This is a genomic window from Streptomyces sp. NPDC051963 (assembly GCF_044593495.1).
Lineage (GTDB): Bacteria > Actinomycetota > Actinomycetes > Streptomycetales > Streptomycetaceae > Streptomyces.
The window spans coordinates 872,252-929,922 of sequence record NZ_JBIUCC010000003.1 but is presented as its reverse complement, the minus strand read 5'-3'; the positions used below and the strand labels follow the sequence as shown (position 1 = coordinate 929,922).

At 70.6% G+C, this 57,671-nt stretch carries 45 protein-coding genes (2 of these 45 running past the window's edge); 16 read left to right on the top strand and 29 right to left on the bottom strand.

The genetic code is table 11. The features are described 5' to 3' along the window. The 5 genes in view from pgi to tkt are tightly spaced (at most 50 nt apart) and all read right to left on the bottom strand, a layout consistent with a single transcriptional unit that may run on beyond the window. Nucleotides 1-1,512 carry the 5' portion of a glucose-6-phosphate isomerase gene (pgi, locus tag ACIHFB_RS16390; RefSeq protein ID WP_365286621.1) on the bottom strand. The gene continues 135 nt to the left of window position 1, outside the view, so the window shows 1,512 of its 1,647 coding nt (coding positions 1-1,512); its start codon is at nucleotides 1,510-1,512; its stop codon lies beyond the left edge, outside the window. After that, nucleotides 1,505-2,440, bottom strand: a complete 936-nt coding sequence (gene opcA, locus ACIHFB_RS16385; protein WP_365286623.1) for a glucose-6-phosphate dehydrogenase assembly protein OpcA — start codon at nucleotides 2,438-2,440, stop codon at nucleotides 1,505-1,507. Before opcA ends, pgi begins: the two co-directional genes overlap by 8 nt. Beyond that, nucleotides 2,437-3,963, bottom strand: coding sequence for a glucose-6-phosphate dehydrogenase (gene zwf, locus ACIHFB_RS16380; protein ID WP_365286625.1), 1,527 nt, complete (start codon nucleotides 3,961-3,963; stop codon nucleotides 2,437-2,439). The genes opcA and zwf overlap by 4 nt, the downstream gene beginning before the upstream one ends. Then, entirely contained in the window at nucleotides 3,960-5,102 is a 1,143-nt protein-coding gene (tal, locus tag ACIHFB_RS16375; protein WP_365286627.1) for a transaldolase, read from the bottom strand. The genes zwf and tal overlap by 4 nt, the downstream gene beginning before the upstream one ends. A 50-nt stretch (nucleotides 5,103-5,152) precedes the next feature. Continuing rightward, a complete protein-coding gene (tkt, locus tag ACIHFB_RS16370) occupies nucleotides 5,153-7,228 on the bottom strand; it encodes a transketolase (RefSeq protein WP_365286629.1) in 2,076 nt (691 codons plus the stop codon). 145 nt (nucleotides 7,229-7,373) lie between these two features. Here tkt and ACIHFB_RS16365 point away from each other — a divergent pair, with 145 nt between their 5' ends. Then, nucleotides 7,374-8,279: an AraC family transcriptional regulator gene (locus tag ACIHFB_RS16365; RefSeq protein ID WP_365286631.1), complete on the top strand. Its 906-nt coding sequence runs from the start codon at nucleotides 7,374-7,376 to the stop codon at nucleotides 8,277-8,279. Nucleotides 8,280-8,363: 84 nt separating this feature from the next. On the opposite strand, the gene ACIHFB_RS16360 is transcribed toward ACIHFB_RS16365, so the two are convergent. Then, nucleotides 8,364-9,773: a glycoside hydrolase family 16 protein gene (locus ACIHFB_RS16360; protein WP_365286633.1), complete on the bottom strand. Its 1,410-nt coding sequence runs from the start codon at nucleotides 9,771-9,773 to the stop codon at nucleotides 8,364-8,366. 177 nt (nucleotides 9,774-9,950) lie between these two features. Then, nucleotides 9,951-11,177, bottom strand: a complete 1,227-nt coding sequence (locus ACIHFB_RS16355) for an Ig-like domain-containing protein (RefSeq protein ID WP_400127101.1) — start codon at nucleotides 11,175-11,177, stop codon at nucleotides 9,951-9,953. Between the two features lie 240 nt (nucleotides 11,178-11,417). Between ACIHFB_RS16355 and ACIHFB_RS16350 the strand changes: the two genes are divergently transcribed. Next, nucleotides 11,418-14,084: an FAD/NAD(P)-binding protein gene (locus tag ACIHFB_RS16350; protein ID WP_400127100.1), complete on the top strand. Its 2,667-nt coding sequence runs from the start codon at nucleotides 11,418-11,420 to the stop codon at nucleotides 14,082-14,084. A 66-nt stretch (nucleotides 14,085-14,150) separates the two neighbouring features. Here ACIHFB_RS16350 and ACIHFB_RS16345 read toward each other — a convergent pair whose 3' ends face one another. The 3 genes from ACIHFB_RS16345 to ACIHFB_RS16335 form a co-directional block, all read right to left on the bottom strand. After that, a complete protein-coding gene (locus ACIHFB_RS16345; protein WP_400127099.1) occupies nucleotides 14,151-16,259 on the bottom strand; it encodes an MMPL family transporter in 2,109 nt (702 codons plus the stop codon). Nucleotides 16,260-16,388: 129 nt separating this feature from the next. Then, on the bottom strand, nucleotides 16,389-17,057 hold the full coding sequence (locus ACIHFB_RS16340; protein WP_400127098.1) for a response regulator: 669 nt from the start codon (nucleotides 17,055-17,057) through the stop codon (nucleotides 16,389-16,391). Next, a complete protein-coding gene (locus ACIHFB_RS16335; protein WP_400127097.1) occupies nucleotides 17,054-18,244 on the bottom strand; it encodes a sensor histidine kinase in 1,191 nt (396 codons plus the stop codon). The genes ACIHFB_RS16340 and ACIHFB_RS16335 overlap by 4 nt, the downstream gene beginning before the upstream one ends. Nucleotides 18,245-18,486: 242 nt before the next feature. Between ACIHFB_RS16335 and ACIHFB_RS16330 the strand changes: the two genes are divergently transcribed. After that, nucleotides 18,487-20,262 (top strand): sulfatase-like hydrolase/transferase, encoded by a 1,776-nt coding sequence (locus ACIHFB_RS16330; protein ID WP_400127096.1) that lies wholly within the window; start codon nucleotides 18,487-18,489, stop codon nucleotides 20,260-20,262. Nucleotides 20,263-20,369: 107 nt separating this feature from the next. Here ACIHFB_RS16330 and ACIHFB_RS16325 read toward each other — a convergent pair whose 3' ends face one another. The 4 genes from ACIHFB_RS16325 to ACIHFB_RS16310 all read right to left on the bottom strand — a co-directional run bounded on the left by ACIHFB_RS16325 (nucleotide 20,370) and on the right by ACIHFB_RS16310 (nucleotide 24,333). Beyond that, nucleotides 20,370-21,113 (bottom strand): IclR family transcriptional regulator, encoded by a 744-nt coding sequence (locus tag ACIHFB_RS16325; RefSeq protein WP_365286647.1) that lies wholly within the window; start codon nucleotides 21,111-21,113, stop codon nucleotides 20,370-20,372. Continuing rightward, nucleotides 21,110-22,474 (bottom strand): alpha/beta hydrolase family protein, encoded by a 1,365-nt coding sequence (locus ACIHFB_RS16320; protein ID WP_400127095.1) that lies wholly within the window; start codon nucleotides 22,472-22,474, stop codon nucleotides 21,110-21,112. The genes ACIHFB_RS16325 and ACIHFB_RS16320 overlap by 4 nt, the downstream gene beginning before the upstream one ends. Next, the gene (locus tag ACIHFB_RS16315; protein WP_400127094.1) at nucleotides 22,471-23,826 is read right to left on the bottom strand and encodes an MFS transporter; all 1,356 of its coding nucleotides are present in this window, start codon (nucleotides 23,824-23,826) and stop codon (nucleotides 22,471-22,473) included. The genes ACIHFB_RS16320 and ACIHFB_RS16315 overlap by 4 nt, the downstream gene beginning before the upstream one ends. 81 nt (nucleotides 23,827-23,907) lie before the next feature. After that, entirely contained in the window at nucleotides 23,908-24,333 is a 426-nt protein-coding gene (locus ACIHFB_RS16310) for a MarR family transcriptional regulator (RefSeq protein WP_365286707.1), read from the bottom strand. A 232-nt stretch (nucleotides 24,334-24,565) separates the two neighbouring features. Between ACIHFB_RS16310 and ACIHFB_RS16305 the strand changes: the two genes are divergently transcribed. The 4 genes from ACIHFB_RS16305 to ACIHFB_RS16290 are packed head-to-tail and all read left to right on the top strand — an operon-like array spanning nucleotide 24,566 to nucleotide 28,346. Continuing rightward, nucleotides 24,566-25,483, top strand: coding sequence for an SDR family oxidoreductase (locus ACIHFB_RS16305; protein WP_365286653.1), 918 nt, complete (start codon nucleotides 24,566-24,568; stop codon nucleotides 25,481-25,483). Continuing rightward, on the top strand, nucleotides 25,483-26,358 hold the full coding sequence (locus ACIHFB_RS16300; RefSeq protein WP_365286655.1) for an amidohydrolase family protein: 876 nt from the start codon (nucleotides 25,483-25,485) through the stop codon (nucleotides 26,356-26,358). The genes ACIHFB_RS16305 and ACIHFB_RS16300 overlap by 1 nt, the downstream gene beginning before the upstream one ends. A gap of 10 nt (nucleotides 26,359-26,368) precedes the next feature. Next, on the top strand, nucleotides 26,369-27,877 hold the full coding sequence (locus ACIHFB_RS16295) for a long-chain fatty acid--CoA ligase (RefSeq protein ID WP_400127093.1): 1,509 nt from the start codon (nucleotides 26,369-26,371) through the stop codon (nucleotides 27,875-27,877). 13 nt (nucleotides 27,878-27,890) lie between these two features. Beyond that, nucleotides 27,891-28,346 carry a MaoC family dehydratase gene (locus ACIHFB_RS16290; RefSeq protein ID WP_365286659.1) on the top strand — a complete coding sequence of 152 codons (456 nt, stop codon included), beginning with the start codon at nucleotides 27,891-27,893 and terminating at the stop codon, nucleotides 28,344-28,346. Here ACIHFB_RS16290 and ACIHFB_RS16285 read toward each other — a convergent pair. From ACIHFB_RS16285 to ACIHFB_RS16245, 9 genes are all read right to left on the bottom strand, one after another. Further along, the gene (locus ACIHFB_RS16285) at nucleotides 28,337-29,167 is read right to left on the bottom strand and encodes a PaaX family transcriptional regulator C-terminal domain-containing protein (RefSeq protein ID WP_365286661.1); all 831 of its coding nucleotides are present in this window, start codon (nucleotides 29,165-29,167) and stop codon (nucleotides 28,337-28,339) included. The genes ACIHFB_RS16290 and ACIHFB_RS16285 overlap by 10 nt on opposite strands. Before the next feature lie 25 nt (nucleotides 29,168-29,192). Beyond that, the gene (locus ACIHFB_RS16280; protein WP_400127092.1) at nucleotides 29,193-30,041 is read right to left on the bottom strand and encodes a hypothetical protein; all 849 of its coding nucleotides are present in this window, start codon (nucleotides 30,039-30,041) and stop codon (nucleotides 29,193-29,195) included. Beyond that, complete coding sequence (locus tag ACIHFB_RS16275; protein WP_400127091.1) at nucleotides 30,041-31,708, bottom strand: PHP domain-containing protein; 1,668 nt, start codon at nucleotides 31,706-31,708, stop codon at nucleotides 30,041-30,043. Before ACIHFB_RS16275 ends, ACIHFB_RS16280 begins: the two co-directional genes overlap by 1 nt. A 29-nt stretch (nucleotides 31,709-31,737) precedes the next feature. Further along, nucleotides 31,738-33,576 (bottom strand): LamG-like jellyroll fold domain-containing protein, encoded by a 1,839-nt coding sequence (locus tag ACIHFB_RS16270; protein ID WP_400127090.1) that lies wholly within the window; start codon nucleotides 33,574-33,576, stop codon nucleotides 31,738-31,740. A gap of 85 nt (nucleotides 33,577-33,661) precedes the next feature. Next, a complete protein-coding gene (locus ACIHFB_RS16265; protein ID WP_400127089.1) occupies nucleotides 33,662-36,580 on the bottom strand; it encodes a glycoside hydrolase family 2 TIM barrel-domain containing protein in 2,919 nt (972 codons plus the stop codon). Then, nucleotides 36,577-37,416, bottom strand: coding sequence for a carbohydrate ABC transporter permease (locus ACIHFB_RS16260; protein ID WP_365286671.1), 840 nt, complete (start codon nucleotides 37,414-37,416; stop codon nucleotides 36,577-36,579). Before ACIHFB_RS16260 ends, ACIHFB_RS16265 begins: the two co-directional genes overlap by 4 nt. 16 nt (nucleotides 37,417-37,432) lie before the next feature. Next, on the bottom strand, nucleotides 37,433-38,386 hold the full coding sequence (locus ACIHFB_RS16255) for a sugar ABC transporter permease (protein WP_365286673.1): 954 nt from the start codon (nucleotides 38,384-38,386) through the stop codon (nucleotides 37,433-37,435). Beyond that, a complete protein-coding gene (locus tag ACIHFB_RS16250; protein WP_365286675.1) occupies nucleotides 38,386-39,672 on the bottom strand; it encodes an extracellular solute-binding protein in 1,287 nt (428 codons plus the stop codon). Before ACIHFB_RS16250 ends, ACIHFB_RS16255 begins: the two co-directional genes overlap by 1 nt. A 49-nt stretch (nucleotides 39,673-39,721) precedes the next feature. Next, nucleotides 39,722-40,741: a carbohydrate kinase family protein gene (locus ACIHFB_RS16245; protein WP_365286677.1), complete on the bottom strand. Its 1,020-nt coding sequence runs from the start codon at nucleotides 40,739-40,741 to the stop codon at nucleotides 39,722-39,724. A gap of 150 nt (nucleotides 40,742-40,891) precedes the next feature. On the opposite strand from ACIHFB_RS16245, the gene ACIHFB_RS16240 reads away from it, so the two are divergent. The 5 genes from ACIHFB_RS16240 (at nucleotide 40,892) to ACIHFB_RS16220 (ending at nucleotide 48,625) form a co-directional block, all read left to right on the top strand. After that, nucleotides 40,892-41,656: a DeoR/GlpR family DNA-binding transcription regulator gene (locus ACIHFB_RS16240; protein WP_400127088.1), complete on the top strand. Its 765-nt coding sequence runs from the start codon at nucleotides 40,892-40,894 to the stop codon at nucleotides 41,654-41,656. Further along, on the top strand, nucleotides 41,653-43,017 hold the full coding sequence (locus tag ACIHFB_RS16235) for a 6-phospho-beta-glucosidase (protein WP_400127087.1): 1,365 nt from the start codon (nucleotides 41,653-41,655) through the stop codon (nucleotides 43,015-43,017). The genes ACIHFB_RS16240 and ACIHFB_RS16235 overlap by 4 nt, the downstream gene beginning before the upstream one ends. Nucleotides 43,018-43,051: 34 nt before the next feature. Further along, a complete protein-coding gene (locus ACIHFB_RS16230; protein ID WP_400127086.1) occupies nucleotides 43,052-46,099 on the top strand; it encodes an alpha-mannosidase in 3,048 nt (1,015 codons plus the stop codon). Nucleotides 46,100-46,309: 210 nt separating this feature from the next. Beyond that, on the top strand, nucleotides 46,310-47,560 hold the full coding sequence (locus tag ACIHFB_RS16225) for an alpha-L-fucosidase (protein ID WP_400127085.1): 1,251 nt from the start codon (nucleotides 46,310-46,312) through the stop codon (nucleotides 47,558-47,560). A 231-nt stretch (nucleotides 47,561-47,791) separates the two neighbouring features. Beyond that, nucleotides 47,792-48,625: a sulfotransferase gene (locus tag ACIHFB_RS16220; RefSeq protein WP_365286709.1), complete on the top strand. Its 834-nt coding sequence runs from the start codon at nucleotides 47,792-47,794 to the stop codon at nucleotides 48,623-48,625. A 21-nt stretch (nucleotides 48,626-48,646) separates the two neighbouring features. On the opposite strand, the gene ACIHFB_RS16215 is transcribed toward ACIHFB_RS16220, so the two are convergent. Together ACIHFB_RS16215 and ACIHFB_RS16210 are read right to left on the bottom strand one after the other, a co-directional pair. Continuing rightward, on the bottom strand, nucleotides 48,647-50,332 hold the full coding sequence (locus ACIHFB_RS16215; RefSeq protein WP_400127084.1) for a carbohydrate binding domain-containing protein: 1,686 nt from the start codon (nucleotides 50,330-50,332) through the stop codon (nucleotides 48,647-48,649). Between the two features lie 113 nt (nucleotides 50,333-50,445). Further along, nucleotides 50,446-51,567 carry an ATP-grasp domain-containing protein gene (locus tag ACIHFB_RS16210; RefSeq protein WP_365286689.1) on the bottom strand — a complete coding sequence of 374 codons (1,122 nt, stop codon included), beginning with the start codon at nucleotides 51,565-51,567 and terminating at the stop codon, nucleotides 50,446-50,448. Nucleotides 51,568-51,852: 285 nt separating this feature from the next. Here ACIHFB_RS16210 and ACIHFB_RS16205 point away from each other — a divergent pair, with 285 nt between their 5' ends. After that, nucleotides 51,853-52,761, top strand: a complete 909-nt coding sequence (locus ACIHFB_RS16205) for a metallophosphoesterase (RefSeq protein WP_365286691.1) — start codon at nucleotides 51,853-51,855, stop codon at nucleotides 52,759-52,761. Then, nucleotides 52,709-53,386, top strand: a complete 678-nt coding sequence (locus ACIHFB_RS16200) for a 4'-phosphopantetheinyl transferase (RefSeq protein ID WP_400127083.1) — start codon at nucleotides 52,709-52,711, stop codon at nucleotides 53,384-53,386. Before ACIHFB_RS16205 ends, ACIHFB_RS16200 begins: the two co-directional genes overlap by 53 nt. Before the next feature lie 10 nt (nucleotides 53,387-53,396). On the opposite strand, the gene ACIHFB_RS16195 is transcribed toward ACIHFB_RS16200, so the two are convergent. Beyond that, nucleotides 53,397-53,633, bottom strand: coding sequence for a hypothetical protein (locus tag ACIHFB_RS16195; protein ID WP_365286695.1), 237 nt, complete (start codon nucleotides 53,631-53,633; stop codon nucleotides 53,397-53,399). 359 nt (nucleotides 53,634-53,992) lie between these two features. Here ACIHFB_RS16195 and ACIHFB_RS16190 point away from each other — a divergent pair, with 359 nt between their 5' ends. Then, entirely contained in the window at nucleotides 53,993-54,970 is a 978-nt protein-coding gene (locus ACIHFB_RS16190) for an alpha/beta fold hydrolase (RefSeq protein WP_365286712.1), read from the top strand. 13 nt (nucleotides 54,971-54,983) lie between these two features. Here the strand turns inward: ACIHFB_RS16190 and ACIHFB_RS16185 are convergent, their stop codons facing one another. Together ACIHFB_RS16185 and ACIHFB_RS16180 are read right to left on the bottom strand one after the other, a co-directional pair. Further along, a complete protein-coding gene (locus tag ACIHFB_RS16185) occupies nucleotides 54,984-55,514 on the bottom strand; it encodes a toxin-antitoxin system, toxin component (RefSeq protein ID WP_365286903.1) in 531 nt (176 codons plus the stop codon). A gap of 38 nt (nucleotides 55,515-55,552) precedes the next feature. Continuing rightward, nucleotides 55,553-56,206 carry a helix-turn-helix transcriptional regulator gene (locus ACIHFB_RS16180; protein ID WP_365286714.1) on the bottom strand — a complete coding sequence of 218 codons (654 nt, stop codon included), beginning with the start codon at nucleotides 56,204-56,206 and terminating at the stop codon, nucleotides 55,553-55,555. 239 nt (nucleotides 56,207-56,445) lie between these two features. Here ACIHFB_RS16180 and ACIHFB_RS16175 point away from each other — a divergent pair, with 239 nt between their 5' ends. Continuing rightward, nucleotides 56,446-57,117: a hypothetical protein gene (locus ACIHFB_RS16175; RefSeq protein WP_365286716.1), complete on the top strand. Its 672-nt coding sequence runs from the start codon at nucleotides 56,446-56,448 to the stop codon at nucleotides 57,115-57,117. A 147-nt stretch (nucleotides 57,118-57,264) separates the two neighbouring features. Here the strand turns inward: ACIHFB_RS16175 and ACIHFB_RS16170 are convergent, their stop codons facing one another. Further along, nucleotides 57,265-57,671, bottom strand: the end of a protein-coding gene (locus ACIHFB_RS16170; protein ID WP_365286718.1) for an aminopeptidase P family protein. 1,006 nt of this gene lie beyond the right edge of the window; the window shows 407 of its 1,413 coding nt (coding positions 1,007-1,413); the start codon falls outside the window, past its right edge — the gene reads right to left on this strand; its stop codon occupies nucleotides 57,265-57,267.

The window sequence follows — 57,671 nt, the reverse complement described above, 5'->3', positions numbered from 1 at the left end:
GAAGGAGTCGATGTGCCAGATCGCGCCCTGTACGAACACCTTGTGCTCGTACAGCGCGACCAGCTGGCCGAGGACCGAGGGGGTCAGCTCGGGGGCGAGGATCGTGGTGGTGGGGTGGTTGCCCAGGAAGGTGCGGTGCGGCACCTGCTCCTCCGGCACACCCTCCGCGCGCACCTCGTCCGCGGTCTTGCCGAAGGCGAGCGCCTGCCCCTGCGCGAACAGGTTGGCCATCAACAGGTCGTGCTGCGCCGCCAGTTCGTCGCCCAGCTCGGCGACCGGCCGGGCGAAGCCGATCAGATCGGCCGGGATGAGCCGGGTGCCCTGGTGGATCAGCTGGTAGTAGGCGTGCTGCCCGTTGGTGCCGGGCGTGCCCCACACCACCGGACCGGTGGTCCAGCCCACCGTGTCCCCGTCCCGGTCGACCGACTTGCCGTTGGACTCCATGTCGAGCTGCTGCAAGTAGGCCGTGAACTTGGAGAGGTAGTGGCTGTACGGCAGCACCGCGTGCGACTCGGCCTCGAAGAAGTTGCCGTACCAGACACCCAACAGGCCCATGATCAGCGGGGCGTTGGCCTCGGCGGGCGCGCTCCTGAAGTGCTCGTCGACGAGGTGGAAGCCGTCGAGCATCTCCCGGAACCGGTCCGGGCCGATGGCGATCATCAGGGAGAGCCCGATCGCCGAGTCGAACGAGTAGCGTCCGCCGACCCAGTCCCAGAACTCGAACATGTTCTCCGGGTCGATGCCGAACCCGGTGACCTTCTCGGCGTTCGTCGACAGCGCGACGAAGTGCTTGGCCACCGCCTTGTCGTCACCGCCCAGCCCGGCGAGCAGCCAGGACCGCGCCGAGGTGGCGTTGGTGATCGTCTCGATCGTGGTGAACGTCTTCGACGCGACGATGAACAGCGTCTGAGCCGGGTCCAGGTCCCGCACGGCCTCGTGCAGATCGGCGCCGTCGACGTTCGACACGAACCGGAACGTCAACTCCCGTGCGGTGTACGGCCGCAGCGCGTCGTACGCCATCGCCGGGCCCAGGTCGGAGCCGCCGATGCCGATGTTGACGACGTTGCGGATCCGCTGGCCGGTGTGGCCGGTCCACTCGCCCGAGCGGACGCGGTCGGCGAAGCCGGCCATCTTGTCGAGCACGGCGTGCACGCCGGGGACGACGTTCTCCCCGTCGACCTCGATCACCGCGTCCCGCGGGGCCCTGAGGGCGGTGTGCAGTACGGCGCGGTCCTCGGTGATGTTGATCCGGTCACCGCGGAACATGGCGTCGCGCAGAGCGGACACCCCGGTGGCGGTGGCGAGTTCCTGAAGCCGGGCGAGCGTCTCGTCGGTGATCAGGTGCTTGGAGTAGTCGATGCGCAGATCTCCGACGCGTACGACGTACCGCTCGGCGCGCCCGGGGTCGGCCGCGAACAGCTCGCGCAGCCGGGGGCGTTGCAGCGCTTCCGCGCGGTGGTCCTCCAGGGCGGCCCACTCGGGCCGCCTGGTCGGCTTGGGGTAGTCAGACATGGGAGGGGGCCTCCTTGGTGGCCTCGCCCCGCAGGGCGACGGCGTACATCTCGTCCGCGTCGAGGCGCCGCAGCTCCTCGGCGATGAGTTCGGAGGTGGTGCGGACCTTCAGCGCGAGGGTGCGCGAGGGCTGGCCCGGCAGGGAGAGCGTGGCCAGCGGGCCCTCGGGGCGGTCGATGACGATCTCGCCGTTCGCGGTGCCGAGGCGGACCGCCGTGACGACCGGACCGGCGGTGACGACCCGGTCGACGGTGACACCGAGGCGGGCCTCCAGCCAGCGGGCCAGCAGCTCGGCCGCCGGGTTCTCCGCCTCGGCCTCCACGGCCGCCGAGGTGATCGGTACCCGTGCCTGGTCCAGGGCCGCCGCGAGCATCGAGCGCCACGGGGTCAGCCGGGTCCAGGCGAGGTCGGTGTCGCCGGGCGCGTAGGAGCGGATCCGGGTCTCCAGGACCTGGATCGGGTTCTCCACGGCGTACAGGTCGGTGATCCGGCGCTGGGCCAGCGCGCCGAGCGGGTCCTTCGCCGGGTTCGGGGGCGCCTCCGCCGGCCACCACACGACGACCGGCGCGTCCGGGAGCAGCAGCGGCAGCACCACGGAGTCGGCGTGGTCGGACACCTCGCCGTAGGTCCGCAGGATGACGGTCTCGCCGGTGCCCGCGTCGGCGCCCACCCGGACCTCGGCGTCGAGGTGGGAGTTGGTGCGGTCGCGCGGGGTGCGGGCGAGCCGCTTGATGACGACCAGGGTGCGCGAGGGGTGCTCGTGCGAGGCCTCCTCGGCCGCCTTGATCGCGTCGTAGGCGTTCTCCTCGTCCGTGACGATGACCATCGTCAGGACCATGCCCACCGCGGGGGTGCCGATGGCGCGGCGGCCCTGCACCAGCGCCTTGTTGATCTTGCTTGCCGTGGTGTCGGTCAGGTCGATCTTCATGGCCTGCGCCAGCTCCGTCCGTCTCGTGCGAGCATCTCGTCGGCTTCCTCGGGTCCCCAGCTGCCCGAGGGGTACTGCGCGGGCCTGCCGTGGCTCGCCCAGTACTCCTCGATGGGGTCGAGGATCTTCCAGGACTCTTCCACTTCCTGGTGACGGGGGAACAGGTTGGCGTCACCCAGCAGGACATCCAGGATGAGACGCTCGTACGCTTCCGGGCTGGACTCCGTGAAGGACTCGCCGTACGCGAAGTCCATCGAGACGTCCCGGATCTCCATCGAGGTGCCCGGCACCTTCGAACCGAACCGGACCGTCATGCCCTCGTCCGGCTGGACGCGGATGACGATCGCGTTCTGGCCGAGTTCCTCGGTGGCGGTCGAGTCGAAGGGGGAGTGGGGTGCCCGCTTGAAGACGACCGCGATCTCGGTGACACGGCGGCCCAGCCGCTTGCCGGTGCGCAGGTAGAAGGGGATTCCGGCCCAGCGCCGGTTGTCGACCTCCAGCTTGACGGCCGCGTAGGTGTCGGTCGTCGACTGCCGGTCGATGCCGTCCTCTTGGAGGTACCCGGGCACCTTCGCGCCGCCCTGCCAGCCTTCCGCGTACTGGGCGCGGACGGTGTGCTCGCCCAGGTTCTCCGGGAGCCGCACGGACTTGAGGACCTTCAGCTTCTCCGTCAGCAGCGACTCCGCGTCGAAGGCGATGGGTTCCTCCATCGCGGTGAGCGCCATGAGCTGGAGCAGGTGGTTCTGGATGACGTCACGGGCGGCGCCGATGCCGTCGTAGTAGCCGGCCCGGCCGCCGATGCCGATGTCCTCGGCCATGGTGATCTGGATGTGGTCGACGTACGACCGGTTCCAGATGGGCTCGTACATCTGGTTGGCGAAGCGGAGCGCCAGGATGTTCTGGACGGTCTCCTTGCCGAGGTAGTGGTCGATGCGGAAGACCTGGTCCGGCTCGAACACGTCGTGCACGAGCGCGTTCAGCTCACGGGCGCTGGTGAGGTCGTGGCCGAACGGCTTCTCGATCACCGCGCGCCGCCAGGAGCCCTCCGGCGCGTCCGCCAGGCCGTGCTTCTTCAGTTGCTGGACGACCTTCGGGAAGAACTTCGGCGGTACGGAGAGGTAGAAGGCGTAGTTGCCGCTGGTGCCGCGGGAGGCGTCCAGCTCGTCGACGGCGGTGCGCAGCTGCTTGAACGCCTGGTCGTCGTCGAAGTCGCCGGGGATGAACCGCATGCCCTCGGCGAGCTGCTGCCACACCTCCTCGCGGAACGGCGTACGAGCGTGCTCGCGCACCGAGTCGTGCACCACCTGCGCGAAGTCCTGGTCCTCCCAGTCGCGCCGGGCGAATCCGACGAGCGAGAAGCCCGGCGGGAGCATGCCCCGGTTGGCGAGGTCGTAGACCGCCGGCATCAGCTTCTTGCGGGAGAGGTCGCCGGTGACGCCGAAGATGACGAGCCCGGACGGGCCCGCGATACGGGGGAGCCGGCGGTCGCGGGCGTCCTGGAGCGGGTTGGTCCACTCGGTCATTCCGTGTCGCCCCCCTTGGTGTCCAGGGACTTCGCCACGGCGTCCAGCAGGTCCTGCCAGGACACCTCGAACTTGGCGACGCCCTCGTCCTCCAACTGCCCCACGACCTCGTCGTAGGAGATCCCGAGCGACTCCACGGCGGCCAGATCGGCGCGGGCCTGTGCGTAGCCGCCGGTCACCGTGTCGCCGGTGATCTCGCCGTGGTCGCCGGTGGCGTCGAGGGTGGCCTCCGGCATGGTGTTGACGGTGCCGGGGGCGACCAGCTCGTCGACGTACAGCGTGTCCTTGTACGCCGGGTCCTTCACGCCGGTCGAGGCCCACAGCGGGCGCTGCTTGGTGGCGCGGGCGCCGGACAGGGCGGTCCACCGGGCGCCGCCGCCGAAGACGTCCTCGTACGCCTCGTAGGCGAGCCGGGCGTTGGCGAGGGCCGCCTTGCCCTTGAGCGCGAGGGCCTCGTCCGTGCCCAGCAGCGTCAGCCGCTTGTCGATCTCGCTGTCGACGCGGGAGACGAAGAAGGAGGCCACGGAGTGGATGGTGGAGAGGTCGAGGCCGCTTTCGGCGGCCTTCTCCAGGCCGGCCAGGTAGGCGTCCATGACCTCGCGGTAGCGCTCCAGCGAGAAGATCAGCGTGACGTTGACGCTGATGCCGAGGCCGATGACCTCGGTGATCGCCGGGAGCCCGGCCTTCGTCGCCGGGATCTTGATCATCACGTTGGGCCGGTCGACCAGCCAGGCCAGCTGCTTGGCCTCGGCGATCGTCGCCTTCGTGTGGTGCGCCAGCCGCGGGTCGACCTCGATGGAGACCCGGCCGTCCCGGCCGCCGGTCGCGTCGTACACCGGCCGCAGGATGTCGGCGGCGGCGCGGACGTCCGCGGTGGTCATCATGCGTACGGCCTCGTCGACCGTGACGCCGCGCACGGCGAGGTCGGCGAGCTGCTCCTCGTAGCCCGCGCCGGAGCCGATGGCGGCCTGGAAGATCGACGGGTTGGTGGTGACGCCGACGACGTGCTTGGTCGCGATGAGTTCGGCGAGGTTGCCGGAGGTGATCCGTCCTCGCGACAGGTCGTCCAGCCAGATGGAGACGCCCTCGTCGGACAGTCGCTGGAGGGCTTCCGCGGTGGCGGTCGCTTCGATGGTCACAGTGTCATCTTCTTTCTGGCGGTCTTTATGACGATCTTCTGGCGAACGGATCAGGCGCGCACGGCAGCGAGGGAGGCCCGGGCTGCGGCGGCGACGTTCTCGGCGGTGAAGCCGTACTCGGCGAACAGGGTCCTGGCGTCGGCGGAGGCGCCGAAGTGTTCGAGGGAGACGATGCGTCCCGCGTCACCCACGAACCGGTACCACGTCAGACCGATTCCGGCCTCGATCGCGACGCGTGCCCGCACGGACGGCGGAAGGACGCTTTCGCGGTACTCGCGCGGCTGCTCCTCGAACCACTCCACGGACGGCATCGACACCACCCGGGTGGCCACTCCCTCGGCCTCCAGCTGCTCACGCGCGGCCACGGCGAGCTGGACCTCGGAACCGGTGGCGACGAGGACCAGATCCGGGGTCGGGGTGGAGGACTCGCGCAGGACGTAACCGCCCTTGGCCGCGTCCTCGTTGCGCGCGTACGTCGGCACCCCCTGACGGGTCAGCGCGAGGCCGTGCGGGGCCGGGTCGGTGGCGTGCCGCCGGAGGATCTCGGCCCAGGCGACGGCGGTTTCGTTGGCGTCGGCGGGCCGGACGATGTTCAGGCCGGGGATGGCGCGCAGCGAGGCCAGGTGCTCGACGGGCTGGTGGGTGGGGCCGTCCTCGCCGAGGCCGATGGAGTCGTGCGTCCAGATGTACGTCACCGGCAGCTGCATCAGCGCGGCGAGCCGGACGGCGTTGCGCATGTAGTCGGAGAACACCAGGAAGGTGCCGCCGTAGATCCGGGTGTTGCCGTGCAGGGCGATGCCGTTCATCTCCGCGGCCATGGAGTGCTCACGGATGCCGAAGTGGACCGTGCGGCCGTAGGGGTCGGCCTCCGGCAGCGGGTTGCCCTTCGGCAGGAAGGACGAGGTCTTGTCGATGGTGGTGTTGTTCGAGCCGGCCAGGTCGGCGGAGCCGCCCCACAGCTCGGGGAGCACGGGGCCGAGCGCCTGGAGGATCTTGCCGGAGGCGGCGCGGGTGGCCAGCGACTTGCCCTCCTCGAAGACGGGGAGCGCGGACTCCCAGTTCTCGGGCAGCTGACCGGCGACCACCCGGTCGAAGAGCTGCGCGCGCTCGGGGGAGGTGGTGCGCCATTCGGCGATCCGCTTGTCCCAGGCGGCGTGCGCCTCGGCACCCCGGTCGAGGGCGGTGCGGGTGTGGGCGAGGACGTCGTCGGAGACCTCGAAGGACTTCTCCGGGTCGAAACCGAGGGCGCGCTTGGTGGCCGCGACCTCGTCCTCGCCGAGCGCCGAGCCGTGGGAGGCCTCGGTGTTCTGCGCGTTCGGGGCCGGCCAGGCGATGATCGTGCGCATCGCGATGATCGAGGGGCGCTCGGTCTCGGCCTGCGCCGCCTTGAGCGCCGCGTACAGCGCGTGGACATCGATGTCGCCGCTGTCGGCGGGCTCGATGCGCTGCACATGCCAGCCATAGGCCTCGTACCGCCCGAGGACGTCCTCGGAGAAGGCCGTCGCGGTGTCGCCCTCGATGGAGATGTGGTTGTCGTCGTAGAGGAAGACCAGGTTGCCGAGCTGCTGGTGGCCCGCGAGGGAGGAGGCCTCGGCCGAGATGCCCTCCTCCAGGTCGCCGTCGGAGACGATCGCCCAGACGGTGTGGTCGAAGGGGGACTCGCCCTCGGGTGCCTCGGGGTCGAACAGGCCGCGCTCGTAGCGGGCGGCCATCGCCATGCCGACGGCGTTGGCGACACCCTGTCCGAGCGGCCCGGTGGTGGTCTCGACCCCCGCGGTGTGCCCGTACTCGGGGTGACCCGGCGTCTTCGAACCATGGGTCCGGAACGCCTTCAGGTCGTCGAGCTCCAGCTCGTACCCGGAGAGGAAGAGCTGGGTGTAGAGGGTGAGCGAGGTGTGGCCGGGGGAGAGGACGAAGCGGTCACGGCCGGTCCACTCGGGATCGGCGGGATCGTGACGCATCACCTTCTGAAAGATCGTGTACGCGGCCGGGGCCAGGCTCATCGCGGTGCCCGGGTGGCCGTTGCCGACCCGCTGTACGGCATCGGCCGCCAGAAGGCGGGCGGTGTCGACGGCACGCCGGTCGAGTTCGGTCCACTCAAGACGGTCTGATGTCTGCGTGCTCATCTTCAAGAAGTCCTCACGGGAAGGGGGCTGACCTCCGGACGCCTTCAAAACTAAAAGTCTGACTTTTTCGAAGGAAGGTCATCGTGTGCCAGCCTGTGGTGAAAGTGGGACACGGACGGCGCGACAGGGGCGGCACGAGTAGGACATGGCGGACACAACCATCCAAGCCGGAGACGGTGACGGGAGCGGGGACGGAATCCGAACGTTCCCTTTCCCGATCGAGCTGAGCGTGTGCGGCGTCGGTATGCAGGTCGGCGCGATGGGCACCGGCCGCACCTGGCATGCCGACGCCCCGCTGGAGCGCGTGCACCGCATCGACTTCCACGTGGTGATGCTGTTCGACGAAGGCCCGGTGCACCACATGATCGACTTCGCCGAGTACGAGGCGACGGCCGGCGACATCCTCTGGATCCGCCCCGGCCAGGTCCACCGCTTCTCCCGGACGAGCGAGTACCGCGGCACCGTCCTGACCATGCAGCCCGGCTTCCTGCCCCGCGCCACCGTGGAGGCCACCGGCCTCTACCGCTACGACCTGCCGCCACTGCTCCACCCCGACGAACCGCAGCTCGCCGGTCTGCGCAATGCCCTGAACCAGCTCCAGAGCGAGTACGAGGACACCAGCACCCTCCCGCTGAGCCTGCACACCTCGGTGCTGCGCCACTCCCTGAGCGCCTTCCTGCTGCGCCTGGCCCATCTCGCGGCGAGCTCCGCGGAGGCGGCCCGGCAGCAGGCCGACACCACCTTCACCCTCTTCCGGGACGCGGTCGAAAAGGGCTTCGCCACCAACCACAGCGTCTCCGCCTACGCCGACGCGCTCGGCTACTCCCGCCGCACCCTCGTCCGCGCGGTCCGCACCGCCACCGGCGAGACCCCCAAGGGCTTCATCGACAAACGCGTGATCCTGGAGGCCAAGCGCCTGCTGGCCCACACGGACCTGCCCATAGGCCGGGTCGGGGCCGCCGTCGGCTTCCCCGACGCGGCCAACTTCTCCAAGTTCTTCCACCAGCACACGGACATGACGCCGGCGGCGTTCCGGGCGGAGCTGCGGTGACGCTCCGCCGGTGGGGCCGCTCCGGGCGCGGGAGATGCCCCGCGAGGAAGATCCAGGCCTCGCGGGGCATCGTCGGCACAGCTGTCAGTGCCCGAAGTTGAACCAGTTCACATTCACGAAGTCCGCCGACTGGCCGCTGGTGAAGGTGAGATACACGTCGTGTGTTCCGGTGACGGAGCTGATGTTCGCCGGGACGGTCCGCCATGTCTGCCAGCCGCCGGTGTTGCCGATGGCGAAGCTGCCGATGGGTGCGTTGCTGCGGCTGTCCAGGCGTACTTCGACCAGACCGCTCGCACCGGATCCGGCGCCGCTGGCGACTCGGGCGTTGAACTGCCTGGCCGCCGTGGAGCCGAAGTTGACGCCCCGGTAGAGCGCCCAGTCGCCGCCCGCCACCGCGCCGAGGTTCTGCCCGCCGCCCGTGTCCGAGGTGGTCTCGGGTGTCGTGCCGGACTGGCTGTCGTACGACTCGGCCTGGATGGCGCTGTAGGCGTCACGGTTGCCGGTCGGAGGGGGCGTGGTACCGCTCCCACTGGTCAGTGCCTGGACGTAGTCGACGACCATCGGGTGCCCCGGCACGGTGGCGGCGTCCGGGCCGCCGCCGAACGCGTCCACGAAGCCGCCGCCCATCGCCACGTTCAGGATGATGAAGAAGCCGTGGTTGGTGGCGTTGCTCCAGGTCGTCGCGTCGACCTGGTCGGCCCGCACGGTGTGGTAGTTGATGTCGTCGACGTAGAAGCGGACCTGCTCCGGACTGGTGGAGCGGTCCCATTCCATCGCGTACGTGTGGAAGCCGGCCTGGCAGGTGGCGCCCGGACAGGCCCTGGAACCGCCGAGGCCCGTCGTCTCGTTGCAGGGCCCGCCGGGGCTCGTACCGCAGTGCATCGTCGCCCACACGGTGTTGAGGCCCTGGACGTTCTCCAGGATGTCCAGCTCGCCGACGCTCGGCCAGTTCCAGTAGTTGCCGCGGAACGGCGTACCGAGCATCCAGAACGCCGGCCAGTAGCCGCGGGCGGCCGTGCCGGTGACGTTCGGCATCTGGATGCGGGACTGCACCCGCAGCTTGCCGCCCGCCGGCGGCTGGAAGTCGGTGCGGTTGGTCTCGATCCGGCCCGACGTCCAGTTGCCGGAGGCGTCGCGGCGCGGGGTGATGCGCAGGTTGCCGCTGCCGTCCAGGGCCACGTTGTTGGTGCTGGACGTCATGGTCTCGATCTCGCCGGTGCCCCAGTTGCCGGGGCCGCCGGGGTAGCCGGTGCCGGTCGCGTACTGCCAGTTCGCGGTGTTGACGCCGGTGCCCGCGGCGCCGTTGAAGTCGTCCACGAAGACCTGCGTCCAGCCCGACGGAGGGGTGGGCGCGTCGGCGATCGCGGACGGGGTGGCGGCCGTGGCGGCGACCGCCGCCAGTCCCAGGGTGCTCACGACCGCGATGAGTGCGCGCCGCAACGGGCGCCGTCTGCGCGGTGTGTGTCTGTGCGGTGTGCCGGAGGGTTCGCTCATGGGGAGGTGCCTCTCGGGTACGGAGTCGATGTGCGCGGGATGCCCCTGAGAGCCGAGTCTGAGAGCGCTCTCAGAGTGCGGCCAATGTGCTCCCGGTCACTCCGGTCGTCAAGAGGTAAAACCATGAACGTCCTTGTGTCCCCCTGGAGTTCACGCCATGAATGGATGCGTACCGGTCTAAAGCGCGCTGCCCGCCCGCCACTGATCCCAGGACAGGTTCCAGCCGCCCAGGCCGTTGGCCGGATCGACGGTGTCCTCGCCCGAGTTCTTCACGACGACCACGTCTCCGAGCATCGAGCTCTCGTAGAACTTGTAGCCGTCCACGGATGTGTCGTCCGCGCCCTTCGCGTCGTGCAGGCCGATGCAGCCGTGGCTGGTGTTCTCGCTGCCGAACACCGAGGCGGACGCCCAGTAGTTGCCGTGGATGAAGGTGCCGGACGTGGTGAGCCGCTGGGCGTGCGGGACGTCCGCGATGTCGTACTCGTCGCCGAGCCCGACCGTCGAGGACTCCATCCGCGTCTCCTTGGACCGCTCGCTGATCACCATGATCCCGGACCAGGTCGTGTGGTCCGCGTCGCCGCCGCTGACCGGGTACGCGGCGAGGGTCGCGCCGTCCCGTGCCACCGTCATCCGCTTGGTCGCGAGGTCGACGGTGGCGATCTGTTCCCGGCCGATGCGGAAGGTGACGTCCTTTGACTGGACGCCGTAGACACCGTCCGCGCCCTCGACGTCCTTCAGCCGCAGTCCGAGCGTGATCGTCGTGCCGGCGGCCCAGTACGTCTGCGGCCGGAAGTCGAGCCGGGTGTCGCTGAACCAGTGGCCGACCACCTCGACCGCCGGCTCGGCGGTCACCGTGATCGCCTTCTCCACGGCCGCCCGGTCCGACACGGCCTGCGTGAAGTTGATCGACACGGGCATGCCGACGCCGGACGTCGAGTCCGCCTCCGGCGTGAAGTACCCGACGAACGTCTCGCCCGGCGCCTTGGTGGTGAACGTCGCCGACTGCGCGGCGGCGCCCTCGGGCTCGGCCACGACGGTGTACTTGGTGCCCGAGTACGGATTCTTCGCCGACGTCCACCGCGTGCGGGCGTCGTTGTACGACCCGGCGAGCGTCGAGCCGTCGTTGCCCGTGACCTTCACGGACGCGAGCGTGCCATCGGCCACGATGACCTCGACGGGACTGGTGAAATCGGCCTTCTTGGTGCCGTCGGCGGGGGTGACCGAGACGACCGGCTTCTTCGCGGCGCCATGCGTGGTCTTCTCGGTCTCCGAGGCGTCGGCCGTCGCGACACTGCACCCGGTCAGCGCGACCGCCGGGACCGCCCCGAGGACCGCGAGCACACCACGCCGGGACCACCTCCGAGTCCGCTGTCCGGCCCGGTTCGATATGTGTGAGTCGCCCACGGCACGCCTTCCTCGGATATCCGACTTTGCGCGTGCATCGTGCGCCTCGTACATGGGGCGATCCTTTGAATCGCCCGGTCCCCGCCTGAGATTCCTGTGAGGAGACCCTGAGAGACGTCCTGAAACAACGGTTGTCCCTGCGCCCGGCATTGCGAACAGAGTATGAAGGTGCCGAGGAAGGAACCGAGCGCGGAGCTTCGCTTCCCCCGGCTCCGCGGCCGATCACTGCCGGAGGCATACGTGAGCGAAGTCCGTCAGCGGCACACCGTGGCCATCGTCGGAGCGGGCGCGGCCGGAGCACTGACCGCCGTCCAGCTCTGCGAGACGGCGACGCGCCGCCGGACCCCCCTCGATCTCGTCCTGGTCGATCCGGCCCCGGAGGCGGGCCGCGGCACCGCCTACGCCACCCGCGACCCCCGGCACCGCCTCAACGTCCCCGCGGGCGGCATGAGTTGCTACCCCGACGACCCGGGCCACTTCGTCCGCTGGCTGTGCCGGCACGGCGAACCCGCCGTCAAGCCCGCCGACTTCGCCACCCGGTACCGCTACGGCGCCTACCTCGCCGACACCCTCGCCCAGGCCGTCGTCCGCGCCCATGGCACCGTCACCGTACGGCGGCTGCGGACGCGGGCGGAGCGCTGTACCGACACCCCCGAAGGACGGCTGGAACTCGGCCTGTCCGACGGGGGAGCCATCATCGCGGACAGCGCGGTCATCGCCACCGGCCCCGCCGCACCGTCCGCCGCCTGGGCCCCGCCCGCCCTGCGCGCCTCGGCCCGCTTCCTCGCCTCGCCCTGGGCGACCGGCGCCCTGGACGGACCGTGTGAGGGCACCGCCGACGTCCTCCTCGTCGGCACCGGACTGACCGCCGTGGACCTCGCCCTGGCCCTGGACCGCCCCGGCCGCACCGTGCACGCGCTCTCCCGCAGCGGCCTGCTCCCGCAACCGCACGCCCTCACCCCGGCGGGCCCGATGCCCGCGCCGGAAGGGCTGCACGACACATCGCTCGGCAGGCTGCGCCGGGCGGTCTACCGGCACATCAGCCGTTCCGTGCGGGACCACGGCGACTGGCGTCCCGCGCTCGACAGCCTGCGTCCGCACACCGCACGCCTGTGGCACAGCCTCACCCCCGAGGAACGGGCGGATTTCCTCGCGCGCGAGGGTGCGCTGTGGAACACGCACCGCCATCGCATGGCACCCGCCACCGCCGAGTCCGTCTCCCGTGCCCGCACGACGAGACGCCTCCAGGTGCACACGGGCACGATCACCGCAGCCGCGGAGCACGACGGCGCGCTGCTGGTCACCCTGTCCAACGGCCGGGAGCTACGGGTGGGTTGGGTGGTCGACTGCACCGGGCCGGGACGCAGCCTCGAAGACCCCTTGTGGCGCTCGCTGTTCGAGGGCGGCGCGGCGGTCCCCGGCCCCCTCGGCATGGGCGTCGCCACCCGCGACGGACGACTCCTCGACGACCGAGGGGGCGCGGAACGCCCGCTGTTCACGCTGGGCGCCCCGCGCCGCGGCGAACTCTGGGAGACCACCGCGATCCCCGAGATCCGGGTCCAGGCCGCGGAGCTGGCCCAGCACCTGCTCGCCCCCATGACCCGCAGACGCCGCGCGGGCCGCCGTCCCGTCGACGGACACGGACTCCCCCTCTCCACCCATGCCGAGGCCGCCGCCGCCCACCGCAGCGGAATGGAGCGGATCCTCAAGGTCCGTTCCGGCGCCGAGGACGCCTTCGCCCGCGCGGTCGCCCTCGACCCCGGCTTCGCACTGGGGCATGCGGCACTGGCCCTGCTCGGCCACGAGTGCGGGGCCGCCGTCGACGTGCCCCGGGCCCTCGCCGACGCACAGCGGTGTGCGCGCGAGCGGGCCGACGAGCGCGAGCGGTCCTTCGTGGACGTCGTCACACGCCGGGTGCACGGCGAGGACGGCGACCGCGCGCTCGTACGACACCTCGAAACCCACCCGGCCGACGCGCTCGCGCTCGCCGTGGCCGTGCCCACCATCGCCTTCTCCGGCGTGACCGACCTGGACGGCGACCAGGCGCTGGGGCTGGTCGAGCGGACGTCTCCCGCATACGACGGCCACTGGTTCCACACCTCCCTGCGCGCCTTCCTCCGGCAGGAACAGGGCCGTCTGCACGAGGCCGGTGAACTCGCGCACCGCGCGCTGGCCGCCGAGCCCGCCTCGGGGCACGCCGTGCACGCCCTGGCCCACGTCCACTACGAGTCCGGCGCCCACGAGGCGGGCCGGGACTGGCTGGACGGCTGGGTGTCCGGGCAGGGGCGCGGTGCCGTCCACCGGGCGCACTTCTCCTGGCACATCGCCCTGCACGAACTGGCCCTGGACGACTCGGTCGCCGTGCGCAGAAGGTGGTTCAGGCAGCTCGCGCCGGGCCGGGTGACCGGCGTCCGGGCCCTTGTCGACTCCGGCTCGCTGCTGTGGCGGGCCCGGCTCAGCGGCACCTGGCAGGGTGAACTGCCCACCGCGGACGTCCTGGAGTCGGTGGCGACCGACGTACTGGAGCGCCCCGCGACCGCCTTCACCGCCCTGCACGCGGCCGTCGCCCTCACCGCGGCCGGCGACCTCGCGGCCCTGCGCCGGCTGCGCGACCACGCCTCGGGCGCCGACGAGGTGCAGCGCGACGTCATCGCCCCGCTGTGCGAGGCGTTCGCCGCGGTCGTCGAGGAGCGCTTCCAGGACGCGGCCCGGGGCCTGGACGCCTTGCTTCCGGTGCTGCGCCGGGTCGGCGGCAGCGCGGCCCAGCGCGAGGTCGTCGAGGAGACGCTGCTGTACGCGTTGGTGGCGGCGGGCCGTTGTGACGCGGCTCGACGCCTGCTGGATGCCCGGCTCGACCGGGGGCAGGCGCCGCGGGATCGGCGGATGCTGGCGGGGTTGCCGGCCTGACGTGCCCGGCCTCCGGCTGGTCGGCGGGACCACGAGGACTCCGTGGTTCCGCCGACCGCGAGGACGTCACACCCGATCGCCTGCGTACGTCGGCCGGGGCGGCGCCGCCTCCTCGCTCAGTCCGAACCGGTCGTGCGCCTGCCGCAGCGGCTTCGGGGCCCACCAGGCGTACCGGCCCAGCAGCGCCATCGTCGCCGGGACGAGCAGCATCCGTACGACCGTGGCGTCGATGAGGACCGCGAGGGTGAGGCCGAGGCCGATCTGGAGGATGGGGGAGAAGCCGCCGGTCATGAAGGCGCCGAAGACCACGGCGAGGAGCAGGGCGGCGCAGGTGACCACACGGCCGGAGCGGCGCAGACCGGTCACCACGGCTTCCCTGTCGTCCCCGGTCTGCTTCCGCGCCTCGCGCATCCGGGCCAGGATGAACAGCTCGTAGTCCATGGCGAGTCCGAACGCGATCGCGACGATCAGCGGTGGTGCGGTGAGGCTGAGTGCGCCCAGTTCCTGGGAGCCCAACAGGCCCGCCAGATGGCCGTCCTGGAAGACCCAGACCACCACACCGAGTGCGGCGCCCAGGCTGAGCAGCGTGGTGAGGATGGTGCGCAGCGGGATCAGCACCGAGCCGGTGAACGCGAACAGCAGGGCGAAGATGCCGGCCAGGACGGTCACGGCCGCCCAGGGCGCCCGCTCGGCGAGCATGTCGCGGAAGTCGACCAGCCGGGCCGCCGCGCCGGTGACCTCCACCGGCTCGTCGCCGCCCAGGTCCCGTACCTGCTTCACGAGGTCGGTGGCCGCGTCGCCGTCGGCGCTGCCGGGCGGCTGGAGCTCCACGACCGTGGTGCCGCCCGGCAGTTCGCGGGTCTCGGCGGCCGGGGACAGCGCCCGGATCTCGTCAGCGGTCGCGGGGTCGGTGCCCGGCTTGAGGACGACCGTGATCGGCGAGACGCCGGTGCCCGGCGGGAAGTGCGCGTCCACGGTGTCGTACAACTGCCGTGCCTCGGTGCTCGACGGCAGCTGGTCGGCGCCGCCGATGTTGATGCGCATGGCGGTGACGGGCAGGGCCAGGACGAGCAGCACCGGGACGACCACGGCGACCACGGCGACACGACGGCGGGCCGCGAAGCGGGCCAGACGGGCGAACAGTCGGCCCTCCTCGCTCTCGGGCCGCTCCTTCGCCGGGGCGATCTTCCCGCCGAACCTGGTGAGCAGCGCGGGCAGCAGCGTGAGCGCGGCCAGCATGTCGATGACCACCACGGCGGCCACGGCCAGGCCCATGCTGCGCAGGAAGACGCTCGGGAAGACCAGCAGCCCGGTCAGGCTGACCGCCACCGTGAGCCCCGAGAACAGCACGGTCCGCCCGGCGTGCGCGACCGTGCGCTGGACGGCCTCCACCACGTCCTCGGTGCTCCGCCGTTCCTCGCGGAAGCGGACCACCATCAACAGCGCGTAGTCCACGGCGAGTCCGAGCCCCAGCATCGTGGTCACCTGGATCGCGTACACGGAGATGTCGGTGACCTGACTGAAGGCGAACAGCGCCAGGAAGGCGCCCGCGATCCCGCTGACCGCGACCATCAGCGGCAGCCCGGCCGCACGCAGCCCGCCGAAGATGACCAGCAGCAGCGCCAGCACCACCGGCAAGGAGATCAACTCCGCGTTCCGTACGTCCTCCTGGGCGCGCTCACCGAGCTGGGTGCCCAGCAACGGGCCGCCGCTGACATGGACTTCGGGCGCGTCGATCCGATGGATGCGGGCGGCCGCCGCGTCCACCGCGGTCTCCTCGGCGTCGTCGTCCAGGCCGCCCTTGAGGGTGACGGACACGAGCAGGGCCCGCCCGTCCTCGGCGATCAGACCGCGGGTGGCGTACGGGTCCGGCACCGCCGCGACCCCGGCGATGTCCCGGACGTCCGCCACGGCCCGCTCGACCTGGCTGCGCAGGGCGGGGTCGGAGACGGCGACGCCCTCGACGACGCCGGTGATCGAGTCACCGGTCGGGTCGGCGCCGTCGAGGTACTGCGCGGCCCGTTCCGACTCCGTGCCCGGTACTTCGGGCACATTGTCGGAGAGCCGGCTGAAGACGCCCGTTCCGAGCCCGAAGCCGAGCAGCAGAAAGAGCACCCACAAGAGGATGACGGTGAGCGGGCGGCGGGTCGCCGCCCGGGCGAGCGTGGCGAGCACGGTCCCTCCCGGCGAGTCGTCGGTTGACTTCGCCTTCAGGCTCGTGTGCGCGGGGGTGTCACCGGATCGCCGGAGGGAGCGGTTTCCGGGACTGGGCCGTACGGGGGACACGCGCGCGTGTCTCCCCCTTCAGGGGGATCCGGGCGTCACCAAGCCGGTCTCGTAGGCGCAGATCACGGCCTGTACCCGGTCCCTGAGACCGAGCTTGCTCAGCACATTGCTGACATGGGTCTTGACGGTGTGCTCGCTGACGAAGAAGGTCGTGGCGATCTCGGCGTTGGACAGCCCGCGGGCGAGCATCCGCAGGGTCTCCACCTCGCGCGCGGTCAGCGTCTCGAGCCGATCGGGCGTGACCTCGGCGGTGGCCTCCTCGCGGCGCCGGCGCACGATGTCCGCGACCAGCCGGCGGGTCACGGCCGGGGCGAGCAGTGAGTCGCCGCTCGCGACCACCCGTACGGCGTGCACCAGGTCGTCCCGGCGCACGTCCTTGAGCAGGAAGCCGCTGGCGCCCGCGTACAGCGCCTCGTACACGTACTCGTCGAGGTCGAAGGTGGTCAGCATGACGACCTTGCAGCTGGACTGCGCGCACACCTGACGGGCCGCCTCCAAACCGTCCGTGCCGGGCATGCGGATGTCGAGCAGCAGCACGTCCGGAGTGTGGCGCTGCACGGCGGCGACCGCCTCGGCGCCGTCCCCGGCCTCGGCGACCACCTCGATGTCCGGCTGCGCCTCGAGGATCATGATGAAGCCGCTGCGGACCAGCTCCTGGTCGTCGGCGACGACCACACGGATGCTCACCCCAGCGCCGCCTGCCGGTCCGCGACCGGAAGGCGTACGACGACCTGGAAGCCGCCGTCCGGACCGCGGCCGGTGCGTACGCTGCCCCCGCAGGCGGCGGCGCGTTCCCGGATGCCGATCAGACCGTGTCCGCCGCCGGGTCCCGACGGGCCCCGTCCGTCGTCCGTCACCACCACTCTCAATTCGTCCTCCAGCCAGTCGAGCGCGACGGTCGCGGAGGAAGCGTACGCATGCTTCACGGTGTTGGTGAGCGCTTCCTGCACGACGCGATAGGCGGCGACCTCGGTGTCCTGGGGGAGCGGGCGGGGCGGGCCCGAGATCCGCAGCTCGACATGGAGCCCGGTGGACTCGGTGACCTGCCGGACCAGGTCGGGCAGGGCGGTCACACCCGGCTGCGGCAGGCGCCCACCGGCGCCGTCGCGCTGCTCGTCCTTGAGGACCCCGAGGATCCGGCGCAGCTGGGCCATCGCGTCCCGGCCGGCCCCCGCGATCGCCTCGAACGCCGCCTCCGCGCGCGCCGGATCGCTGCGCACCACCACCGGTCCCGCCTCGGCCTGCACCACCATCAAACTCACGGCGTGGGCGAGGATGTCGTGCATGTCCCGGGCGATCCGGGCGCGCTCCTGCGCCGTCGCCCGGGCGGTGTCCGCGGCGCGCTCCCGCTCCAGTCGGCGGGCCCGGTCCACCAGGGCCGCGGTGTAGGCGCGCTGGACCCGGGAGAGTATCCCGAACCCGTACGCGCAGACGACGCTCAGCAGCTGAAAGGCGTACTCGAAGGGGAGCGGCTGGTCCTTGTGCTGCATGACCAGGGAGACCCCGAGGATCCAGCCCGCCAACATGAAACGCCGCTGCCAGACGCGGCCCTGCGCGGCCATCGTGTAGAGGACGATCAGACCGCCGTAGACCACGTCCGGCGGCGGCGCGTGATAGACGGCCATGACGGGCGTGGCCGCCGACACCAGACACGCGGTCGTGAACGGCGCCCGGCGCCGCCACACCAGCGGCACGGCCGTGGCCACCGCGAGCAGCCAGCCCTGCCAGCTCAGCCGGTCCTCCCCCTCGTCGGGGAAGATCCACTGGAGCGAGGCGGCGAACAGCACCAGCGCGGCCAGCGCGCCGTCGACGACATACGGATTCGCCGTGCGCAGCCGGGCTACGGCAGGCGTGATCCAGGACGGTGGGGACATGGGCGGCTCCTCGGGGCAAGGGCCGTTCCAGTATTGCGACGGCGAAGCGGACGGGGCCTCACCGGTGAGAGGGATATCGTCGCTTCCGTTTGTGATCATTCTGATGCGGTGGAGGGGGAACCTCCGCCCGGAAGTCCACCTCTCAATGATCGAAACAGAGCGTTCACAGCGTGTGCATGGTTTTGGACCGATGGCAGCGATCACCATCGGTTGAGCACCTGCCGTCAGCACAGGAGACATGTATGCCGAGCCGTCGCCGATTTCTCACCGGGGCCGCCGCCGCGCCCGTCGCGCTCGCGGCGGTCACGGCGTGCGAGGCCGGTGACGAGGCGCAGCCCGCGCACAACAACAACAAGCCTGCCGCGGCCGTCCCCGCCATGCAGTCGCCGTCGGACCGGCTCAACTTCGTGGTGATCCTCGCCGACGACCTCGGCTACGGCGAACTCGGCTCCTACGGCCAGAAACTGATCCACACTCCGCGCCTGGACGCCCTCGCCGCCCAGGGCCTGCGCTTCACCGAGGCCTACGCGGCCGCCCCGGTGTGCGCACCCTCACGCTGCTCGCTGCTCACCGGGCTGCACAGCGGACACTCGACCGTGCGGGAGAACCCGTGGGGGCCCGGCGGTCAAGGTGCCCTGACCGACCGGGACTTCACCTTCGCCGAGGCGCTGCGGGCGCTCGGCTACCGCACCGGCATCATCGGCAAATGGGGCTTCGGACCCGAGCTCCCCGACCAGCCGAGCCACCCCAACTCCCGTGGTTTCGAGGAGTTCTACGGCTATATCGGCCACGGCGAGGCCCACGACTACTTCCCCGAGTACCTGTGGCACAACGGCACCCGGGAGGAGATCCCCGAGAACAAGGGCGGCGCCCGCAAGGTCTACTCTCCCGACCTGATCCAGGAGCGCGCGCTCAGCTTCATCGACGCCCACCGGCACGAGCCGTTCCTGCTCTACCTCGCCCCGACCGTGCCGCACGCGCCCAGCCAGGACCCGGACGCCGACGAGTACGCCGACCGGCCCTGGACCGGCCCCAACAAGCGGCACGCCGCCCAGGTCACCTCCTTCGACACCCTGGTCGGCGACGTCACCGACCGGCTCACCGAACTCGGCATCGCCGGCCGCACCATCGTCCTCATCACCAGCGACAACGGCCCGCACGAAGAGGGTGGCACCGACCCCGAACTCTTCAACGGCAACGGCCCGTTGCGCGGCATCAAGCGGAATCTGTACGAGGGCGGCATCCGCGTCCCGCTCATCGCCTGGTCCCCGCAGCACGTGCAGTCCGGGACCACGGACCGCCCGACACCGCTCACCGACCTGCTGCCCACCCTCGCCGACCTCGCGGGCGCGCCCACCCCGACCGACCTCGACGGTCTCTCGCTCGCCCCGCTCCTGCGCGGCTCCACCGACGCCGCCCGCCACGACAGCCTGTACTTCTACCGCAACCACGCCAACATCACCCCGCGTTCCGACGCCTTCGACCTCGGCCGGGGCCGCCGCCTCGCCGAGGCGCTGCGCCGCGGCGACCTGAAGGCGGTGCGGTTCGCGCCGGGGCAGAACAGGCGGGCCCCCGACGACCAGTGGGACGTCGAGCTGTACGACCTGGCCCGGGACCCCGGCGAACTGCACGACCTCGCCGCCGCGCGGCCCGCCCAGGCCGACGCCCTGGTGAAGCTGATGCGCGAGTCCTGGGCGCCGACGTATCCGCGCAAGCCCTTCGGTGTCAGGCTCGAAGTCACCGGCCAGGGACCGGAGTTCACGGTCACCGCCACCTTCGCCAACGGCTCCCCCCGGACCTGGACCGCGGCCCGGCTCGCCCTGCAGACACCGAGCGGCTGGCGGATACGCGCACTGGACGCGGTCTCCACGGTCCGCCTGGATTCGGGCGAACACCTCACGGCCCGCTGGCGGGTCACCCGCACCCAGGTCTCGGCGGCCACGACACTCGTGTGCCGGGGCACGGCACACCAGGCCGACCAGGAGCTGACGTACACGGCGAGTACGACACTCAATTGAAGCCGGCCAGGCGATGTCGGCTCCGGTTCGGCAGCGCCCCGAAGGGGCGCGGGGAACTGCGCGACCAGCCCCACCGGCCCGCAGGCAAACCGCACAACCAGCGGAGCTCACGGCTGCCAGCCCAGCGCCCGCGATATCCCGCGTGCCGCGAGCCGTACCGCCGGGATCAACACCGGTACCTGTGCCTCGGCCTGGGGCACCACGACGGACACGGCGGCGGCCACCGCTCCGCCCGGGCCGCGCACCGGAGCGGCCACCGACAGCGCGTCCTCGGTGACCTGACGGCTGCTCACCGCCACACCGGTGCGCCGCACTTCGGCGAGCGCCCGGCGCAGCCGTTCCGGATCGGTGACGGTGTACGGCGTGAAGGAGGCGAGCGGCCCCGAGCAGTACTCCTCCTGTGTCCCGGGGTCCCCGTGCGCCAGCAGCACGAGTCCGACCCCGGTGGCGTGCAGCGGCCAGCGGGCGCCGACGCGGATGTGCACGCCGACCGCGGAACGCCCGGAGAGCCACTCGGTGTACACGACCTCGGACCCGTCCCGCACCGCCAACTGCACGTTCTCGTGGGTGGCTTCGTACAGGTCCTCCAGATACGGCAGGGCTATCTGCCGCAGCGCCAGACCGCGCGGGGCGAGCGCGGCGAGCTCCCACAGCCGCAGCCCGACGTGGTAGACCCCCGACTCGTCGCGCTCCAGGGCGCCCCACTCGGTGAGGGCGCCCACGAGCCGGTGCGCGGTGGTCAGGGTGAGACCGGCCCGGCGGCTGATGTCCGTCAGGGACAGTGCCGGGTGCTCGTGGTCGAACGCCGAGAGCACGGACAGCAGCCGGTCGGGCGCGGAGCGGGGAATCATGGCCGCTTGTCGGCGGGGTGCGCGAGGTCGTAGGGGCGGGGGTAGGCGGTGGGCCGGTAGGTCACATAGCGGGCCTCGTTCGTCGGATCCGCCTGCTGGGCGCGGGTGTTGAGGGTGCTCGGCGAGGTGTCCCAGCGGCCGGTGTCCAAGCGGTGCTCCAGGGTGTCCAGGGCGCCGATGATCTCGCCCGGGGTGAAGGTGCAGTGGCCGGGACCATCGACGTAGGCCTGGCTCAGCAGGGTGGCCGAGCCCGCGGCGTCGGCGGCCCGGCGGTAGGCGCTCTCGGCCTGCACCGGGATCAGTGCGTCGCCGGTCGTGTGGATGTCGAGCTGCGGGTCGGTGAGCCGGCCCCGGAGGACACTGGTGTTCCGCATCCACCGAACGGCCGAGGGGTCGGCGGAGATCCGGGGCGCGCCGTGAAGTGCCGTGAGGTCGGTGCGCAGGGAGAGGCCCGCCCGCTTGTACAACTCCGTCACCTCCTTGAACAGCGGGGAGCGGTGCAGCATCGCGGTGTAGTCGACGCCCGTGTTCCACGAAGGGTTGCCTCCGGCGCGGCTCTCCGCCTCCTGTCGCCAGGAGAAGGCGGGCAGTTGGAGGAGTCCCTGGAGGGCGGTGTACTGGTTGATCTGCTGGGCGTCCCAGTCGGTGGGCGCCGGTTCGGTCTGCGTGGTGCTGTTGTACCCGGGGATATTGTGCAGCGCGGCGGCGAGGGCGATCCGGGCGCGGCCCTCGGCGGTCTGCTGGGCCGCGGTGACCTCCGTCGTCAGCGACTTCGCGGCGCCCTGCGCCTGCGCCTGGTCGGCGAATCCGGTGAGCGGGATGTCCGTGTCCGGCGCCAGCAGGGTCTTCAGCGCGAACACCGGGTCCAGCGTGCTGTTCCAGTTGGCGATGCCGCCCTGCACCAGACCGCACATGGAGAGGGAGCCGTCGAAGAGGTCCGCGTGCCGCTCGGCAAGGGTCGTCGTGACGAAACCGCCGTACGAGGTGCCCCAGGCGATGGTCCGTTTCGCCGCGCCGAACTTGTCGGTGAACACGTCGAGGGTGGCGAGCTGGTCGGGCACGGCGTCCGTGACGGCCCAGCCGTTCGTGGCGTACGAGGAGCCGATGAGGGCGTAACCCTGGTCGAGGAGCTTGTCCAGGGTCGCAGAATCGGGCGTGTTCTGGGCGGAGTTGGGCGCGCCGACGGGCATGTAGCCGTGGCTGTAGAGCAGCACGGTGCCGTTCCGGTCGGCGGGGGCGTCCATCACGTAGGCGGCGCCCGAGGGGAGCCGGCCCTCCAGATGCGTGTCCGTGGCGGCCTGTGCGGGCAGCGGGGCGACCGCACACAGGCACAGGGCCAGTAAGGCGACAGGGATTCTCAACGGGGGGTCCCTTCCGGGGTGGGGGTCACGGAGTGGGGCTCGGCGTGTTCCAGGGCGTTCGTGCGGGTCTCGCGCAGGCGCCAGACGGTGAGTGCCGTGACGGCCGCGCCGCCGCACAGCAGCAGGGAGACGGGCGTGCTGCCGCCGCCGTAGGAGGCGAGCAGGCTGCTCGCGATGAGTGGCGAGAATCCGGCGCCGACCAGGGTCGCCGCCTGGTAGCCGAGCGAGGCGCCCGTGTAGCGCACGCGGGTGCCGAACATCTCGGTGAGCAGGGCGCCGAGCGGGCCGTACATCGTGGACTGGGCGACGCCGTGGCCGAGCGCGAGGGCGAGGATCAGCAGGCCGGGGGAGCCGGAGTCGACCAGGGCGAGCACCGGGAAGGCGAGCGCGGCCGAGGCGACGGCGCCGGTGAGGACGACCGGGCGGCGGCCGACCCGGTCGGACAGCGCGGACGCGGCGGGCAGCACCAGAAGGGCCACGCAGGACGCGACGGTCACGGCGGTGAGTACCTGCGAGCGGCTGTACCCGTGGTCGACGGCGTAGGAGATCATGAAGCCGGTCAGCAGCGACTGCGCGGTGAACGCGCCGATGCCGACACCGCAGGCCATCAGCACGGGCTTCGGCCGCCGCAGCACCTCCACCACCGGCGGCTTCTCCAGTGGCTCCCGCTTGACCTGGGCGAACAGCGGGCTCTCCGCGACCTTGAGGCGCACGAACAGGCCGACGGCCAGCAGCACGATGCTCAGCAGGAACGGCACCCGCCAGCCCCAGGCGCGGAACTGGTCGTCGGGCAGCGTCGAGACGAGGGTGACCATGCCGGCCGACAGCACGGAGCCGAGCGGGGCGCCGAGCATGGTGAAGCTGGTCCACATACCGCGTCGGCCGCTCTGGGTGCGCTCGGCGTGCTCGACGACCATCAGGGTCGCGCCGCCCCACTCGCCGCCGATGGCGATGCCCTGCACGACCCGCAGGGCGACCAGCAGGACGGGCGCCCACACGCCGATCGCGTCGTAGGTCGGCAGGACGCCGATGAGGAAGCTGCCGCAGCCCATCAGCGCCATGGTCAGCAGCATCATCGACTTACGGCCGATCCGGTCGCCGAAGTGGCCGAAGACGATGCCGCCCAGCGGCCGGGCGACATAGCCCGCGGCGAAGGTGCCGAAGGCCGCGATCGTGCCGACGGCGGGGTCGGCCTTGGGGAAGAACAGGTCGCCGAAGACGAGCGCGGCGACCGTGCCGTACACGAGGAAGTCGTAGAACTCGACTGCGGTGCCGAGCAGTCCGGACAGTGCGACGCGGCGCAACTGCCGGGTGTCGGGGGAGGGTTGAGCGGTGGAGGGGGATGACTGCACGGTGAGCTCCCTGGGGACGGGTCTCGGGTTGCTCCGTGAAGTTAGGCACCCATCATGCAGCCGTCAATCATTTGCACAACATCAGTTGGGTCCGTCCTCCGCGATCCGCAGCAGCAGCGTCTGAAGCGTCTCCCGCTCGGCGGCGTCCAGCGGACCCAGCAGGTCGTTGGTCACCCGCAGGCCGGCTTCGTCGGTGCCGCGCAGGAAGGCGCGGCCTTCCCCGGTGAGGACCACGATCCGGCTGCGGCGGTCGTCCGGTGCGGGGCGGCGCTCGGCGAAGCCCAGCTTCTCCAGGTCGTCGACCAGGCCGACGATCGCGCTCGGGTCGTAGCCGAGCCGGGCGCTCAGCTCGCGCTGGAGTGCCCCCTCGGTGGTGGCGAGGAAGCGCAGTACCGCGTAGTGGCGCAGACGCAGCCCCGACTCCTGGAGGAAGGAGTTGAAGAGCTGGCCCGAGCGCAGGCCCAGCCGGTACAGCAGGTAGCCCGTGTCCGCGTGCAGCCCGCGCATCCAGGGCTCGTCCGCGTCGATCGGGGCGGGGTTCACGGTGTGCTGCTGGCGGGCGATGGCGGGCTCCCTGGTCGCGGCGGATCGGTGTGCTGATTCCAGCATGGCGCACCCGACTGGTGGCAACAACTATTGACGTCAACAATTATTGCTCTTAGCTTCGATCTCGAAGCCGCACCTCTGTGCCACCGCTTGGAAGCCGCACCCCCGTGCCACCGCTTGAAGGGACCCATCCGTGCCCAGCATCGATCTCACCGGCAAAGCCGCCGTCGTCACCGGCAGCGGCCGGGGCCTCGGCCTCGCCTATGCGCACGCCCTCGCCGCCCATGGCGCCTTGGTGGTCGTCAACGACATCGACGAGGCGGTGGCCGAGCAGGCCGTGAAGTCGATCACCGCGGCCGGCGGCACCGCCGTCGCCGAGGTGGTCCCGGTCGGCACGACCGAGGCCGCCGAGCGGCTCGTGAACCGTGCCGTCGCGGAGTTCGGGCGGCTCGACATCCTGGTCACCAACGCGGGCATCCTGCGCGACAAGGTGCTGTGGAAGATGACCGACGACGACTTCGACGCGGTGATCACCACCCACCTCAAGGGCACCTTCACCTGCGCCCGCGCCGCCGCCGTCCGGATGCGCGAGCAGGGCGAGGGCGGCTCCCTGATCCTCGTCGGCTCCCCGGCCGGGCAGCGCGGAAACTTCGGGCAGACGAACTACGCCGCCGCGAAGGCGGGCATCGCCGCCATGGCCCGTACCTGGTCCATGGAACTGGGCCGTGCGAACATCACCGTCAACGCGATCGTGCCGGTCGCCGCGACCGCGATGACCGAGACCATCCCCGCCTTCGCCCCGTACATCGAGGCCATGAGGAACGGCGAGCCGCTCCCGGACTTCCTCCGCAAGGGCGAGGGCTTCGGCACCCCCGAGGACTGCGCGGCCCTCGTCCCCTTCCTCGCTTCCGAGGCCGCCCGCGGCATCAGCGGACAGGCCATCGGCATCGGCGGCGACAAGGTGGCACTCTGGTCGCATCCGCAGGAGATCAGTGCGGCCTACGCCGACGGCGGCTGGACCCCCGACACCCTCGCCGACGCCTTCCCCACCTCGGTGGGCGCCGAGCTCCAGTCGGTCGGCATCCCGGCGCCGAAGTTCCCGGAGGCCTGATGGACGTCAACGAGCTGGTCGCCATCGACGTCCACACCCACGCGGAGGTCTCCTCCAAGGGCCACTCCTCCCTGGACGAGAACCTGCACGACGCCTCCTCCGCCTACTTCAAGGTCGAGGGCAAGCGGAAGCCGACCCTTCAGGAGACGGCCGCCTACTACCGCGAGCGGAAGATGGCCGCCGTGATCTTCACGGTCGACGCCGAGTCCGCGACCGGCACCCCGCCCGTCCCGAACGAGGAGGTCGCCGAGGCCGCGGCCGCCAACGCGGACGTGCTGATCCCCTTCGCCTCCATCGACCCCTTCCGTGGCAAGGCGGGTGTGAGACAGGCCCGCCGCCTGGTCGAGGAGTACGGGGTGAAGGGCTTCAAGTTCCACCCCAGCATCCAGGGCTTCTTCCCCGACGACCGCTCGGTGGCGTACGACCTGTACGAGGTGATCGAGGAGACCGGCACGATCGCGCTCTTCCACACGGGCCAGACGGGCATCGGCGCCGGGGTGCCCGGCGGGGGAGGCATCCGCCTCAAGTACTCGAACCCGCTGCACGTGGACGACGTGGCGGCCGACTTCCCGCACCTGAAGATCATCCTGGCGCATCCGTCCTTCCCCTGGCAGGACGAGGCCCTCGCGGTCGCCACGCACAAGCCGGGTGTGCACATCGACCTGTCCGGCTGGTCGCCGAAGTACTTCCCGCCGCAGCTGGTGCAGTACGCCAACACGCTGCTGAAGGACAAGGTCCTCTTCGGCTCCGACTTCCCCGTCCTCACCCCCGACCGCTGGCTCGCCGACTTCGAGAAGCTGTCGATCAAGGACGAGGTCAAGCCGAAGATCCTCAAGGAGAACGCCGCCCGTCTGCTCGGGCTGACGAAGCCGTAAGGGGCCGTACATGCGCAACGAGGGACTGGGGTCCTGGCCCGCACGCCGGGCCCGCAAGACCCCGCACCGCACCGCCGTGGTCCACGACGGCACGACGATCACCTACGCCGCCCTGTACGAGCGCACCACGCGGCTCGCCCGGGCGCTGCGCGCGGCGGGCGTGCGCCGCGGCGACCGGATCGCCTATCTGGGCCCCAACCACCCCTCCTTCCTGGAGACCCTGTTCGCCGCCGGCACCCTGGGCGCGGTCTTCGTCCCGCTCAACATCCGTTTGGCCGGACCCGAGATCGCCTATCAGCTCACCGACTCCGGGGCCCGGGTCCTGGTGTACGCACCGCGGTTCGCGGGCCTCGTGGCGGGTCTGCCGGGCAACTCCGACGTGCGTACGTACGTCGAAGTCGGTCCCGAGTACGACCGGTTGCTCGCGGACGCGTCCGACGAGCCCATCGACGAACCCGTCACCGGCGACGACACCTGCCTCATCCTCTACACCTCCGGGACGACGGGCCGCCCCAAGGGCGCGATGCTCACGCACGCCAACGCCACCTGGAACGCCGTCAACTTCCTCATCGACAAGGACCTGCACGCCGACGAACGGGCCCTGGTCGCCGCCCCGTTGTTCCACATCGCCGGACTGACCGTGCTCTCCCTGCCGGTGCTGCTCAAGGGCGGCACCCTCGTCCTCGTCGAGGCGTTCGACCCCGCCGACACCCTCGATCTCGTCGAACGGCAGCGGATCACCTACATGTTCGGGGTACCGGCGATGTTCGAGCAGATCGCCCGCCACCCGCGCTGGCCGGACGCCGACCTGTCCTCCCTGCGCATGCTCAGCTGCGGCGGCGCCCCCGTACCGACCCCGCTCATCGAGACCTACCAGGCCCGCGGGCTGACCTTCCTCCAGGGCTACGGCATGACCGAGGCGCTCGGAGTGCTCTTCCTCGACGGCGAGCACTCCGTGAGCAAGGCGGGCTCGGCCGGGGTCCCGCACTTCTTCGCCGACGTACGGGTGCTGCGGCCGGACCTGACGCCGGTCGACGTCGGCGAGACGGGCGAGGTCGTGGTCCGCGGGCCGAGCGTGATGTCCGGCTACTGGGGACTGCCGGAGGAGACGGCCGCGGCCTTCGTCGACGGGTGGTTCCGCACCGGGGACGCCGCCCGGGTCGACGAGGACGGCTACGTCTTCGTCGTCGACCGCATCAAGGACATGATCATCTCCGGTGGCGAGAACATCTACCCCGCCGAGATCGAGGACCTGCTCCTCGCCCACCCCGACATCGTCGAGTGCGCGGTCATCGGCGTGCCCGACGACAAGTGGGGCGAGGTGCCGCGCGCGGTCGTGGTGCCGCGTGCGGGGGCCGACCTCGACCCGGACGAGGTGCTCGCCTCGCTGTCCGGACGCCTCGCCAAGTACAAGATCCCGAAGTCGGTGGTCCTCGCGGACGAACTCCCGCGCACCGCCTCCGGGAAGCTCCTCAAGTCCCGGGTGCGCAAGCGCTACGGCATCACCCAACTCTCGTAAGGAACAGGCATCCATGAGCGTCACCGTCAACGGCCTCGACGAACTGAAGAGGCTCGCGGGCACCGACCTGGGCACCAGCGAATGGATCGAGGTCACCCAGGAGCGCATCGACACCTTCGCCGACGCCACGGGCGACCACCAGTGGATCCACGTGGACCCGGTGAAGGCCGCCGAGGGCCCCTTCGGCGCCCCGATAGCCCACGGCTACCTCACCCTCTCCCTCTTCATCCCGCTCTTCACCGAGCTGCTGGATGTCCGGGGCGTCACCACGAAGGTCAACTACGGCCTGAACAAGGTCCGTTTCCCCTCGCCGGTGAAGGTCGGCTCGAAGATCCGGCTGGCCGGGAAGCTGACGGACGTCGAGGAGGTGCCGGGCGGGGTCCAGATCACCGTCGACGGCACGATCGAGATCGAGGGCGGCGCCAAGCCCGCCGCGGTGTTGCAGAGCCTGTCGAGGTTCTACGCCTGATCGGGGCGTACCGGCACGAGGTCGAGAAGGCGCCGCGAGGCGTCCAGCGCCGGCGGGGTGAGCCGCTCGTGGACCCTCCGGAACGTCTTCTCGGCCTGCTCGGCCGGCCAGTCGTCGGGCAGGTGCCCGACCGGCAGCCGGGGATCGCGGCGGATGATCCGCAGCCACTCGGCCTGCAACAGCAGCCGCAGCCCCAGGGCGTCGTCGGCGTCCGGCAGGTCCGTCTCCCACGGCTGCCAGCGCCGTACGAACGCCTCGTACCGTTCCGCCAGTTCGGACAGCTCCCAGGTCTCCTCGATCATCGCGCCGATGTCCATGCCGGTGTCGGCGTGCGCACGGAAGACCTTCACATGGGCGGCCAGGCCCAGCTCGGCGACCAGTTCCGACACCTCGACCTGGCCGGGCGCGATCCACAGGCCGTTGAACAGCGGGCCGAAGCCGCTCCAGGTGAGTTTCGAGCGCAGGTCGTGCCGCTGGCGCTGCCAGGACTCGGGGAGGGAGAAGCCGAGCAGGGTCCAGGTGCCGTCCCACTGCCGGTTGACCGCACCGGTCTGCCAGATGCGCCGCTCGCCGTCGCGCAGGACGGCCGCCGAGTGCCCGGTCAGACCGAAGTACATCCGGCGGCCCTCGCGCTGGCGGCGCAACAGACCGCGGTTCACCATCCGGGTCAGCGTCGAGCGGGTCGCCTGCTCGCCGACACCGACCCGGCCGAAGACGTCGATGACGCTGCCCGAGTACACGCAGACATCACGACCGAGAACCTGATCGCCCAGGAACGTCAGCATCAGGGACTGGGGCCGCAGCGACTCTTCGGTGGTCACGCGGCCCACGGTAACGCGTACTCGATCAGCCCGTGACCTGCTGGTACGAGTACACGGTCGTCGACACCGCGCAGATGCCGGGCTGGATCACCTGGGCGCGCAGGGTGGCGCTGTTCACGTCGTAGTCGATGCCCTCCGTCTCGAAGGTGCCGGTGCACAGGCTGCGCTGGGGCAGCGCGAACAGGCTCTTGACCGCCCCGGTGATCGGCCGACCGTCCAGCTTGCGGTCCAGGTCGACCTGGAGGAGGGGGCGGATCTCGGGGAAGAGGGTTCCGGTGGCGTCGTTCGAGGCGCACACCAGACGGGTGTCCGTGACGAAGTCGCAGCCCTGGATGTCGCGCACCGGCTTGTCGAGGGTGATCTGCCAGGCCTCCGGCAGGGCTCCGCCGGTCTGGGGGGTGGACGGATTGAGCAGGGGAGCGGGGAAGACCTGAAGCCTGTTCTGGTCGCCCCACTCACCCGACACCAGCCACTGCCCGTCGGGCGAGACGGTCGCGAAGGAGTTGTTCAGCTTCTCGCCCGGATTGAGCTGGTGCACGTACTCGTAGCGCTGCCCGGCCGGTGTGGTCACCGCGAACATCTTGGAGGTCGCGTTGTCCGGGCCCTGGTAGGCGTCGAAGGTGTGGCCCTTCGCGATGTCCGGGTCGCCGATGTGGTTCCAGCCCTTGAAGCGCAGGTCCAGCGGGATGTCCGCCAGACCCCGGTACAGCAGCGAGCCGTCGGCCCGGCTCGCCAGGCCCTGCCCGCCGCCGAGGGTGTCGGTGTACGCCGTGCCGGTCTCCTCCCAGCGCGGGTCACCGGCGGCCGAGGCCGTCCCCGCGCCGAGCGCCAACGCTCCGAACAAGGCGGCCAGGCACACGAGTTGACGCTTCATCAGGCACCCTTCACGTCGACGAACATCGGGTTGGAATAGAACCATGTATCGGCCCACGGGTCACCGTTCCCGGGCTCGTGGGGGACCGGCCCGTGCGGGTCGACCCCGGCGCCGAGGTATCCGGCGCCGTGACGGTTGCCGTCGCTGCCGCGCAGTCGGACGTAGAACGACTCGTCGCCGGCGGTGAGCGGGATGCGCAGGGTGTACGTCCCCTTGCGGCCGCTGACGTCCTTGGTGCTCACGACCTCGGTGTCGGGTGCCCGCCAGCCGTCACGGTCGGCCGCCGGGCCGTGCACCGTGCCCCGGATGACGTCGACGTGCGCCAACTCGGGCAGGATTCCCTGCGGGTTGGGGCGGGAGGCGCTGGTCACCGTGACGGTGAGGGTGAGCCGTTCGCCCTTGCGGACGCGCAGTCTGCCGCCCAGCGTGACGCCCCGGCCGTGGTCGCAGTCGCGCTTCAGCCGCACCTCCAGCCCGTCCAGCAGATGCCCGTGGTCCAGCCAGACCCGGCCCGCGCGCAGGCCCGCCATCACCGAGCGGTAGCCGTAGCGCGTCACGCCCACATGGGTGCGGCTGAACTGGCCGGGCCAGAAGTCGCTGCCGGGCTGCGGGGCGTCGGTGTTCACCGGGTCGGGCAGGCGGCCGGTGTTGTCGAAGGTCTGGCCCGGCAGCCAGTCGCCGTTCTTCCAGGTGTCGAAGACGATCCGGTGCGCGTCGGAGTTGGTGGTGATCGAGAACAGCTTGCCCTCGGAGAGCATCGCGTCCCACAGCCCGCCGACGGTCGCGGTCGCCCAGTCGAAACCGCCGTAGGTGAGATAGCCCTCCGCCGGATAGTCCGGCCAGGACTGGGCCGACGGCTTGTTCTCGTACTCGCCGCGGATGGAGGTCGGGCCGCGCCAGCCGGGGATGGCGGCACCCTGGGCGCCGGGCGCGCCCTCCATGCCGATCATGATCTCGGGGGCGGCGTCCCGCCAGTTGCGCATCTCGTGCGGGGAGTCGATGCCCAGGCGCAGCGGGTGGTTGGCGAGCACGAGCACGTCGTCGACGTAGCCGGTGCGGCGCTGCTCGGCCAGCCACCGGATGGCCTTGACGGCGTGCGCCTCGTTGCGGGCGGTGTCCGCGGCGCCCGGGGCGCCCTCGGTGTAGTTGAGCAGCTTGCCGTCGTAGGCGCTCTCGAACTTCGTGAGCAGGTCGACCTCGTGCGGGCCCGGCGCGGCGAAGACCGTGCAGTGCTCGGCGGCCGGGATGTACCACTCCAGACCCTGGAAGATCAGCTGACGAGGGTTCTCGGCCCGGGCCTTGAGGATCTCCCCGTGCTCCAGCGGGGCGCCGTACCGGGCGTGCCCGAAGTTGGAGTGCTCGGTGAAGACCATCCAGTCCAGGCCGTACTTCGCGCCCGCGGCGGCCAGTTGGGAGAACGTGTACTTGGCGTCGTGGCTGTAGACGGTGTGGATGTGGTGGTCGCCGACGAGATAGCCGAGGCGCGGGTCGTCACCGCCCAAGCCGCGCGAGGAAGCCGCCGCGGGCACGGCGGCCGAGCCGAGGGCGAAGGCGGCGCCGAACAGGCCCGCGCGGCCAAGGAGTCCGCGCCGGGACAGGCCCTGCGGGTCGAGTTCCTCCGTGGACACGGACGGGTCGGCCCATGCGGGCAGCTGCTGGTCGTTCATGGGGATGCCTCTCGGAGCAAGCGAAGGAGTCAGTGGTTCATGAACGACGTGACGGGCAGGGCGCGTTCGACGATCCGTACGTCGCCGAGGCGGCCGTAGAGGATCTGGTCGATCTTCCCCGCGTACTCGTAGCCGCCGAGCAGCCACGGCAGGCCCACCGAGGTGAGGCCGATCGCGGACGCGTGCGGGTTGCGGGCGACCGGGCAGCCCTGGACGTACAGCGTGGTGTGCCTGCCGTCGTTGACGACGGCGACGTGCCACCACGTCTCCCGCGCGGTCTCGTCGCCCCAGTTGGTGGCGATGCCCTGCTGGTTGAGCGGGCGCACGGCCCACTGCGGGCCGGGTCCGTCGGAGAGGGACAGCGTGGCGAGCGGCTCGTCCGGGTCGCCGTCGGTCTTGCCCGCCGCCCCGCCGGTGCCGCTGCGGCCGACCAGTCCGGCCCAGGCGTTGCGCGAGGAGGTCCAGTCGGCGGGCAGCCAGTAGAACGCCTCGATGGTGTAACCGGCCTTGAACGTGGCCGAGTTGAGCGGAGCGCCGTCGACCGTACGGAGATAGGCGCCCTGCAACGGCGGCTTGCCGCCCCGGAAGTACAGGCTGCCGTGCCCCGGCTGGTCGGGGTGATGGGCCGTCGACCAGCTCAGCGAGCCGTCCCCGACCTTCACCACGGTGAGGTCGTTGCCGCGCCCCGACAGATCACGCACGGTGCCCTCGGCCGCGGCCCCCTCCTCGTGCCCGTCGAACCGCCAGTACGCGACCGTGCCACGCACCAGCATCCGGTCGGCGGGCCGCGACGGCCGCGCGGGTACCGGCGCGAAGCCGGCGAACCGCTCCTCGAAGTCGAGGTCGACGGAGAACCGGTCCGCGTCGCCGGACAGCTCCATCTCCTGCCGCTCCAGCTCGTTCAGCCCCTTCCCCGCCCGGCCCAGGATCCACGGCGAGAGCGTCTCGACGTCGATCGTGTTCCGGTCGAGGTCGAAGTGGTACAGGCGGATCATCGCCGCGCCGCCGTAGTACCGGTTCTGGTAGTTCGTCAGGTGCAGGTGTACGTCATGGCCCGCGGCGTTCTTGCGGACGGCACGGGCGGCCGGCCAGTAGTGGCCGTTCAGGGTGAGGAAGATCTGGTCGTGGTCCTTGACCAGCTGGTCCCACAGCTGCTGCCCGTACGTGGAGAGGGCGTCGTCGCCGACGACCAGCTCGTGCGTGGTGAGGACGACGGGCGTGTCCGGGTGCTGGGCGATGACGTTCCTCGCCCACGCGTAGCCCTGGTCCGACAGCCGCCAGTCCAGGGCGAGGACGAGCCACTCGCGCCCGGCCGCCTTGAAGACGTGGAAGGTGTTGTAGCCGTCGGGCGAGGCACCGCCGAAGGTCGGCTTGCCCTGGAAGCGGTCCGGGCCGAAGGTGTCCAGGTACGGCGTCGAGCCGCGCTGGTCGGTCGTGGACGAACGGACGTCGTGGTTGCCCGCCAGCACGCTGTAGCCGACGCCGCGCCGGTCCAGCAGCTCGAAGGCCTCGCCGATCGCGTCGCATTCGGCCTTCGCGCCGTTCTCCGTCAGGTCGCCCAGATGGGAGAGGAAGACGATGTTGTCCTCCCGGCCGTGTTCCAGGAGATAGCGCAAAGAGGCCTTGATCGGCGCCGGGTTGATGCTCGGCCCGTCGAAGAGGTACTGCGTGTCGGGCATCACGGCGAGCGTGAAACGACGGCTCTCGGTATCGGGCCGCACACGCTGCTCGACCGCCGCTGCGTCAGCGACGGCCGGGAGGGTGGCGGCGGTGGCCGCGGCGCCGATCAGCGCGGTGGCTCTGAGGAAGTTGCGTCTGCCGGCGTGGGCGCAGGCGGACTCCTGCCCGGGCTCGTGCGAGGTGCACACATCGTCTCCAGTGAAGGCACAAGGGCGTGAAGGCGGGTTCGGACAACGGCGTGAGGGGGGTTCGGAGAAGCGTGTGAAGGAGGGTTCAGAGTGCGCGCAGGGTCCAGTTCCAGCGGTGGACACCCGGCGGGATCAGGTACGGCGCCGAGGTGTCCGGGCCGCACGACGCGGTGCCCAACCCCCGGTGCGCCGCGTCGATGTGCACCACGCACCCCGGTCGCGGGACCAGTTCGTCATGGTGCGCGGCGGCGGTCAGGTCCTCGGCGCGGTACCGGGTCACCGAGACCTGCCGGGGCTCGTCCAGCCGTACCGCGAGACCGGTGGCGTCCGGCGCCGACAGGGTGAAGTGCCGTACGCCGTGCCGCCCGCCGCTCTCCTGGGGGCGCAGATAGGGGGTGAACAGGTCGTCCACGGGCACGGAGTGATGACCGACCGGCGCACCCGAACTCCGGTCCGGGTACGACTCCCAGGGCCCCTGTCCGAACCACTCCAGGAGGTCGAGGCCGGGCACCGTCTCGAACACCGTGCCCACCCGGGCCACGTCCGCGAAGTCCTCGGGCAGCTCGGCCGACTCCTCGACCCGGATGCCGCCCTCGACGGGAGTGAACACCTGCACATGGCGGACGACGCCGACCGTGCCGGCGTACTCGGCGTGCACGGTCACCCGTCCGCTGTCCTCGCGTACCGACACGACCTTGCGGACGAGCGCGTCCAGCCCCCAGGCCCGCCAGCGCAGCGCCATGCCGCCGATCTCGTCGTTGTCGGTCGGTGCCCGCCACAACGACAGCGTGGGGGCGACGGTGAGAAGGGGATGGACGAGGAGCCCTTCCGCGTCGACCTCGACGGACGGGCCCGTGCCGGTCGTGTTCCGCGGGGCGGGGGCCGCCCGCAGCCGCAGTTGGGGCGCGCACACCTCGGTGCCGCGCGGACCCCACGGCTCGTCGTCCTTGGTGGTCACCCGGAGCGTCACCCAGGCCTCGCCGCCGTTGTCCGGCAGCTCGAAGGGGAGCGGCACCGCCGCCGTCTCCCCGGGGATCAGGTCGGGCAGCTCGGCCTCAGCGGTCAGCGTCCGCCCGTCGGAGAGGGCCAGCTCCCACCGGGCGGACAGCCAGTCCAGCCCCCGGAAGCACTGGTGGTTCTCGACCACGAGCCCCTCGTGCCGAAAGCACGTCAGCCGCACCGGCGCCGCGATCTCGCGGTGCTCGTACAGCACGGGCTTGGGCGTGCCGTCGGGGAAGACGATCCCGTCGGCGATGAACGCGCCGTCGTGGATCTTCTCCCCGAAGTCGCCGCCGTACGCCCAGCGATGGCCGGGCGCGGCGACACCGTTGTCGTACAGCCCGGCGCCCGAGCGCCCGGCAGGTCTGCCGTCAGTCACTCGCTGGAGAATGCCGTGGTCCCAGTACTCCCAGATGAAGCCACCCTGAAGACCCGGCGTTGACTCGATGGCGGCCCAGTGGTCGGCGAGCGTGCCGTTGCTGTTGCCCATGGCGTGCGAGTACTCGCACTGGATCAGGGGCCGCGTCTGTTTCCCGGAGAGCGCGTGCGCGACACAGTCCTCGATCGGCGCGTACATGGGACAGGCGATGTCGGAGGCGTCGTCCGTCGCCGCCCAGTCGAGCTTGGCCGCCCCCTCGTACTGGATCGGCCGCGTCGGATCGTGCCGGCGCACCCAGCCCGCCGCCGCGTCGTGGTTCGCCCCGTAGTCGGACTCGTTGCCCAGCGACCAGATGATCACCGACGGGTGGTTCTTGTCCCTCAGCACCATCCGCGAGACCCGGTCCACGAAGGCGTTCAGACAACGCGGGTCGTCGGCGATCTCATGGGCGTGGTCGTGCGACTCGATGTCCGCCTCGTCCACGACGTAGAAACCGAGCTCGTCCGCGAGGTCGTACAGCGCCGGGTCGTTCGGATAGTGCGCGGTGCGGATCGCGTTGAAGCCGAACCGCTTCAGCAGGACGAGGTCGGCGCGCATGTCGTCGTACGACACCGTCCTGCCCGTCAGCGGATGGAAGTCATGCCGGTTCACGCCCCGGATGTAGATCCGCTCGCCGTTGACCAGCAGGTCCCGGCCGACGATCTCCACGTCGCGGAAACCGATGCGGTGCCGCGAGGTGTCGGCGACCGTTCCGTCGGCGCGGTGCAGCCGGACGGTCAGGCCGTACAGCTCGGGCGTCTCGGCGGTCCAGGTGCGGACGCCGGGGACCACGGCGCGCATCCGTGCCTCGCCGAGGAAGTCGGAGACGCGCTCGTCCTCGGCGTTGGCACGGTCGAACTCGGCGTCCTGCGCCAGGCATTCGCCGTCCAGTTCGCCGGTGACGTACCAGCCGTCCGGCAGCGCACCGCCCGCGTCCCGCACCTGACAGTCGACCCGCAGCCCGCCGTCGGCACGCGCTCGCACGGTCACGTCCGCGAGACACAGCGGATCCGTCGCGTACAGCAGCACCGACCGGGTGATCCCGCCGTGCCACCACTGGTCCTGGTCCTCGAGGTGCGAGGCGTCGCTCCACTTGACGACGGTGAGCCGTACGGTCGCGGGGGAGCCGGGGCGTACGAGATCCGTGAGGTCGAACTCGGCCGCCAGGTGCGAGTCCTTGGAGATCCCCACCGGCCGCCCGTCCACCTGCACCAGCAGCACGCTCTCGGCCGCACCGACCTGGAGCACGATCCGCCGGCCCGCCCACTCGGCGGGTACGTCCACCTCACGCTCGTACACGCCCGTCGGGTTCTCGGACGGCGACGCGGGCGGGAACTCGGGGAACGGCATGCGGACGTTGGTGTACCGGGGGAGGTCGTCGGTGTCCTGGAGGGTCCAGGCGCCGGGGACGTACGACGAGGACCAGACGTCGCTCACCGGCGCGTCGGGCGTCGGCAGCAGCTGGAACCGCCAGTCGCCGTCGAGCGACAACGCCCCGGTGCGCCGGTCCACGGCGTTCATCGGTATCCGCCCCCAGGAGGTCACCTCGGGTGCCTCCCAGGGGCGGAGCGCCAACAGCGGGTTCATCCGCGGACGGCTCCCTTCGCGAGGTCGCCGATGATCTGCCGGGCGCCGATGGCGAAGACGATCAGCAGCGGAATCAGGGCGAGGAGCGCGCCGGTCATGACCATTCCGTAGTCGGTGGTGCCGTGGGTGCCGTTGAGCTGGGACAGGGCGACCTGGAGGGTCACGTTGTCCGGGTTGGTGAGGGAGATCAGCGGCCAGGCGTAGTCGTTCCACTGGCCCATGAAGGTGAAGATGCCGAGGAAGGCGAGGCCCGGGCGGACGACCGGGAGCGCCACGTGCCAGTACTGGCGCAGGAAGTTCGCGCCGTCCAGCTTCGAGGCGTCCAGCAGTTCGTCGTGGATGGCGCTCTTCATGTACTGGCGCATCCAGAAGATGCCGAACGCGTTGGCCGCCGCGGGGACGATCAGTGCGGTCATGGAGCCGATCCAGCCGATCTTCGCCATCATCACGAACTGCGGGATGATCGCCAGCTGCGTCGGCACCATGAAGATCAGCATCAGCAGACCGAACAGCAGCCCCCGGCCCGGGAACTGGAACTTGGCGAAGACGAACGCGGCCAGTGAGTCGAAGACCAGGACCAGGAAGGTCACCGCCGAGGCCACCAGCAGCGAGTTGAACATCGAGCCGAAGAAATCGATGTTGTCGAACAGACTGCGGGCGTTCTCCAGGAAGTGCGAGCCGGGCAGCAGCTTCGGCGGATAGGAGAAGATCTCGCTCGACGTGTGCGTCGACATGATGACGGCCCAGTAGAACGGGAAGGCCGACAGGAGCAGTCCGAGGACCAGGACCACGTGCAGTGCGATGCCCCGGCGCCGGGAACCCTTGATGGATGCCATGGTGTCCAGGCCCCCCTTAGTCTTCGCCCCGGCGCTGTACCAGCCGCCAGTTGATGATCGAGAAGATGACGACGACGAGGAAGATGCCCCACGCCACGGCGGCGCCGTAGCCGAAGTCGTTGTTGTCGAAGGTCTGCTGGAAGAAGTAGAGGACCATCGTCCGGCCCGCGTGGTCCGGGCCGCCGGAGAACGTCGAGTCGTTCGAGGTGTTCTGCAGCAGGACCTGCGCCTCGGTGAAGCTCTGGAGTCCGGTCACCGTCGAGATCACCAGCACGAACAGAAGGGTCGGCCGCAGCAAGGGCAGCGTGACCCGGAAGAACGTCTGCACCGGACCGGCGCCGTCCACCCGCGAGGCCTCGTACAGCTCGCTCGGGATGGTCTGGAGTCCCGCGAGGAAGATGATCGCGTTGTAGCCGGTCCACTGCCAGGTCATCAGTGTCGCGATGGCGACCTTGATGCCCCACGGTGTGTTCAGCCAGGCCACCTGGTCGAGGCCCACCGCCTGCAACAGGGCGTTCACCAGGCCGAAGTTGGTGGAGAACACCGAGCCGAAGACGATCGCGATCGCCACGACCGAGGTGACGTTCGGCAGGAAGTACGCGAAGCGGTAGACGTTCTTGAAGCGGACCGCCGAGTTGAGCATCACGGCCGTCACCATCGACAGGAGGATCATGGGGAAGGTGGCCAGCGCCCAGATGATGATCGTGTTCCCGATCGAGTCCCAGAAGTCGCTGTCGCTCAGCAGGTACTGGTACTGGGACAGGCCCGCCCACTCCATCGACCCGAGGCCGTCCCAGCGGTGGAACGACAGGTAGAACGAGAAGCCGACCGGGATCAGGCCGAAGGCGAGGAAGAGCAGATAGAAGGGGGAGATCGCGGCGTAGAGGTGCCAGTACTTGCGGAAGGCGCTCTTCGGCCGGGTGGGGGAGGGCTGGGCCACGGCGGGCGGGGTCTGCTCGATGACGGCCATCAGTAGCTCACCCCCAGGTGCTTCGCGATACGCCGGCACTTGCTCATGGCGTCACTCCAGGCGTTGTCCGGGTCCTTGCCGAGGACGCCGACGTTCTTGATCTCGTCCTTGATGGGCTGCCCGAGCGCCACGTCGAACGGGCTGTTGTAGGCCACCACGATCTTCTGCGCGGCGGGCCCGAAGACATCCGTGGTCACCTGGCCGCCGAAGAAGTCGTCCGGTTCCTGAAGCTGCTTCAGGCCGTAAGAGGCGGGTGTGGAGGGGAACAGGCCCGCGTCGACGTAACCCGAGGCCTGGTTGGCCGCGTTGAGCATCCAGGCGATGATCTCGAAGGCCCGCTCGGGCTCCCGGCACGCCTTGGTGATCGACAGGAACGAACCGCCGTTGTTGGCGGGCCGCACGGGCATGTCGGCGATCCGCCACTTGCCCTTGGTCTTCGGATTGCCGTTCTTGATGTCGTACGTCGCCCAGGAGGCGCCGAGCTGGCTGGGGAGCTTGCCGGTGTCGACCGCGGAGATCTGGTCCGGGGTTCCGGTGACGAGCTTCGAGACGATCCCGCGCCGCTTGGCCTCCACCGCGAGCGCCCAGGCATGCCGCACATGCTCCTGGTCGCCGATGAAGTGGCGGTCCTTGTCGACGTAGCGCTTGCTGCCCTGCTGCACCGCGTTCTCGAAGACGCTGTTGACGTCGGTGAGCAGCGAGGTCCCCGGGATCCGCTTCCTGAGCTGCTCGCCCGCCGCGAAGTACTTCTCCCAGGTGTTCAACTCCTCGGAGACGTCGGCCGGTTCGTACGGCAGTCCCGCCTTGCGGAACACCTCGTACTGGTAGAAGTGCGCGACCGGCCCGCAGTCGATCGGGAAGCCGACCATCGTGCCGTCGTCGGCGATGCCCTGGTCCCACTTCCACGCCAGGTACTGGCTCCTGTACTTCTCCGCGCCCAGCGTCCTCAGGTCCACGAACTGGTCCGCGTTGGGCAGGTAGGACGCCATGTCCTCGCCCTTGAGGCCCGCGATGTCGGGGACGTGGGCGCGGCCGGTCATCGTGGTGATCAGCTTGGACCGGTAGTAGCCGCCGATCTTGATGGCCTGGAGGTCGACCGAGCCGCCGTAGCGGGCCCTGGCCTTCTCCAGGACCGTGTCGCCGAGGCCGCCGTCCCAGTACCACAGGACCATGTTCCGGCCGGTGGACCCGGTCGGAACGGCACAGCCGGTCGCCAGGCCGCCGAGTGCCGTGGCGGCCGTACCGGCCAGGCCCGCGCGCAGCAGGCCTCTTCGTGAGAGCCGCACAGCTCCCACCGCCTTTCGGATCTTTATGGATCTTCGTGTGCCAGGGGGATCACTGGGGGGTGTTCGGGGGAGTCAGCGGTGCGTACCGGACCGGCGGCCCCGGGTCCCGCGGCATCCGGTCGGCCAGGAAGCCGTAGGAGCGCCGCAGTTCGGGGTCCTCGAGGGTCTGCCACCACTGGTGGATGCCGTACCAGCCGGGGGCGGCCAGGGCTCCGGTGTGGTGCCGTACGGACAGACCGGACGCCAGCACCGCGAACTTCAGCCGCTCCACCAGCGGCCAGCCGCCGAGCGAGGCGGCGACGAAGCTCGCGCCGAACACGTCCCCGGCGCCCGTCGCGTCCAGGACATCGATGTCGAGGGCGGGTACCTCCGCGTACTCGCCCGTGGTCTGGTCGGCGGCGATCGCGCCGTCGCCGCCGCGGGTGACCACGGCGACCGGCACCAGTTCGGTGAGTGTGCCGAGCGCCGCGACCGCGCTGTCGGTGCGGGTGTAGGCCATCGCCTCGGTCTCGTTGGGCAGGAAGGCGTGGCACAGGGCGAGCTGGTCGAGGAGGTCGGTGGACCACTGCTGGGTGGGGTCCCAGCCGACGTCCGCGTAGATCTGCGTGCCGTTCGCGGCCGCCTTGCCGAGCCATTCGCGGGGCTCGGCCTCGATGTGCACGAGGGCGGTGCGCGCCTCGGGCGGGTCGCCCATCAGCGTGTCCTGCGAGTACGGCGGTTCCTGGCCGTGGGTGACCAGGGCACGGTCGTGACCGTGGGCGATGGAGACGGTGACCGGGGTGTGCCAGCCGTCCGCGGTGCGGGAGAGCGAGAGGTCGACGCCCTCCTGGCCGGCGAGGACCTCACGGCAGTGCGCACCGTAGAAGTCGTCGCCGAAGACCGTGGCCAGGGAGGTCCGCAGGCCGAAGCGGGACGCGGCCACCGCGAGGTTCGCGATGCCGCCGGGACCGGAGCCCATACCGGACGTCCAGATCTCCTCACCCGGCGTCGGGGGCTTCCCGAGCCCCGTGAGGACGAGGTCGTAGAAGAGCAGCCCGGTCAGCAGGACATCGGGCCTGTCGTCGTCCACGCGCACATCCCTTCGTGGGGCCTTCGTGGGGGGCTCGTCAAAACTCGTCATTTTCGATGACCGGAATCGTGCGCTGCTCGGCGACATTGGTCAATACCTCAGCAGAACTGAGCATAGAAATGATTGAAGATGACGAGTACTGTTCATCGCGTGCTGGCAGAGCGACGACATCAACTCATCCTGCGGGCCCTGCGCTCCGGCGGGCCCGCGGCCGTGACCGATCTCTCGGAGCAGCTGGGTGTGAGCCCCGCCACCGTCCGGCGTGACCTGGTGAAACTGGAGGAGGACGGCCTCCTCACCCGGGTGCACGGCGGCGCTGTGGCGGAGGAGGGCGACCAGCCCTTCGCCGAGGTCGCCGAGATGCGCGTGTCCGAAAAGGACTGCATAGCGGCCCGCGCGGCGGAGTTGATCAAAGACGGTCAGTCGGTGCTGCTCGACATCGGCACCACCGCCTACCGGCTGGCCCGCCAACTGCACGGCCGCCGGATCACCGTGATCACCAGCAACCTGGTGGTCTACGAGGAGCTCGCCGACGACGAGGGCATCGAGCTGGTCCTCCTCGGCGGCATGGTCCGCCGCGAGTACCGCTCCCTGGTCGGCTTCCTCACCGAGGACAATCTGCGCCAGCTGCACGCCGACTGGCTCTTCCTCGGCACCAGCGGAGTGCGCCCGGGCGGACAGGTGATGGACACGACCGTGGTCGAGGTGCCGGTCAAGCGCGCCATGATCAAGGCCAGTGACAAGGTCGTCCTCCTCGCCGACTCGGCGAAGTTCCCGGGTACGGGCATGGCGAAGGTCTGCGGTCCCGAGGACCTGGACGTGGTGGTGACGAACGCTCCCGTGAACACGGCGACCAGAGCCTCCCTGGAGGAGGCCGGCGTCGACGTGCTCGTGGCAGGAAAGGTGCAAGCGTGAAGCTGACGATTCTGGGCGGCGGCGGATTCCGGGTGCCGCTCGTGTACGGGGCGCTCCTCGGGGACCGGGGCGAGGGCCGGGTGACCCAGGTCGTGCTGCACGACCTGGACGCCGGCCGGCTCGATGCCGTGACCCGCGTCCTGGCCGAGCAGGCGGCGGGCGTCCCTGGGGGCACCTCCCGGCCGGAGGCCGGGGGAGCGCCCGAGGTGAGCGCCACCACCGACCTCGACGAGGCGCTGCGCGGCGCCGACTTCGTGTTCTCCGCGATCCGGGTCGGCGGCCTGGAAGGACGCGCGAACGACGAGCGCGTGGCACTGGCGCAGGGCGTCCTCGGCCAGGAGACGGTCGGCGCGGGCGGCATCGCCTACGGCCTGCGCACGGTGCCCGTCGCCGTCGACATCGCGCAACGTGTGGCCCGTCTCGCGCCGGACGCCTGGGTCATCAACTTCACCAACCCCGCCGGCCTGGTCACCGAGGCCATGTCCCGCCACCTCGGCAACCGCGTCATCGGCATCTGCGACTCACCGGTCGGCCTCGGCCGCCGTATCGCCAAGGTGCTCGGCGCCAACCCGCGCGAGGCGTGGATCGACTACGTCGGCCTCAACCACCTCGGCTGGGTCCGCGGCCTGCGCGTCGCCGGCCGCGACGAGCTGCCGCGTCTGCTCGCCGATCCCGAACTGCTCGGCTCCTTCGAGGAGGGCAAGCTCTTCGGCCCCGACTGGCTCCAGTCGCTCGGCGCGATCCCGAACGAGTATCTGCACTACTACTACTTCAACCGGGAAGCCGTACGTGCCTACCAGGAGGCCCAGCAGACCCGCGGCGCCTTCCTGCGCGACCAGCAGGCCCGGTTCTACGAGGAGATGCGCACCCCGAGTGCGGCTGCGCTCCTGGCCTGGGACCGCACCCGCGCCGAGCGCGAGGCGACGTACATGGCGGAGAACCGGGAGACGGCGGGCGCCGGCGAGCGCGATGCCGACGACCTCTCCGGCGGCTACGAGAAGGTGGCCCTCGCCCTGATGCGGGCCATCGCCCGCGACGAGCGCACCACCCTGATCCTCAACGTGCGCAACCAGCACGCCCTCTCCGTCCTTGACAACGATGCCGTCATCGAGGTCCCGTGCCTCGTCGACGCGGGCGGCGCCCACCCCGTCGCCGTCGATCCGCTGCCCGACCACGCCACCGGACTGGTGTGCGCGGTCAAGGCGGTCGAACGCGAGGTCCTCGCCGCGGCCGAGTCCGGATCCCGTACGACGGCGGTGAAGGCCTTCGCGCTGCACCCGCTGGTCGACTCGGTGAACGTCGCCCGCAGACTGGTCGACGGATACACCGAGGTCCACCCCGGTCTGGCATACCTTAAGTAAGCGCTTACCCCCGGCTCGCTCCCTGGAGAGTTTCATGCACGACGAACGCCGACGGATCGAGGAGCGCGTCGAGCGCCTTCACGACCAGCGGATCAAGAAGGCGATCTACGCGGCCACCGTGCCCTTCGAGGTCGAGGCCTGGCAGGCGCCGGGCGAGCCGGTCCCCTTCGAGGAGGCGGCGGCCGCCGCGTACGCCCCGTTCGCGATGGACACACCGTGGGGCCCGCCCTGGGGCACGACCTGGTTCCGGATGCGCGGGCAGGTGCCCGCCGAGTGGGCCGGGAAGCGCGTCGAGGCGGTCATCGACCTCGGCTTCATCGGGGACTGGCCCGGCAACCAGGCCGAGGCGCTGGTCCACCGCACGGACGGCACACCGCTGAAGGCGGTCAACCCGCTCAACCAGTACGTGCCGATCGCCAACCCGGCGACGGGCGGTGAGCAGATCGACTACCTGGTCGAGGCGGCCTCCAACCCGGACATCCTCGCAGGCGACTTCGCGGGCCCGACCCCGCTCGGCGACGTCCTGACCGCGGGTGACAAGCCCCTCTACACCTTCCAGCGCGCCGACCTCGCCGTCCTCGACGAGGAGGTGTTCCACCTCGACCTCGATGTGCAGGTGCTGCGCGAGCTGATGCTGGAGCTGGGCGAGCACGACCCGCGCCGGCACGAGATCATGCACGCGCTGGACCGGGCGATGGACCTGCTCGACCTGGACGACATCGCGGGCTCGGCGGCGGCCGTACGCGACGCGCTGCGGCCGGTGCTGTCGCGGCCCGCGAACGCGAGCGCGCATGTGATCTCCGGCGTCGGCCACGCGCACATCGACTCCGCCTGGCTGTGGCCGATCCGCGAGACCAAGCGCAAGACGTCCCGCACCTTCTCGAACGTCACGGCACTCGCCGACGAGTACGAGGACTTCATCTTCGCCTGCTCGCAGGCCCAGCAGTACGAGTGGGTGCGCGACAACTACCCGCAGGTGTGGGCCCGTATCCAGGAGTCGGTGAAGAAGGGCCAGTGGGCGCCGGTCGGCGGCATGTGGGTGGAGGCGGACGGCAACCTGCCCGGCGGTGAGGCGGTCGCCCGCCAGTTCATCCACGGCAAGCGGTTCTTCATCGAGCACTTCGGCGTCGAGACCAAGGGCGTGTGGCTGCCGGACTCCTTCGGCTACAGCGCGGCCTACCCGCAGCTCGCCAAGCTCGCCGGCAACGAGTGGTTCCTCACCCAGAAGATCTCCTGGAACCAGACCAACAAGTTCCCCCACCACACCTTCTGGTGGGAGGGCATCGACGGCACCCGCATCTTCACCCACTTCCCGCCGGTCGACACCTACAACGCCCGCTTCAGCGGCGAGGAGATGTCCCGCGCGGTCCGCAACTACCAGGAGAAGGGCGGCGCCACCCGCTCGCTGGCCCCCTTCGGCTGGGGCGACGGCGGTGGCGGCCCCACCCGCGAGATCATGGAACGGGCGCGCAGGCTGGCGGACCTGGAGGGCTCGCCGAAGGTCGTCGTCGAGCATCCGGACGCGTTCTTCGCGAAGGCCCGCGAGGAGTACCCGGACGCCCCGGTCTGGGTCGGCGAGCTCTACCTCGAACTGCACCGCGCCACGTACACCTCGCAGGCCCGCACCAAGCAGGGCAACCGCCGCTCCGAACACAGGCTCCGCGAGGCCGAGTTGTGGGCGACGACGGCCGCACTGCACGCGCCGGGCTACGCCTACCCGTACGAGAAGCTGGACCGGCTGTGGAAGACGGTGCTGCTGCACCAGTTCCACGACATCCTGCCGGGGTCGTCGATCGCCTGGGTGCACCGGGAGGCCGAGGCCGAATACGCCCGTGTGGCCGAGGAGTTGGAGGCGCTCACGGCCGAGGCGGTCGCGGCGCTGGGCGGCGGCGGAAGCCGGGTCTTCAACACGAGCCCGTACGACCGGGCCGAGGTCGTGCGTACGGCGGCGGGTGTCCCCGCGTACGTGGAGGTCCCCGCGAGCGGCAGCGCGCCCCTCGTCGCCGCCGCGCCCGCGCACTCCGTCACGGTCACCGGCCGGGTCCTCGACAACGGCCTGGTCCGCGTCGAGATCGCCGAGGACGGCACCCTGGCGTCCGTACGCGATCTGCGCGCCAACCGCGAAGTCCTCGCCGACCAGGGCAATCTGCTGCGTCTGCACACCGACCTCCCGAACTACTGGGATGCCTGGGACGTCGACAAGCACTACAAGAACCGCTACACGGACCTGCTGGACGCCGCCTCCGTGACGGTCGTCGAGGAGGACCCCCTGCGCGGTGCGATCCGCGTGGAGCGTTCGTTCGGCAAGGGCTCGAAGATCACCCAGACCATCACGCTCCGCGCCGGCAGCCCCCGGATCGACTTCGAGACGGACATCGACTGGCACGAGGCCGAGAAGTTCCTCAAGGCGGGCTTCCCGCTGGACATCCGGGCGCCGCATTCGTCCGCCGAGATCGCGTACGGCCACATCCAGCGGCCCACGCACACCAACACCAGCTGGGAGGCGGCCCGCTTCGAGGTGTCCGGCCACCGCTGGGTGCACCTCGGCGAGCCCGGCTACGGCGTCGCGGTCATCAACGACTCGACGTACGGCCACGACGTCTCCCGCACGGTCCGGGAGGACGGCGGCACGACGACCACGGTCCGCCTCAGCCTGGTCCGCGCCCCGCGCGTCCCGGACCCGGGAGCCGACCAGGGCAGCCACCGCATCACCTACGCGCTGCTCCCCGGCGCGACCATCGCGGACGCGGTCGCCGAGGGCTACGCCCTCAACCTCCCGCTGCGCGTGGCGGATGCGGCGGGCGCGCCCGAGCCGGTCGTCTCCGTGGACGGCGACGGTGTGACGATCGAGGCGGTCAAGCTCGCCGACGACCGGTCCGGCGATGTCGTCGTACGGCTCTACGAGTCCCGCGGCGGCCGCGCCGAGGGCGTCCTGCGCACCGGCTTCCCGCTGGCCGGCGCACAGGTGACCGACCTGCTGGAGCGGCCGCTCCCGAACGAGGTCACCGAGGTCACCGAGGGCGCGGTCGCGGTCGAGCTGCGGCCGTTCCAGGTGCTGACGCTGCGGCTCGCTCGCGCGTAGCGCTCCGCTGGAGGGGCGCGTCGTTTGCTGCGGGTCTGTGGGGGCCGGTCGCGCCCACGCGGCGGAGCCGCATATCGATACAGCCCCGCGCCCCTTGGGTGGGACTCGGTACCGCCCATGATCAGTTGCCCCGCCCAGGGGCGGGCTCGGCCGTTGCCGTGCCCGCCCCTTCTCCTTCGAAGTGACCTATTGCCGCAGAGGAGTTCAATCGTGCCCATGCAGCCGTGGTTCACCGACGCCAAGCTGGGGATCTTCGTCCACTGGGGGATCTACGCGGTGGACGGCGTCCAGGAATCCTGGTCGTTCTACGACGACATCGTCCCGTACGACTCCTACATGTCCCAGTTCGACCGCTTCACCGCCTCCCGGTACGAGCCGGAGAAGTGGGCGAGGCTGTTCGCCCGCGCCGGCGCCAAGTACGCCGTCCTGACCAGCCGCCACCACGACGGAGTCGCCCTCTGGGACACCGCGTACGGCGACCTGAACGTCGGCCGGGACCTGATCGCCGGGTACGCCGACGCACTGCGCGAACAGGGACTCAAGGTCGGCCTCTACTACTCGCACTCCGACTGGAGCCACCCCGACTACGCCTCCACCCGCAAGCCGGGCCGGCCGCCCGAGCTGGAGGACAACCGGTACTCCGAGGTAGCGGCCGAGTTCGAGGACCTGGACGCCTGGGAACGCTTCATCGCCTACCGGGACGGCCAGATCCGCGAACTCACCTCCCGCTACAAGCCGGACCTGATGTGGTTCGACGGCGAGTGGGACCGCAGCGAGGAGCAGTGGCGCATCCCTGAACTGGCCGCGCTGATCCGCTCCGAGGTCCCGGACGTCGTCTTCAACGCCCGCATGCTCGGCGAGGGCGACTACGCCACCCCCGAGCAGGGCGCCCCCGTCATACCGCCGCAGGGCCCCTGGGAGCTGTGCCTGACGATCAACGACTCCTGGGGCCACCAACATCACGACCACAACCACAAGTCGGTCGACCAGCTGATCCGCTACTTCGCCGAGACGATCGGCGGCGGTGGCAATCTGCTGCTCAGCGTCGGCCCGCGCGAGGACGGCACGATCCCGGCCGAGCAGGTCGAGCGCCTGGAGGGACTCGGCGACTGGACCGCCAAGCACGCTCAGGCGGTGTACGGCACCGTGCGCGGCCTCCCCGCCGGTCACCACTACGGCCCGAGCACCCTCTCGCCGGACCGCCGCACGCTGTACCTGATCCTCTTCGACGCCCCCCGCGCCGAGATCAACGTACGCGGTCTGCTCGGCTCCGTGCGCCGGGTCACGGTGCTCGGCAGCGGCACCGAACTGTCCCACCGGATCACCGGAGGGCTGCACGAGACGCCGGGCGTGCTGTGGATCGAACCGCCCGCCGAGGCCGACCTGGACCCGCATGCCACGGTCCTCGCGGTCGAACTGGACGGAGAGCTGGAGCTGTACCGGGGGGCCGGACGGTTCTGAACACGAACACGTTGTCCCAGGAACTCCCATGAAGATTTAAGGTAGCGGTAAAGCGCCTGGTCACAGCCGAAATTCCGGAGTTCGTGACCATGGCGCTTTGCTTCTTGGACACTTGGAGTTCGCCTACTGCCCGTGAGATGCGAAGGTAAGGCGCAAGAGAAAGGTGTCGCGGTGGGAGACTCGCGTAAGTCAGCGATCGGCAAGGGGCTGAGGCGCCGGGGGAGACTGATGATGCAGGCGGTGAGCCCGCCGCGTCGCCCCCTGGACGCCATTCCCTCCCCTCGGCCCGCCGCGAAGACGAGCCAGTCGGCGTACGTCGCCCCGGTCGCCCCGCGGCTCGTGGAGTCGCCGGTCTTCGTGCTGTCCTCGGTGCGTTCCGGCTCGACCCTGCTGCGAGTGCTGCTGAACAGCCACAGCCGGATCCGCGCCCCGCACGAGATGCATCTGCGCACGGTCCATGTCCAGCTGACCCGCAGCTTCACCCCGGACGCCATGAAGGCGCTCCAGCTCGACAAGGCCGAGCTGGAGCATCTGCTGTGGGACCGGATCCTGCACCTGGAACTGACCCGCAGCGGCATGGACGTCATCGTCGACAAGACACCGCCGAACACCCTCATCTGGCCGCGGCTGGACCGATGTTGGCCGAACGCGCGCTACATCCTGCTGCTGCGCCACCCCGGCGCGATCCTCGCCTCCCTGACCGACCGCCGCAAAGAGCCCGACCACGAGGCGATCCTCGCCGAGGTGCTCGGCTACTCCGAGAAGCTGGAGGAGGCGCGGCAGAACCTCACCAACGCCCACATCGTGACGTACGAGGAACTCACCGCCGAACCGGAGAAGGCCACCCGCGCCCTGTGCGACTACCTCGGCGTCGAGTGGGAGAGCGGCATGCTCGACTACGGCCGCCAGGACCACGGCACCTTCCGCCCCCAGCTCGGCGACTGGAGCAGCACCATCAAGTCGGGCCGCATCCAGGCCGCCCGCACCGCCGACCCGGCCGCCGAACTGCCGCCGCGCCTGAAGGAGATCGCGAAGGCGTGGGGGTACGAGGTGCAGGCACCCTAGACCCCCACGCCGACGCCCGCCTCAGCCGGTGAAGCCGGCCGTGATGGACGTGAACTGCCAGTTGCTCTGACTGATGCCGGAGCAGTTGCTCACCACGCCCCCGCCGGGGCAGGGCCGGTCGCGGTTGACGGACCAGAAGGCGAGCCGGGCGATGTGGTGCGAGTTCGCCCAGTCACGGATCTGGGTCCAGGTCGTCGGCGACGTCAGCTCCTGCTGGTCGCTCAGCCCGTTCATGCCGGAGATACCGATGTGGGCGTAGGCCGTCGCGTCGTCCCACCCGAAGGCGGACTTCAGCTTGTTCTTCAGCCCCTCCGTCGCGTTCACGGTGTTGCCGTACATGTCGGCGCCGCCGCCGAAGTCGAACGGCATGATGGTGAACACGTCGATGTCGGCGCCCAGCGCCTTGGCCTGGTCGATGAGCCGGTTGCCCCAGTAGGTGGGACCGGTCGTCGTCGTGCCGAAGGTGATGATGGTGCGCAGGCCCGGGTTGTTCGCCTTGACGATCTTCAGGGCGTTGAGGATCCGGTCCTGCACCACGGCGTTCTCGAACTCGTCCGTGTTCTCGATGTCGATGTCGATCGCCTTCAGCCCGTATGCGTCGATCACCCGCTGATACGCACCCGCCAGCGCCTCGGGCGTCGCACAGTTCGGCCCGAGCTTGTTGCCGCTCCAGCCGCCGATCGACGGAACGATGTCACCGCCCGCGGAACGAATCGAGTTGATGACGCTCTGGTCATTGCCGCCGGTCAGCGGACGCGACCCGTCCCAGGCCGGGTTGCAGCCGCCCGAGGAGAGGATGAACGCCATCGTGAACCACTTGACGCCGGTCGCGCTCATCACCGAGGTGGCGCTGGGCGGATCACCCCAGCCCAGGTACAGATAGGGCGCCGCCTGCTTGAACCCGGTGCCGCCGCCACCGCCCGCGTCGGTCGTGACGGACACGGAGTTGGAGGCCGCCGACCTGTTCCCGGCCGCGTCCCGGGCCCGCACGGTGAAGGTGTGGGCGGTGCTCGCCGAGAGCCCGCTCACCGTGGCGCTCGTACCGGAGACACTCAGCACCTGACTGGAGCCGCTGTAGATGTCGTACGCGGTGACCCCGACGTTGTCGGTGGCCGCGTTCCACGCCAGCGACACGCTCGACGACGTCTTCCCGGTGGACCGCAGACTGCCCGGCACCGAAGGCGCCTGGGTGTCGGAACCGCCACCGCCGGGTCCGTCGAGGCTGATGTCGTCGGCGTAGTAGGTGCCCTGGGCGTACCAGCCGTGGACATAGATGGTCGCGCTGGTCTGCGAGGCACCGGTCGTGAAGCCCACGCTGAGCTGGCTGTACGCCGACGGTGACGACGCCCAGGTGGAGGACCCGCCGTCCACGCCCAGGTACACGTAGGAACCGCGCACCCAACCGCTCAGCGTGTACGCCGTGTTGGGCTGCACGGACACGGTCTGACTGCACTTGGCGATGTCACTCGAACTCACCGCCCCCGCAAGGGCTTTGGTGCCCCCGTGCACGGGAGAGGAGACGACCGACCCGAGATTGCCGGTGCAGGACCAGGGGGAGAGGGCCCCCGACTCGAGGCCGGGGTTGGGCAGGATGTTGGCCGCTTGGGCCGTACCGGGAAGGGCGACGGCCCCGGCGAGAGCAAGGGCCGCCGACCCCAGCAGCGCCAGAAGACGACGTCTGGAACGTCCGAAGAGTGAGGTGCGCACGCGATCTCCCTTGAGGAATGGGGGTGTTCGGGAGGTGGTGCAAGGTGCGCACAACAAATTGGTATGGACCAACGGACCTGTCAAGGATCCAGGCACCAATTGGTCCATACCTGCTACAGCGGCAGCGCCTCGGCCGCAACCTCGACGGAGTTGACCGCTGAAGGCGCCGCGGGCAACGGCGCAGGTTCCTCGACCCGCTGCTGAGGCAACGACACCGCCCGCAACGGCCGCGGCCCGGACACCACCGTGTAGTCCTGCCCCAGGAACGGCGGAACGACCTCACCCGGATCGTCGCCGAGCGCCAACTGCACAGCCGCCCAAGGCGCGTTGATCCCGCACAGCGACAGCTGGTGCAGCCCGCCCGCCGGACGCGTGTTCACATCCATCAGCACCGGCGTCTCCCCGAACATCCGGAACTGGATGTTGGACAGATAGTGCAGCCCGAACCGCTCCGCGATCGCCCGCGCCGGCTCCAGCCACTGCTCGTGCAGGGTGAACCCACGTCGCCGGCCGTTCTTCGTGCGGCCCACCGCCAGCCGGACCCGGTTGTCGGGCCCGGTGAGGCAGTCCACCGACACCTCCGGCTGTTCGAGGCGCGGCATGACCAGCCAGTCCGCCGGCTCATCGGCCTGCCGCAGCGCCTGTACGACCAGATCGAGAGGGACGTACGAACTCGGGAAGCCGGTGAGGTGCATCATCGAGAAGGGCGTGCGGGTGATGATGCGGAAGCCCACCCCGCCCGCGCCGGACGCCGGCTTGAAGCACGCCTTGTGGCCGCCCGCCTCCAACTCCTCGACGGCGGCGATGAGTTCGTCCGCCGAACGCACCCGCCACCACGGCGGCACCGGCACGCCGATCGCCTCGACCGCCTCGTACGCGATCACCTTGTCCTGGAAGACGGCCGTGGCCTCGGGCGGCGGGGCCAGCAGCGCCGTACCGACCGCCTCGAACTCGGAGCGGTGCGCCACGATCGCCGACTGGTGCATACGGGGCACGAACACGTCGATGCCGCGGCGCGCGCACTGGTCCAGGGCGTACTCGACGTACCCGGCCGGGGACAGGCCCTCCGGCTCGAGGTCGGCGGTGTCGGCGGCGGCCAGCACGGGGGAGTCGGCGTCCCCGTGGGTGGCATGGATCTCGACGGCCCGATCGCTGGGATTTCGCCGCAGCTGATCCATGAAGAACACGTTCTCCGCGTACGTGCGGTTGAGCCAGACGCGTACGCGAGAGACCATGCAGGCCGCCTTTCACGGTTCGCGGGCACGGCAGAGCAGGCCGTGCCCGGCCAGGTCGAATGGAGGGAACACCAAACTGTCCCTGTTGAAGGGAAGTTCGTGGTGGTGGTGTTGGGGCGATCATACGGCTTCGCAGGGGGGCGGCGTGCAACGTACGTGTTACGGATTTCGGGATAGCGCCCGTCGGGACGATGTTCTCCTGATAACCCGCCACGGAGATCCGCCTTGTACCGGAGGCTGCCGATGTGCTCTGGTGGAGCCATTCCTGCGCGGAGGGGGCAAGAGGTGACGTCGACGGCCGGTGCTGCCGGGCAACTGCTGGCCATCAGCGATCTGCACATCGGCTACCCGGAGAACCGCGCCCTCGTCGAGAAGATGCACCCCGAGACGGACGACGACTGGCTGCTGGTGGCCGGCGACGTCTCCGAAACCGTCTCCGACGTGCGCTGGGCCCTTCAGACCCTGGCCGGCCGCTTCCGCAAGGTCGTCTGGGCCCCCGGCAACCACGAGCTGTGGACCCACCCGAAGGACCCCGTCACCCTGCGCGGCGTCGCCCGCTACGAGCACCTCGTCGAGCAGTGCCGGGAACTCGGCGTGCTCACGCCCGAGGACCCCTATCCCGTCTGGGACGGCCCCGGCGGCCCGGTGGTCGTGGCTCCGCTGTTCCTGCTGTACGACTACTCCTTCCTCCCCGCCGGCAGCGCCACGAAGGACGAGGGGCTGGCGTACGCGCACGGCACCGGGATCGTCTGCAACGACGAGTATCTGCTGCACCCCGACCCCTACCCGAGCCGCGACGCGTGGTGCCGGGCCCGGGTCGAGGCGACCGAGCGCAGGCTCGCCGAGCTGCCCGACGACCTGCCGACCGTGCTGGTCAACCACTACCCGCTGGACCGGCACCCGACGGACGTCCTGTGGTATCCCGAGTTCGCCATGTGGTGCGGTACCGCGCTGACCGCCGACTGGCACCGCCGGTTCCGGGTCGAGACCATGGTTTATGGTCATCTGCACATCCCCCGGACGACCTGGCACGACGGTGTCCGCTTCGAAGAGGTCTCCGTGGGTTACCCACGGGAATGGAGCAAGCGCCCCCAGGAACCGGGGACGCTGCGCCGCATACTGCCCAGGGAGGTCGGGCCCGGTGATCGAGGAACTGCTGCCGGCCTCGGTGGTGGTGGTGGAGACGTACGGTGACGACGAGCCGGCGCCTCTGTACCCCGAGGAAGAGGCGGTCGTGGCGCGGGCGATCGACAAGCGCCGCCGTGAGTTCGCCGCCGTACGGGCCTGTGCCCGCCGCGCCATGGAGAAGCTCGGCGTGCCGCCGCAGCCCGTCCTGCCCGGCGAGCGCGGCGCCCCGGGCTGGCCGGCCGGCCTGGTCGGCAGCATGACCCACTGCGACGGCTACCACGCCGCCGCCCTGGTCCGCGCCACCGACCTGGCCTCCATCGGCATCGACGCCGAACCCCATCACCCGCTCCCGGAGGGTGTCCTCGCCGCCGCGTCCCTGCCCGCGGAGCGGCAGCGGCTACGCGAGCTGGCCGCGGCCCGCCCCGACGTCCACTGGGACCGGCTCCTGTTCAGCGCCAAGGAGTCCGTCTACAAGGCGTGGTTCCCGCTCACCCGGCAGTGGCTCGACTTCACCGAGGCCGACATCGAGTTCTCCGCGGACCCCGGCGAGCGTCCGGGCGGCGGCTTCCGCGCCGAACTCCTCGTCCCCGGACCACTCGTCGGCACTCGCCGGATCGGCCACTTCGAAGGCCGCTGGACCGTCCGCCGCGGCCTGGCGGCAACAGCCGTAGCCGTGCCCCACCAGCCCTGAGCGCCCGCCCTCACGGCTCCGGGCACCAGCTGTGCAGCAGGCGGAAGAACTCCGCCTCGTTGCCCGCGAGGCCCGCGTCCGCCAGTGCCTGTTCCGCCTCGGCCAGTACGGACGGGGGTACGGCCGGTGGTCGGCCGGTGCCCGGTGGGCCGGCGGCGGTGTCGAAGGCGGCACGGACGGTGTGCAGCAGCCGCAGATACGCCTGTACGGCGGTGCGCTCACGGTCGGTCATCACAACGGTCGGCATCGGTCGGCTCTCCCCTTTTGATGGCTCGTTCGCCTACGGGGCGCTTTCAGCCGGTGTCGGCGCCCCTTCGGCTCTCTCGTGCGTCGGCGTCGTCGGTCATGCGCGCACCCGCAGTCAGGTGTCGCGCACCTCCAAGCTTGCCGTCCACCACTGACAATCCGGCCTGGCTACCCGTCGGTTCGCCCGCTTAGCGGAGGCGAAACCTCACCGAAATCCCCTGAAGGACAGCGGCCCTACGCTGGAGTGAAGGGCTTTCGGCCGCTTCCGGGCGGTCGCCGGAACGGGAGGTGCGCGTGGTCGACGGCTCACACCGGCGCCCAGCGCGTCCCGTGCGGCTGCGCCCGGTGGGCGACGGAGAAATGGAGTTGCAGTACCGCGTCGTGCACGGTTACCGACGTGCCTTCCGCATGGCGGGCGACGGTCCGGCGCTGGTGCTCATCCACGGCATAGGCGACTCCTCGGCGACCTGGGCCGAGCTGATCCCGGACCTCGCCCGCACCCACACGGTGATCGCCCCCGACCTGCTCGGCCACGGCGCCTCGGACAAGCCCCGCGCCGACTACTCGGTGGCCGCGTACGCCAACGGCGTACGGGATCTGCTCACCACGCTCGGCATCGAGTCGGCGACCCTGGTCGGACACTCGCTCGGCGGGGGAGTGGCGATGCAGTTCGCCTACCAGTTCCCCGAGCGCACCGAGCGGCTCATCCTGGTCAGCGCGGGCGGCGTGGGCCGCGAGGTCAATCCGGTGCTGCGGGCGGTCACCCTGCCCGGCTCGCACCTCGCCCTCTCCGCACTGCGGCTGCCCGGCATGCGCCTCCAAGTGGGCCTCGCCGTCCACCTGATGAGGCTGCTGGACACCGACCTCGGCCGGGACGCACCGGAACTGCTCACCCTCGTCGACGCGCTGCCCGACGGAACGTCCCGCAACGCCTTCATCCGCACCCTGCGCGCGGTGGTCGACTGGCGCGGCCAGGTCGTGACCATGCTCGACCGCTGCTATCTGACCGAGGGCATGCCGACCATGCTGCTGTGGGGCGACCGGGACAGCGTCGTGCCGGTGCGACACGCCTACGGCGCGCACGAGGCGATGCCCGGCAGCCGGCTGGAGATCTTCGAGGGCGCCGGCCATTTCCCGTTCCACACCGATCCCGCCCGCTTCGTCGCACTGGTGGAGGAGTTCACCAACTCCACGACACCGGCCCACTGGAGCCGCGACCACTGGCGCGAACTGCTGAGAGCGGGCCGGCCCGGCACCACGGCAGGTCAGCCGGACACCGCCCACAGCAGGGCCGTGGAACGCGACTTGAGAGAGGCGAGCGAACGCAGTGCCACCTGAGGGCGGCCGCCGTTCAGCCCTGCGGCCCCAGATAGCCCAACGACGCCTCGATCCGGCCCGCCAGATGGTCCCGCTGCACCGGCCCCCGCAACGACGAACCGGCAAGCCAGGCACGGCACTTGCTGGCCAGCAGCAGGCCGAAGCTCTCCGCGTCCTTCTCGTCGGCCAGGTCGAAACGGCTGCGGGCGCCGATCCTGCGGACGGTGTCCTGGAGGTCGGCCTCGTCGCTGAGGAGCCGGGCGGCGACCGCGGCACCCTCCACGTGATGGCTGCAGTGCCCGGCCTTCATGTGCCACAGCTCATGACCCAGGATGACCAACTGGTGGTCGGGGGCGGTGCGTTCCTCGACGACCACGACGTCCTGGTCGGCCATGTCGAGCCACAGTCCGCTGGCGGTGCCGGGCGGAAAGGCGGCCGTACGGAAGTGGACGGGGCGGCCGCGGCGTCTGCTCATGGCATCGCACAGCGCGCCGTACAGGTCCTCGGGCCGTGCCGGTGCGGGGAGCGTCAGCTCCGCGACCAACTCGCCGCACAGGCGGCGCATTTCCTTGTCGATGCCCACTCCCACCGCTCTCCCCCGGATCACGACTCGGGCCGCTTGACGCTCTCCAAGAGCATGTCCAGCCATTCGGCGACCTTGTCGCGGTGCTGGTCGGTGGGCAGCTGCGCGGCCCGCCAGGCGATTCCGCGGACGCCGTGGTCCTGGAGCAGCCGTTCCAGCGGGTCGTGGGCGGCCGCGGCCGCCTCCCGCTCGCGGTCGGCGAGCTTCTGGAGCAGCTCCTGCTCGGTGCGCTGGAGGGCGCCCGCGAGCGCTTCGGGGTCCTCGGCCGTGAGGAAACCGGCATGTACCCGGAAAAAGCGCTGGATGGCGTCGCAGTGTTCCATGGTGGGGCGCCGGTCGCCGTTGATGAGGGCGCCCGCCTGCTGCCGCGACATGCCCGCGCCGTCCGCGATCTCCTGCTGGGTGTACTTGCGTCCGTTCGGCTTGAGCCGGGTGCGGCGCAGCAGGTCCAGGCGTTGCAGAAACCTGGCCTGCACATCGGGCTCGCCCGCCGGACGGGCGCTCAGCAGGGCCTTGACCACGGGCTCGGGGACACCGGAGGCCACGGAGAGACGGCCGGTGTCGAAGACGTCCGGGAGCGGCACGCCGAGCCGGTCGGCGAGTGCGGTGACCCGGGCGACAACGGCCGACAGCGCGGCCATCGCGGCGCCGGGACCCTCGAAGCCATCCGTCACCGACAGATCTCCCACGTCTCTCACAGACCTTCTCACCGGCATTCTCACAACACACGGTCGCCGTGAACTTCCCGGAGAGTAGCCGGTGGTTCGAACTCACATCCAGGTCTCGCCACAACTGTGGCCAATTTCAGCCGTCAACCGGCACGAAATGCCACGATAGTTGACACGCCTCGCGTCGGGGCAGCAGGATCAAGGCGCCGCGTGAAGGCCGCATAGGCAAGAGGGGTGACCTCCCGATGGCGTATCAGGCAGGTGGGCAGCGGCCGGCGCCGCGGCCCGTCCCCGAGAGTCTTGAGGCCCAGGCGTATCTCCAGGACTACGCCACCCTCCTGGAAGCCGTCCCCTTTCCGTCCGTCGTGCTCGACCAGCGCTGGGACGTGGTCCTGGCCAACCCCGCTTTCGAGACACTTTTCCGCGGCATCGGCCCGCACCCGACGGCCATGCCGTACGACAACTTCCTGCGCTTCGTCCTGTTCCACCCGGACGCGGGCACGGTCCTCGGGGAACACGAGTCGAGCTGGTGTCTGCCGATGCTGGCCCTCTTCGCGGCCGCCGTGGAGCGCAACGGCCACGACCACGCGTTGCAGTCGATCCGCCGGGACATCGCCCAGGACGCCCTGATGGAAGCCGCCTACCGGCAGGGCCTGCCGCACTGGATCCGAGCCGTCGGCGAGCAGGCTCTCGCACACGACGGCGCGGTCCGCCCGGTGCTGCACCCGGACCCGCGCTGGGGCGCCACGGACTGCCGGGTCGTCGACGAAACACCCCGGACGCTGCACGAGATGGGCTACACGCGGATGACGCTGGTCCTCCGCCCCGCCCGCCGCGCGACCCCCACCGGCCGCAGACCCCAAAGTGCCCGCCGTACGGCGACCCACCTCACGGTGGTTCCCACCCCCGACGCCTGACCGGGCACCGCCGGCGTTCAGGTCGCCGACGGCGCTCTGGTCAGGACGGACGACGGCTGAGCGCGCCGACCGCACCAGCCGACCCGATGGCCGGGTCCGACGTGGGGTCACCCCGGTGGCGGGGTGACCCCTTTCCGGTTTCCGGGCTCAGCCCGCGAACTCCCGCATCCACGCCTCGACTTCGTCCGCGGAGCGGGGGAGCGCCGCGGAGAGGTTCTCGTTCCCGTCCGCCGTCACCAGCACGTCGTCCTCGATCCGGACGCCGATGCCGCGCCACTCCTCGGGGACGGTCAGGTCGTCGGGCTGGAAGTAGAGGCCCGGCTCGACGGTCAGGCACATCCCGGCCTCCAGGACGCCGTCGACGTACTCCTCGTTGCGGGCCGTGGCGCAGTCGTGGACGTCGAGGCCGAGCATGTGACCCGTGCCCGCCATCGTGAAGCGGCGCTGGAGGGCCAGGTCGTACACGCGGTCGGCCGGACCGTCGAGGAAGCCCCACTCCACCAGCCGGGCGGCCATCGACTGCTGGGCGGCCTCATGGAAGTCGCGGTAGCGCG

Bases quoted from the DNA above. Each gene is read 5' to 3' on its own strand.
- ACIHFB_RS16360 (WP_365286633.1), bottom strand. From the start codon at position 9,773: ATGAGCGAACCCTCCGGCACACCGCACAGACACACACCGCGCAGACGG.
- ACIHFB_RS16190 (WP_365286712.1), top strand. From the start codon at position 53,993: ATGGAGTTGCAGTACCGCGTCGTGCACGGTTACCGACGTGCCTTCCGC.
- ACIHFB_RS16325 (WP_365286647.1), bottom strand. From the start codon at position 21,113: ATGATTCCCCGCTCCGCGCCCGACCGGCTGCTGTCCGTGCTCTCGGCG.
- ACIHFB_RS16175 (WP_365286716.1), top strand. From the start codon at position 56,446: ATGGCGTATCAGGCAGGTGGGCAGCGGCCGGCGCCGCGGCCCGTCCCC.
- ACIHFB_RS16265 (WP_400127089.1), bottom strand. From the start codon at position 36,580: ATGAACCCGCTGTTGGCGCTCCGCCCCTGGGAGGCACCCGAGGTGACC.
- ACIHFB_RS16210 (WP_365286689.1), bottom strand. From the start codon at position 51,567: ATGGTCTCTCGCGTACGCGTCTGGCTCAACCGCACGTACGCGGAGAAC.
- ACIHFB_RS16290 (WP_365286659.1), top strand. From the start codon at position 27,891: ATGAGCGTCACCGTCAACGGCCTCGACGAACTGAAGAGGCTCGCGGGC.
- ACIHFB_RS16260 (WP_365286671.1), bottom strand. From the start codon at position 37,416: ATGGCATCCATCAAGGGTTCCCGGCGCCGGGGCATCGCACTGCACGTG.
- ACIHFB_RS16255 (WP_365286673.1), bottom strand. From the start codon at position 38,386: ATGGCCGTCATCGAGCAGACCCCGCCCGCCGTGGCCCAGCCCTCCCCC.
- ACIHFB_RS16185 (WP_365286903.1), bottom strand. From the start codon at position 55,514: ATGCGCCGCCTGTGCGGCGAGTTGGTCGCGGAGCTGACGCTCCCCGCA.
- ACIHFB_RS16295 (WP_400127093.1), top strand. From the start codon at position 26,369: ATGCGCAACGAGGGACTGGGGTCCTGGCCCGCACGCCGGGCCCGCAAG.
- ACIHFB_RS16310 (WP_365286707.1), bottom strand. From the start codon at position 24,333: ATGCGCGGGCTGCACGCGGACACGGGCTACCTGCTGTACCGGCTGGGC.
- ACIHFB_RS16300 (WP_365286655.1), top strand. From the start codon at position 25,483: ATGGACGTCAACGAGCTGGTCGCCATCGACGTCCACACCCACGCGGAG.
- ACIHFB_RS16365 (WP_365286631.1), top strand. From the start codon at position 7,374: ATGGCGGACACAACCATCCAAGCCGGAGACGGTGACGGGAGCGGGGAC.
- ACIHFB_RS16220 (WP_365286709.1), top strand. From the start codon at position 47,792: ATGCAGGCGGTGAGCCCGCCGCGTCGCCCCCTGGACGCCATTCCCTCC.
- ACIHFB_RS16195 (WP_365286695.1), bottom strand. From the start codon at position 53,633: ATGCCGACCGTTGTGATGACCGACCGTGAGCGCACCGCCGTACAGGCG.
- ACIHFB_RS16280 (WP_400127092.1), bottom strand. From the start codon at position 30,041: ATGAAGCGTCAACTCGTGTGCCTGGCCGCCTTGTTCGGAGCGTTGGCG.
- opcA (WP_365286623.1), bottom strand. From the start codon at position 2,440: ATGAAGATCGACCTGACCGACACCACGGCAAGCAAGATCAACAAGGCG.
- ACIHFB_RS16230 (WP_400127086.1), top strand. From the start codon at position 43,052: ATGCACGACGAACGCCGACGGATCGAGGAGCGCGTCGAGCGCCTTCAC.
- zwf (WP_365286625.1), bottom strand. From the start codon at position 3,963: ATGACCGAGTGGACCAACCCGCTCCAGGACGCCCGCGACCGCCGGCTC.
- ACIHFB_RS16330 (WP_400127096.1), top strand. From the start codon at position 18,487: ATGCCGAGCCGTCGCCGATTTCTCACCGGGGCCGCCGCCGCGCCCGTC.
- ACIHFB_RS16335 (WP_400127097.1), bottom strand. From the start codon at position 18,244: ATGTCCCCACCGTCCTGGATCACGCCTGCCGTAGCCCGGCTGCGCACG.
- ACIHFB_RS16275 (WP_400127091.1), bottom strand. From the start codon at position 31,708: ATGAACGACCAGCAGCTGCCCGCATGGGCCGACCCGTCCGTGTCCACG.
- tkt (WP_365286629.1), bottom strand. From the start codon at position 7,228: ATGAGCACGCAGACATCAGACCGTCTTGAGTGGACCGAACTCGACCGG.